At 46.7% G+C, this 57,095-nt stretch carries 59 protein-coding genes and 1 pseudogene (2 of these 60 running past the window's edge); 22 read left to right on the top strand and 38 right to left on the bottom strand.

Going from position 1 to position 57,095, the window contains the following annotated elements:
- Both RJ32_RS06465 and RJ32_RS06460 read right to left on the bottom strand, forming a co-directional pair.
- Window positions 1–789, bottom strand: the 5' portion of a protein-coding gene (locus tag RJ32_RS06465; protein ID WP_034820377.1) for an acyl-CoA dehydrogenase family protein. It extends 369 nt beyond the left edge of the window; 789 of the gene's 1,158 nt are visible here — the first part of the coding sequence; its start codon is at window positions 787–789; its stop codon lies beyond the left edge, outside the window.
- A 12-nt stretch (window positions 790–801) separates the two neighbouring features.
- The gene (locus RJ32_RS06460; RefSeq protein ID WP_034820375.1) at window positions 802–2,301 is read right to left on the bottom strand and encodes a CoA-acylating methylmalonate-semialdehyde dehydrogenase; all 1,500 of its coding nucleotides are present in this window, start codon (window positions 2,299–2,301) and stop codon (window positions 802–804) included.
- A 69-nt stretch (window positions 2,302–2,370) separates the two neighbouring features.
- Between RJ32_RS06460 and RJ32_RS06455 the strand changes: the two genes are divergently transcribed.
- Window positions 2,371–3,249: an EamA family transporter gene (locus RJ32_RS06455; RefSeq protein WP_034820374.1), complete on the top strand. Its 879-nt coding sequence runs from the start codon at window positions 2,371–2,373 to the stop codon at window positions 3,247–3,249.
- Window positions 3,250–3,257: 8 nt separating this feature from the next.
- Here RJ32_RS06455 and RJ32_RS06450 read toward each other — a convergent pair whose 3' ends face one another.
- Window positions 3,258–4,439, bottom strand: a complete 1,182-nt coding sequence (locus tag RJ32_RS06450; protein WP_034820373.1) for an acetyl-CoA C-acyltransferase — start codon at window positions 4,437–4,439, stop codon at window positions 3,258–3,260.
- Between the two features lie 78 nt (window positions 4,440–4,517).
- Between RJ32_RS06450 and RJ32_RS06445 the strand changes: the two genes are divergently transcribed.
- The 11 genes and pseudogenes from RJ32_RS06445 to rcsF all read left to right on the top strand — a co-directional run bounded on the left by RJ32_RS06445 (window position 4,518) and on the right by rcsF (window position 18,503).
- A complete protein-coding gene (locus RJ32_RS06445; protein WP_034820370.1) occupies window positions 4,518–4,937 on the top strand; it encodes a MerR family DNA-binding transcriptional regulator in 420 nt (139 codons plus the stop codon).
- Window positions 4,934–6,103: an isovaleryl-CoA dehydrogenase gene (locus RJ32_RS06440; protein WP_034820368.1), complete on the top strand. Its 1,170-nt coding sequence runs from the start codon at window positions 4,934–4,936 to the stop codon at window positions 6,101–6,103. Before RJ32_RS06445 ends, RJ32_RS06440 begins: the two co-directional genes overlap by 4 nt.
- 15 nt (window positions 6,104–6,118) lie before the next feature.
- Window positions 6,119–7,726, top strand: a complete 1,608-nt coding sequence (locus RJ32_RS06435) for a carboxyl transferase domain-containing protein (RefSeq protein ID WP_034820366.1) — start codon at window positions 6,119–6,121, stop codon at window positions 7,724–7,726.
- A 16-nt stretch (window positions 7,727–7,742) separates the two neighbouring features.
- On the top strand, window positions 7,743–8,528 hold the full coding sequence (locus RJ32_RS06430; protein WP_034820364.1) for an enoyl-CoA hydratase-related protein: 786 nt from the start codon (window positions 7,743–7,745) through the stop codon (window positions 8,526–8,528).
- A 14-nt stretch (window positions 8,529–8,542) separates the two neighbouring features.
- Window positions 8,543–10,511, top strand: a pseudogene (locus RJ32_RS06425) (acetyl-CoA carboxylase biotin carboxylase subunit).
- 19 nt (window positions 10,512–10,530) lie between these two features.
- Window positions 10,531–11,430, top strand: a complete 900-nt coding sequence (locus RJ32_RS06420; protein ID WP_034820362.1) for a hydroxymethylglutaryl-CoA lyase — start codon at window positions 10,531–10,533, stop codon at window positions 11,428–11,430.
- 22 nt (window positions 11,431–11,452) lie between these two features.
- Entirely contained in the window at window positions 11,453–13,396 is a 1,944-nt protein-coding gene (locus RJ32_RS06415; RefSeq protein ID WP_034820359.1) for an acetoacetate--CoA ligase, read from the top strand.
- A gap of 3 nt (window positions 13,397–13,399) precedes the next feature.
- Complete coding sequence (locus RJ32_RS06410; protein WP_034820356.1) at window positions 13,400–15,616, top strand: bifunctional diguanylate cyclase/phosphodiesterase; 2,217 nt, start codon at window positions 13,400–13,402, stop codon at window positions 15,614–15,616.
- A gap of 17 nt (window positions 15,617–15,633) precedes the next feature.
- Window positions 15,634–17,283, top strand: a complete 1,650-nt coding sequence (locus RJ32_RS06405; RefSeq protein WP_034820353.1) for an electron transfer flavoprotein-ubiquinone oxidoreductase — start codon at window positions 15,634–15,636, stop codon at window positions 17,281–17,283.
- A gap of 325 nt (window positions 17,284–17,608) precedes the next feature.
- Window positions 17,609–18,025: an H-NS family nucleoid-associated regulatory protein gene (locus tag RJ32_RS06400; protein WP_034820350.1), complete on the top strand. Its 417-nt coding sequence runs from the start codon at window positions 17,609–17,611 to the stop codon at window positions 18,023–18,025.
- A 181-nt stretch (window positions 18,026–18,206) separates the two neighbouring features.
- A complete protein-coding gene (gene rcsF / locus RJ32_RS06395) occupies window positions 18,207–18,503 on the top strand; it encodes an Rcs stress response system protein RcsF (RefSeq protein ID WP_034820348.1) in 297 nt (98 codons plus the stop codon).
- On the opposite strand, the gene RJ32_RS06390 is transcribed toward rcsF, so the two are convergent.
- A complete protein-coding gene (locus RJ32_RS06390) occupies window positions 18,500–19,141 on the bottom strand; it encodes a hypothetical protein (RefSeq protein WP_034820345.1) in 642 nt (213 codons plus the stop codon). The two genes, rcsF and RJ32_RS06390, sit on opposite strands and share 4 nt — an antisense overlap.
- A 211-nt stretch (window positions 19,142–19,352) precedes the next feature.
- On the opposite strand from RJ32_RS06390, the gene tsaA reads away from it, so the two are divergent.
- Together tsaA and RJ32_RS06380 are read left to right on the top strand one after the other, a co-directional pair.
- Window positions 19,353–20,060, top strand: coding sequence for a tRNA (N6-threonylcarbamoyladenosine(37)-N6)-methyltransferase TrmO (gene tsaA / locus RJ32_RS06385; protein WP_034820341.1), 708 nt, complete (start codon window positions 19,353–19,355; stop codon window positions 20,058–20,060).
- 78 nt (window positions 20,061–20,138) lie between these two features.
- Window positions 20,139–21,842: a proline--tRNA ligase gene (locus RJ32_RS06380; RefSeq protein WP_034820338.1), complete on the top strand. Its 1,704-nt coding sequence runs from the start codon at window positions 20,139–20,141 to the stop codon at window positions 21,840–21,842.
- Window positions 21,843–21,921: 79 nt separating this feature from the next.
- Here RJ32_RS06380 and gpt read toward each other — a convergent pair whose 3' ends face one another.
- Together gpt and RJ32_RS06370 are read right to left on the bottom strand one after the other, a co-directional pair.
- A complete protein-coding gene (gene gpt / locus RJ32_RS06375) occupies window positions 21,922–22,407 on the bottom strand; it encodes a xanthine phosphoribosyltransferase (protein WP_034820335.1) in 486 nt (161 codons plus the stop codon).
- A 7-nt stretch (window positions 22,408–22,414) separates the two neighbouring features.
- Window positions 22,415–23,707, bottom strand: a complete 1,293-nt coding sequence (locus RJ32_RS06370; RefSeq protein ID WP_034820332.1) for an NCS2 family permease — start codon at window positions 23,705–23,707, stop codon at window positions 22,415–22,417.
- Window positions 23,708–23,815: 108 nt separating this feature from the next.
- Between RJ32_RS06370 and RJ32_RS06365 the strand changes: the two genes are divergently transcribed.
- On the top strand, window positions 23,816–24,136 hold the full coding sequence (locus tag RJ32_RS06365) for a 2Fe-2S iron-sulfur cluster-binding protein (RefSeq protein ID WP_034820329.1): 321 nt from the start codon (window positions 23,816–23,818) through the stop codon (window positions 24,134–24,136).
- Between the two features lie 12 nt (window positions 24,137–24,148).
- On the opposite strand, the gene RJ32_RS06360 is transcribed toward RJ32_RS06365, so the two are convergent.
- From RJ32_RS06360 to prmB, 5 genes are read right to left on the bottom strand one after another with little or no spacing between them, the layout of a single operon-like run.
- Window positions 24,149–25,291 (bottom strand): ATP-NAD kinase family protein, encoded by a 1,143-nt coding sequence (locus RJ32_RS06360; RefSeq protein ID WP_034820326.1) that lies wholly within the window; start codon window positions 25,289–25,291, stop codon window positions 24,149–24,151.
- A gap of 2 nt (window positions 25,292–25,293) precedes the next feature.
- The gene (locus RJ32_RS14515; protein WP_011234141.1) at window positions 25,294–25,422 is read right to left on the bottom strand and encodes an entericidin A/B family lipoprotein; all 129 of its coding nucleotides are present in this window, start codon (window positions 25,420–25,422) and stop codon (window positions 25,294–25,296) included.
- 10 nt (window positions 25,423–25,432) lie between these two features.
- The gene (locus RJ32_RS06355) at window positions 25,433–25,981 is read right to left on the bottom strand and encodes an elongation factor P hydroxylase (RefSeq protein ID WP_034820323.1); all 549 of its coding nucleotides are present in this window, start codon (window positions 25,979–25,981) and stop codon (window positions 25,433–25,435) included.
- 6 nt (window positions 25,982–25,987) lie between these two features.
- Window positions 25,988–27,076, bottom strand: a complete 1,089-nt coding sequence (aroC, locus tag RJ32_RS06350) for a chorismate synthase (RefSeq protein ID WP_034820320.1) — start codon at window positions 27,074–27,076, stop codon at window positions 25,988–25,990.
- On the bottom strand, window positions 27,076–28,005 hold the full coding sequence (prmB, locus tag RJ32_RS06345; protein WP_034820317.1) for a 50S ribosomal protein L3 N(5)-glutamine methyltransferase: 930 nt from the start codon (window positions 28,003–28,005) through the stop codon (window positions 27,076–27,078). Before prmB ends, aroC begins: the two co-directional genes overlap by 1 nt.
- Before the next feature lie 86 nt (window positions 28,006–28,091).
- Here prmB and smrB point away from each other — a divergent pair, with 86 nt between their 5' ends.
- Entirely contained in the window at window positions 28,092–28,655 is a 564-nt protein-coding gene (gene smrB, locus RJ32_RS06340; protein WP_034820315.1) for an endonuclease SmrB, read from the top strand.
- Between the two features lie 3 nt (window positions 28,656–28,658).
- On the opposite strand, the gene sixA is transcribed toward smrB, so the two are convergent.
- Genes sixA through RJ32_RS06325 form a run of 3 tightly spaced genes read right to left on the bottom strand, consistent with a single transcriptional unit; the run spans window position 28,659 to window position 29,939 of the window.
- A complete protein-coding gene (gene sixA / locus RJ32_RS06335) occupies window positions 28,659–29,141 on the bottom strand; it encodes a phosphohistidine phosphatase SixA (protein WP_034820312.1) in 483 nt (160 codons plus the stop codon).
- The gene (locus RJ32_RS06330) at window positions 29,138–29,515 is read right to left on the bottom strand and encodes an RnfH family protein (protein ID WP_034820308.1); all 378 of its coding nucleotides are present in this window, start codon (window positions 29,513–29,515) and stop codon (window positions 29,138–29,140) included. The genes sixA and RJ32_RS06330 overlap by 4 nt, the downstream gene beginning before the upstream one ends.
- Window positions 29,493–29,939: a type II toxin-antitoxin system RatA family toxin gene (locus RJ32_RS06325; RefSeq protein ID WP_034820305.1), complete on the bottom strand. Its 447-nt coding sequence runs from the start codon at window positions 29,937–29,939 to the stop codon at window positions 29,493–29,495. The genes RJ32_RS06330 and RJ32_RS06325 overlap by 23 nt, the downstream gene beginning before the upstream one ends.
- Window positions 29,940–30,046: 107 nt before the next feature.
- Between RJ32_RS06325 and smpB the strand changes: the two genes are divergently transcribed.
- A complete protein-coding gene (smpB, locus tag RJ32_RS06320) occupies window positions 30,047–30,526 on the top strand; it encodes an SsrA-binding protein SmpB (protein WP_034820895.1) in 480 nt (159 codons plus the stop codon).
- Here the strand turns inward: smpB and RJ32_RS06315 are convergent.
- The 13 genes from RJ32_RS06315 to queE all read right to left on the bottom strand — a co-directional run bounded on the left by RJ32_RS06315 (window position 30,468) and on the right by queE (window position 40,159).
- Window positions 30,468–30,980 carry a hypothetical protein gene (locus RJ32_RS06315; protein ID WP_034820302.1) on the bottom strand — a complete coding sequence of 171 codons (513 nt, stop codon included), beginning with the start codon at window positions 30,978–30,980 and terminating at the stop codon, window positions 30,468–30,470. The genes smpB and RJ32_RS06315 overlap by 59 nt on opposite strands.
- Window positions 30,934–31,326, bottom strand: a complete 393-nt coding sequence (locus tag RJ32_RS06310) for a DUF192 domain-containing protein (protein ID WP_034820299.1) — start codon at window positions 31,324–31,326, stop codon at window positions 30,934–30,936. Before RJ32_RS06310 ends, RJ32_RS06315 begins: the two co-directional genes overlap by 47 nt.
- A complete protein-coding gene (locus RJ32_RS06305; RefSeq protein ID WP_034820296.1) occupies window positions 31,323–32,111 on the bottom strand; it encodes a type II secretion system F family protein in 789 nt (262 codons plus the stop codon). Before RJ32_RS06305 ends, RJ32_RS06310 begins: the two co-directional genes overlap by 4 nt.
- Entirely contained in the window at window positions 32,108–32,959 is an 852-nt protein-coding gene (locus RJ32_RS06300; RefSeq protein WP_082815445.1) for a type II secretion system F family protein, read from the bottom strand. The genes RJ32_RS06305 and RJ32_RS06300 overlap by 4 nt, the downstream gene beginning before the upstream one ends.
- Complete coding sequence (locus RJ32_RS06295) at window positions 32,941–34,164, bottom strand: CpaF family protein (RefSeq protein WP_034820290.1); 1,224 nt, start codon at window positions 34,162–34,164, stop codon at window positions 32,941–32,943. The genes RJ32_RS06300 and RJ32_RS06295 overlap by 19 nt, the downstream gene beginning before the upstream one ends.
- Window positions 34,161–35,375, bottom strand: a complete 1,215-nt coding sequence (locus tag RJ32_RS06290; protein ID WP_034820287.1) for a type II and III secretion system protein family protein — start codon at window positions 35,373–35,375, stop codon at window positions 34,161–34,163. Before RJ32_RS06290 ends, RJ32_RS06295 begins: the two co-directional genes overlap by 4 nt.
- The gene (locus RJ32_RS06285) at window positions 35,360–36,067 is read right to left on the bottom strand and encodes a Flp pilus assembly protein CpaB (RefSeq protein WP_034820284.1); all 708 of its coding nucleotides are present in this window, start codon (window positions 36,065–36,067) and stop codon (window positions 35,360–35,362) included. The genes RJ32_RS06290 and RJ32_RS06285 overlap by 16 nt, the downstream gene beginning before the upstream one ends.
- A gap of 184 nt (window positions 36,068–36,251) precedes the next feature.
- Window positions 36,252–36,758: a hypothetical protein gene (locus tag RJ32_RS06280; RefSeq protein WP_034820280.1), complete on the bottom strand. Its 507-nt coding sequence runs from the start codon at window positions 36,756–36,758 to the stop codon at window positions 36,252–36,254.
- 107 nt (window positions 36,759–36,865) lie between these two features.
- Window positions 36,866–37,366, bottom strand: a complete 501-nt coding sequence (locus RJ32_RS06275; protein WP_034820273.1) for a hypothetical protein — start codon at window positions 37,364–37,366, stop codon at window positions 36,866–36,868.
- 2 nt (window positions 37,367–37,368) lie between these two features.
- Window positions 37,369–37,908, bottom strand: a complete 540-nt coding sequence (locus RJ32_RS06270; RefSeq protein WP_235598925.1) for a hypothetical protein — start codon at window positions 37,906–37,908, stop codon at window positions 37,369–37,371.
- Window positions 37,895–39,118, bottom strand: coding sequence for a TadE/TadG family type IV pilus assembly protein (locus RJ32_RS06265; RefSeq protein ID WP_034820271.1), 1,224 nt, complete (start codon window positions 39,116–39,118; stop codon window positions 37,895–37,897). Before RJ32_RS06265 ends, RJ32_RS06270 begins: the two co-directional genes overlap by 14 nt.
- Entirely contained in the window at window positions 39,115–39,393 is a 279-nt protein-coding gene (locus RJ32_RS06260) for a Flp family type IVb pilin (protein WP_011234161.1), read from the bottom strand. Before RJ32_RS06260 ends, RJ32_RS06265 begins: the two co-directional genes overlap by 4 nt.
- Before the next feature lie 94 nt (window positions 39,394–39,487).
- On the bottom strand, window positions 39,488–40,159 hold the full coding sequence (queE, locus tag RJ32_RS06255; RefSeq protein ID WP_034820889.1) for a 7-carboxy-7-deazaguanine synthase QueE: 672 nt from the start codon (window positions 40,157–40,159) through the stop codon (window positions 39,488–39,490).
- A 62-nt stretch (window positions 40,160–40,221) separates the two neighbouring features.
- Here queE and queC point away from each other — a divergent pair, with 62 nt between their 5' ends.
- Window positions 40,222–40,878, top strand: a complete 657-nt coding sequence (gene queC, locus RJ32_RS06250) for a 7-cyano-7-deazaguanine synthase QueC (protein ID WP_034820267.1) — start codon at window positions 40,222–40,224, stop codon at window positions 40,876–40,878.
- A gap of 1 nt (window position 40,879) precedes the next feature.
- On the opposite strand, the gene nagZ is transcribed toward queC, so the two are convergent.
- Window positions 40,880–41,872, bottom strand: a complete 993-nt coding sequence (gene nagZ, locus RJ32_RS06245) for a beta-N-acetylhexosaminidase (RefSeq protein ID WP_034820265.1) — start codon at window positions 41,870–41,872, stop codon at window positions 40,880–40,882.
- Window positions 41,873–42,005: 133 nt separating this feature from the next.
- Here nagZ and RJ32_RS06240 point away from each other — a divergent pair, with 133 nt between their 5' ends.
- On the top strand, window positions 42,006–43,349 hold the full coding sequence (locus RJ32_RS06240; RefSeq protein WP_034820262.1) for a S41 family peptidase: 1,344 nt from the start codon (window positions 42,006–42,008) through the stop codon (window positions 43,347–43,349).
- A gap of 31 nt (window positions 43,350–43,380) precedes the next feature.
- On the opposite strand, the gene RJ32_RS06235 is transcribed toward RJ32_RS06240, so the two are convergent.
- The 10 genes from RJ32_RS06235 to hemA form a co-directional block, all read right to left on the bottom strand.
- Entirely contained in the window at window positions 43,381–45,720 is a 2,340-nt protein-coding gene (locus RJ32_RS06235) for an acyl-CoA dehydrogenase (protein ID WP_011234168.1), read from the bottom strand.
- A gap of 63 nt (window positions 45,721–45,783) precedes the next feature.
- Window positions 45,784–46,410 carry a TetR/AcrR family transcriptional regulator gene (locus RJ32_RS06230; RefSeq protein ID WP_011234169.1) on the bottom strand — a complete coding sequence of 209 codons (627 nt, stop codon included), beginning with the start codon at window positions 46,408–46,410 and terminating at the stop codon, window positions 45,784–45,786.
- Window positions 46,411–46,524: 114 nt separating this feature from the next.
- On the bottom strand, window positions 46,525–48,018 hold the full coding sequence (locus RJ32_RS06225) for a TrkH family potassium uptake protein (protein ID WP_227016307.1): 1,494 nt from the start codon (window positions 48,016–48,018) through the stop codon (window positions 46,525–46,527).
- A gap of 4 nt (window positions 48,019–48,022) precedes the next feature.
- A complete protein-coding gene (gene kdsA, locus RJ32_RS06220) occupies window positions 48,023–48,865 on the bottom strand; it encodes a 3-deoxy-8-phosphooctulonate synthase (protein ID WP_034820260.1) in 843 nt (280 codons plus the stop codon).
- Between the two features lie 15 nt (window positions 48,866–48,880).
- Complete coding sequence (locus tag RJ32_RS06215) at window positions 48,881–50,152, bottom strand: DUF819 domain-containing protein (protein WP_034820257.1); 1,272 nt, start codon at window positions 50,150–50,152, stop codon at window positions 48,881–48,883.
- Between the two features lie 15 nt (window positions 50,153–50,167).
- Window positions 50,168–50,542 (bottom strand): SirB2 family protein, encoded by a 375-nt coding sequence (locus RJ32_RS06210; RefSeq protein ID WP_034820254.1) that lies wholly within the window; start codon window positions 50,540–50,542, stop codon window positions 50,168–50,170.
- 24 nt (window positions 50,543–50,566) lie between these two features.
- On the bottom strand, window positions 50,567–52,039 hold the full coding sequence (locus tag RJ32_RS06205; RefSeq protein ID WP_034820251.1) for a DUF3369 domain-containing protein: 1,473 nt from the start codon (window positions 52,037–52,039) through the stop codon (window positions 50,567–50,569).
- Entirely contained in the window at window positions 52,014–52,886 is an 873-nt protein-coding gene (prmC, locus tag RJ32_RS06200; RefSeq protein ID WP_051018735.1) for a peptide chain release factor N(5)-glutamine methyltransferase, read from the bottom strand. The genes RJ32_RS06205 and prmC overlap by 26 nt, the downstream gene beginning before the upstream one ends.
- A complete protein-coding gene (prfA, locus tag RJ32_RS06195; protein ID WP_145914817.1) occupies window positions 52,883–53,974 on the bottom strand; it encodes a peptide chain release factor 1 in 1,092 nt (363 codons plus the stop codon). Before prfA ends, prmC begins: the two co-directional genes overlap by 4 nt.
- Before the next feature lie 7 nt (window positions 53,975–53,981).
- Window positions 53,982–55,253 (bottom strand): glutamyl-tRNA reductase, encoded by a 1,272-nt coding sequence (gene hemA, locus RJ32_RS06190; RefSeq protein ID WP_011234177.1) that lies wholly within the window; start codon window positions 55,251–55,253, stop codon window positions 53,982–53,984.
- Window positions 55,254–55,385: 132 nt separating this feature from the next.
- Between hemA and lolB the strand changes: the two genes are divergently transcribed.
- The 3 genes in view from lolB to RJ32_RS14740 are tightly spaced (at most 15 nt apart) and all read left to right on the top strand, a layout consistent with a single transcriptional unit that may run on beyond the window.
- The gene (lolB, locus tag RJ32_RS06185; protein WP_034820245.1) at window positions 55,386–56,012 is read left to right on the top strand and encodes a lipoprotein insertase outer membrane protein LolB; all 627 of its coding nucleotides are present in this window, start codon (window positions 55,386–55,388) and stop codon (window positions 56,010–56,012) included.
- The gene (gene ispE / locus RJ32_RS14745) at window positions 56,003–56,863 is read left to right on the top strand and encodes a 4-(cytidine 5'-diphospho)-2-C-methyl-D-erythritol kinase (RefSeq protein ID WP_034820242.1); all 861 of its coding nucleotides are present in this window, start codon (window positions 56,003–56,005) and stop codon (window positions 56,861–56,863) included. Before lolB ends, ispE begins: the two co-directional genes overlap by 10 nt.
- A 15-nt stretch (window positions 56,864–56,878) precedes the next feature.
- Window positions 56,879–57,095 carry the 5' end (the start) of a ribose-phosphate pyrophosphokinase gene (locus RJ32_RS14740; RefSeq protein ID WP_016341307.1) on the top strand. It continues 731 nt past the right edge of the window, so the window shows 217 of its 948 coding nt (coding positions 1–217); its start codon is at window positions 56,879–56,881; its stop codon lies off the right edge, out of view.

The following is a 57,095-nucleotide window of genomic DNA, read 5'->3' as shown; positions in this document are numbered from 1 at the left end:
CATGTAAGCTTTAGCAGTATTTAATGCCGCCTGCGCGGTACCCACAGAGCACACCGCAATGTTAATGCGTCCACCGTCTAAACCCATCATGGCAAACTTAAAGCCTTCGCCTTCTTTACCCAGCAGGTTTTCTGCCGGAATGCGAACATCTTCAAAGGTCACCAAGCGGGTTGGCTGGGCATTCCAGCCCATTTTATCTTCGGCTTTACCGTAAATAACACCTTTGGCGTCCGCCGGTACAGCAAAGGCAGAAATGCCTTTAGGCCCGTCTTCGCCAGTACGAGCCATAACCACTAAAACGTCAGTTTCACCGGCACCGGAGATAAACATCTTAGAGCCGTTCAGAACGTACTCGTCGCCGTCTTTTTTCGCACTGGTACGTAAGCTGGCAGCGTCCGAACCAGAGCCTGGTTCAGTCAGGCAGTAAGAGCCAAGCTTCTCACCGGTTACCAACTCTGGTACCCACTGGTCAATCACTGACTGTTGGCCGAAAGAACCAATCATCCAGGTAACCATGTTATGAATAGTCATCATGGCTGTGGTGGCTGTACACCCTCCCGCCAGCTGTTCGAATATAAGTGCAGCGTCAAGGCGGCTCATTCCAAAGCCGCCAGCCTCTTCCGGTGTGTACATGCCCATAAAGCCCATTTCACCGGCTTTACGAAACACTTCAACTGGGAAGTAATGCTCTTCATCCCACTTAGCCGCATTAGGCGCCAGCTCTTTGTCGGCAAAGGCCTTGGCCGTATCGACAAAGGCTTGTTGGTCTTCTGTCAATTCGAAGTTCATCGTTATCCCCTATTATCTTAGGTTAATTGACATGTTCGGACCTGCTGGGTCTTCAAGGTCGCTCTCAAACCAACGCGCCGTTACGGTCTTCGTTTCACTATAAAAACGAACGCCCTGCTTACCATAAGCGTGAAGGTCACCAAAGAATGAACGCTTCCAGCCTGTAAATGAGAAGAACGGCAGTGGTACCGGAATTGGAATGTTGATACCGACCTGACCCACTTCAACTTCGTGCTGATATTTACGTGCCGCAGCACCACTTGCAGTAAAGATAGAAGTACCATTACCGTAAGGGTTGTTGTTAACCAATTCCAAAGCGTCTTCAAGGCTGTCCACTTCTGTGGCGCACAATACCGGACCGAAAATTTCCGTTTTATAAATTTCCATATCCGGCGTTACATTAGAGAAGACCGTTGGTCCAACCCAGTTACCGTTTGGCAGACCGTCAACTTTGCAATTACGACCATCAACCAGCAATTTAGCACCTTCTTTTTCGCCTTGAGTAATCAAAGCTTCAACGCGTTCTTTCGCTTGTGGACTAATAACCGGGCCATAAGCGGCACCTTCGTCATTCCATGCGCCCGGACGAACCTTAGCAATAGCTTCCGCTATTTCAGGGATCCACTCTTTTGCCGCGCCAACAAATACCGCGACAGAAATAGCCATACAACGTTGACCCGCCGCACCGACAGAAGAGCCAACCATATTGTTGATGACTTGCTGTTTATTGGCGTCAGGCATAATAACGCAATGGTTTTTTGCACCGGCAAAGGCCTGTACACGCTTACCATTTTCCGTACCACGGCGGTAAATATATTCAGCAACCGGCACTGAGCCTACAAAAGACAAGGCGCGAACGTCGGGGTTGTCTAACAGAAAGTCGACCTGTTCTTTGTTGCCATGCAATACCTGCAGAACGCCTTTCGGTGCGCCAGCTTCTTCGAACAGTTCAGCCAAACGGGTTGGTGTTAAAGGATCTTGCTCGGAAGGCTTCAGAATGAAGGTATTACCGCAAGCAATGGCCAGCGGGAACATCCACAGTGGGATCATCGCCGGAAAGTTAAACGGCGTAATACCAGCGCAAACACCTAATGGCTGAGTGTAACTATAAGAATCAATTTTACGGGCAACGTTTTCAACGGTCTCGCCCATTAATAACGAAGGAATATTCGCCGCGTGTTCAACCACTTCAATACCACGCCAGACATCGCCTTTGGCATCTTCAAAAGTTTTACCGGTTTCTTGCGCCAGAGTCTCGGCAATTTCTTCCTGATGTTCTTTTAACAAGGCCTGATAGCGCATCATTACTCGAGCACGCTCAGAAATAGGCACTTCTTTCCAGGTTTTAAAAGCTTCACGGGCACTCTCAACCGCTGCGTCCATTTCGCTCTGGGTAGCAACAGGCACTTGAGCGATAACTTCCTGAGTAGCAGGGTTGGTGACAGGAATCCACTGTTCTGACTTCGAGACGACAAATTCGCCATCTATATACAGAGGCACTTTCTTAGACATAATTCACCTTCTTATTGTGTTATTTTGTCATCTATTGATGAGCTAAATTTAGTTAAGTGAGCCTTTTACGTGACCCTCTTAATTCTGATTACTTTACTTTGGGCCGCCAGTTTTTCGCTAATTGGCGTTTACCTTGCGGGCCAGGTTGATGGTTATCTGGTTGTCTTTATTCGCATGATTTTAGCACTGATAACAGTGTTACCCTTATTCCGCTGGCGTCATCTGTCGCCCCAAAATGGTCAGCTATCTCAGTTGGCTAAGCTAGCGATTATTGGCGCTGTACAAATTGGCGCTATGTATTTGTTTCTTTATCATGCCTTTTTGTATTTGAGCGTTGCCGAAGTGCTTTTGTTCACTATTTTTACACCACTCTACATAACGCTAATTGACGAGCTGATACTTAACCGCAAGCATCTGCCGCTGTTATGGTGGATAGCCGCAGCGGTATCGGTATGCGGCGCCGCCATTATTCGCTATCAACCCTTGTCCGATGACTTCATCACCGGCTTCTTTTTAATTCAGGCAGCCAATGCGTGCTTTGCTGCCGGTCAAGTTGCTTATAAACGTTTACCCACGGGTAAAACCTTAGAACAAAGCCAGCAATTTGCTGCCTTTTTCTTTGGTGCCAGCGTCGTTGCCGGCCTTGGTGTTTTATTATTTGGCGACTTAACCAAAATGCCGACCACCAATCTTCAATGGGGCATTTTATTATGGCTCGGTATTGTTGCCTCCGGCCTTGGTTACCTTGGTTGGAACCTTTCCGGAAAACGAGTCAATACCGGGCAACTGGCCACCATGAACAATGCGTTAATTCCCGCGGGCATTTTGGTTAATGTCGTGTTTTGGGAACAGTCTTTCGACTATACCCGCTTAAGCATTGGTGCTCTTATTATTATTCTTGCCGTATGGCTGGCAGGACGAGTTAACAAACTTAAACCCGCCCGCTAACCAGCGCTTTAGATCATTTCTACGGCCAGAGCAACGGCTTCTCCACCACCAATACACAGTGAGGTGATGCCCCGTTTCTGGCCTTTTTGTTTCAGTGCATGCAGCAAAGTAACCAATAACCGCGCCCCACTTGCGCCAATGGGATGCCCTAAAGCACAGGCTCCGCCATGCACATTCACTTTCTCCGGATCCAGTTTCATTTGCTGAATAGCCAGCATGGTAACCATGGCAAAGGCTTCATTAATTTCCCATAAATCGACGTCGTCTTTAGTCCAGTCCAGCTTACTCAGCAAAGAGTTCATTGCACCAATTGGGGCAACGGTAAATTCAGACGGCGCCTGAGAATGCGTAGTGTGACCCATAACTCGCGCCAGCGGCTGCAGGCCTTTGGCCTTTGCATCGCTTTCACGCATTAAAATGAGTGCTGCTGCGCCATCAGAAATGGAACTGGAATTAGCCGCGGTAATGGTGCCGTCTTTTTTAAATGCCGCACGCAACTGAGGAATTTTGTCCAGACGCGCTTTACCCGGTTGCTCGTCAGTATCGACAGTGACGTCGCCTTTACGAGTAGAGTATGTAACTGGGGTGATTTCGTCTTTAAAAAAGCCATCTTTAATAGCAGCCTGAGCTTTGGTAAGTGAATGAATGGCAAACTCATCCATTGCTTCACGGCCCAGACCGTATTCGTCAGCAGTGTCCTGTGCGTAACACCCCATAGCTTTATGCTCGTAGGCGTCTTCCAGACCGTCCAGCATCATATGATCCAGCACTTGTCCGTGCCCCATACGATAACCGCTGCGGCCTTTTGGCAGCATGTAAGGTGCATTCGACATGCTTTCCATGCCACCGGCCAGCACCACGTCTGCAGAGCCCGCTTTAATTAAATCGTGCGCCATCATTGCAGCTTTCAAGCCAGAGCCGCATACTTTGTTAATGGTTGTGGCGCCTGTTGAGCGAGGTAAATCGGCATGCAGCATTGCCTGACGCGCCGGCGCCTGACCTAAGCCGGCAGGTAACACATTGCCCATGATAACTTCTGAAATATCATCGGCTGTTAAACCGCTGTTACTCAGCGCTGCTTTTATAGCTGTTGCGCCCAAATTGGGAGCAGTAACTTCACTTAAGCTGCCCTGAAAACCGCCCATTGGCGTACGGTTGGCCGCTACTATAACGATTGAATCGCTCGACATTTTTCCTCCAAATGCACTTTACGTTAACGTAAACTTCCTCTAAGCTTAGATCTTAGGACAACCAAAAAGCAAGTACCGATGAACAATAAAGTGACCTACAGTATTGGCGAACTGGCAAAAGAATTTGACATTACCACCCGTAGCATTCGTTTTTATGAGGACGAAGGCTTGCTTTCCCCCAGGCGCCAGGGGCAGCAGCGCATATATACCAACAAAGACCGGGTTCGTTTAAAGCTGATTCTACGCGGCAAACGACTCGGTTTTTCACTGGCCGAAACCCGTCGTTTGTTCGAACTTTACGACGCGGATAATAGCAGTGCAGCCCAGCTCGAAAAGGTACTTGAGCTTGTCAGTGAGAAAAAACACTCACTCAAACAACAAATGGAAGATATTAATGTGTTACTGACCGAACTTAGTGGTCTGGAGCAACGTTGCCAAGACGAGCTCGAGAGTATTCAGTCGTCAGTTTCAGAAGTTCATTCTCAGGAGTCGTTATGATCAGTCAATATACCACCTTTAACTTCGGTCTCGGCGAAACAGCCGATATGATCCGTGAACAGGTTAATGCCTTCGCGCGTGACGAAATAGCCCCACGTGCCGCCGAAATTGATGAAAAAAATGAATTTCCCAGCGATTTATGGCAAAAACTTGGCGACATGGGTCTGCTTGGCTTAACCGTTGCCGAAGAATATGGTGGTTCCGGCATGGGCTACCTGGAACATGTTATTGCTATGGAAGAAATTAGCCGCGCGTCTGCCTCGGTTGGCTTAAGCTATGGTGCCCATTCAAACCTCTGTGTTAATCAAATTCACCGCAACGGTAACGAAGAACAAAAGAAAAAATACTTACCGAAACTGTGTACTGGTGAGCACGTTGGCGCTTTAGCTATGAGTGAACCTAATGCGGGTTCTGATGTAGTCAGCATGAAATTGCGTGCAGAGAAGAAAGGCGACAAGTACATTCTAAACGGCAATAAAATGTGGATCACTAACGGTCCGGAAGCTAATGTCTTCGTAATCTATGCGAAAACCGAACCCGAGAAGAACTCACGGGGCATTACGGCTTTTATCGTTGAAAAAGACACACCAGGATTCAGCCAGGCGCAAAAACTCGACAAGCTGGGTATGCGTGGTTCAAATACCTGTGAACTGGTGTTCGAAGACGTAGAAGTCCCCGAAGAAAACATTCTGGGAGAGCTAAACGAAGGCGTTAAAGTGTTGATGAGTGGCCTTGATTACGAGCGCGCTGTTCTTGCCGCTGGTCCTTTGGGCATTATGCAGGCCTGCCTTGATAACTGCGTACCTTATATTCATGATCGCAAACAGTTCGGTAAAGAGATCGGAGAATTCCAGCTGATTCAGGGCAAAGTAGCTGATATGTACACTCGCACTAATGCGGCGCGTGCCTATGTTTACGCCGTGGCTCAATCTTGCGACCGTGGCGAAACTACTCGTAAAGATGCCGCCGGAGCGATTCTCTACGCCGCAGAATTGGCCACTCAGCTAGCACTGGACGCTATTCAATTATTGGGCGGTAACGGCTACATTAACGAATACCCCACAGGACGCCTGCTACGTGACGCCAAGCTATACGAAATTGGCGCTGGCACGTCAGAAATTCGCCGTATGCTCATTGGTCGCGAACTGTTCACTGAATCCAAATAATAAGGAGGCAACGCCGTGGCGATTTTATCCAGTAAAATCAACACCCGCGATGCACAATTTGCGGCTAACAGCGAGTCTATGCAGAGCGTAGTTAACGACCTGCAGGAAAAAGCGGCAAAAATTCATCAAGGTGGCGGCCCTAAGTATCAGGAGCGCCATTTGTCCCGGGGTAAATTATTGCCCCGCGACCGTATTAATAAACTACTGGACGCGGGTTCACCGTTTCTGGAAATAGGTCAGTTTGCGGCCTGGGAATGTTACGAAGACTACGTTCCTTCTGCTGGTGTGGTTGCCGGTATTGGTCAGGTTGAAGGCACCGAGTGCATGATCATCGCTAACGACGCCACCGTTAAAGGCGGTACCTATTATCCGCTGACCGTTAAAAAGCATCTGCGTGCTCAGGAAATTGCCGAGCGTTGTCACCTGCCCTGTATTTACCTGGTGGACTCCGGCGGCGCTAACCTGCCCCGTCAGGATGAAGTATTCCCGGACAAAGAGCACTTTGGTCGCATCTTTTTCAATCAGGCGAATATGTCTGCCAAAGGCATTCCGCAAATTGCTGTAGTTATGGGATTGTGTACTGCCGGTGGCGCTTACGTACCGGCAATGGCCGACGAAAGCGTTATTGTCAAAGAGCAAGGCACTATTTTCCTTGCGGGTCCGCCGTTAGTTAAAGCAGCAACTGGCGAAGAAGTTTCAGCCGAAGAGCTTGGCGGCGCCGACGTGCACACACGCATTTCCGGTGTTGCGGATCACTTTGCTCACAACGACGAACACGCTTTAGCCTTGGCACGCCGCTCGGTAGCCCGCCTTAACCGCGGTGAACCTACTAAGCTTGACCGCCAACCAGCCAAACCTCCGCGTTACGACGCAAAAGAGCTGTACGGCATTGTCGGCACCGACCTACGTAAACCTTATGACGTTCACGAAGTCATTGCGCGCATTGTCGATGATTCGGACTTTGACGAATTTAAAGCCAACTACGGCAATACGCTGGTAACAGGCTTTGCCCGCATTGATGGCTATCCGGTAGGCATTGTGGCTAATAATGGTATTTTGTTCTCTGAGTCGGCACAAAAAGGCGCCCACTTTATTGAGCTTTGTGCCCAACGCAAAATTCCACTGGTGTTCTTACAAAATATTACCGGTTTTATGGTCGGCAAAAAATACGAAGCCGAAGGCATTGCTAAGCATGGTGCGAAAATGGTGATGGCGGTTTCCTGTGCCAAAGTGCCTAAGTTTACCGTGTTAATCGGTGGCAGCTACGGCGCCGGTAACTACGGCATGTGTGGCCGTGCTTACGACCCTACCATGATGTTTATGTGGCCAAATGCCCGTATCTCAGTTATGGGCGGTGAACAAGCCGCGGGTGTTATGGCGCAGGTAACCAAAGACAACCTGGCGCGCAAAGGCGAAAGCTTAAGCGAAGAAAAAGAACAAGAATTGAAAAAGCCCATTGTTGAGCAATACGATAAGCAAGGCCACCCTTATTATGCGTCAGCGCGCTTGTGGGACGACGGTATTATTGACCCTGCACAAACGCGCGAAGTTCTGGCGTTAAGCCTTGCCGCTTCATTGAATGCACCGATTGAAGACAGCCGCTTCGGCGTCTTCCGCATGTAATCGGAGGTTATTGATAATGGCAAAATACACAAAGCTTGATATTAACGACCGGGGCGTTGCGACATTAACATTAAACCGGCCTGACGTTCACAACGCGTTTGACGACGTGATGATTGCGGAACTGCTGCAGGCGTTAAAAGAGGTTGAAGAAATTGGCAGCGCGAGAGTGCTGGTGCTTCGCTCAGAGGGTAAAAACTTTTCTGCTGGTGCGGATTTGAATTGGATGCGCTCCATGGCCGATAAAAACTATCAGCAAAACGTGGATGACGCCGGTGAGCTTGGGCTCTTAATGGAACGTCTGGATTTGCTCAGTAAACCCAGTATCGCGTTAGTGCAGGGAGCCGCTTTCGGCGGTGCCGTAGGCCTTGCCGCATGCTGCGACATAGTTCTGGCGCAACCGCGCAGCAGCTTCTGTCTGAGTGAAGTCAAAATTGGTCTTATTCCGGCAGTTATCAGCCCTTATGTTGTGCGTACTATTGGTGAGCGTCAATCACGCCGCTATATGCTGACCGCCGAGCGTTTCTTTGCCGACAAAGCGCAGGAGCTAGGTTTAGTCAACGAAGTTGTAGAAGACTTTGAAGAGCCGTTAAACAAACTATTAGATGCGCTTCTAGCCAATAGTCCACAAGCGGTAGACGCCTGTAAGCAACTAATTCGCAATGTCGGTTCACGTCCTATCGATAAAGACGTACGTGAACATACCATTAAAGCCATTGCCGAAATTCGCGTGTCGGAACAAGGTCAGGAAGGACTCAGTGCGTTTCTTGAAAAACGCCCCGCCGCCTGGCTTAAACAGAGTTAACAACAGGTCTCATTATGATCAAAACATTATTGATTGCGAACCGTGGTGAAATTGCCTGTCGTATTATTGCCACAGCAAAGAAAATGGGAATTCGCACCGTAGCGGTATTCTCCGATGCCGACCGCAACTCACGCCACGTTAAATTGGCGGATCAGGCTGTACACATTGGTCCTGCAGCAAGCACTGACAGTTATCTGCGTGCCGATAAAATTATCGCCGCCGCGAAACAAACCGGTGCTGAAGCCATTCACCCGGGCTATGGTTTTCTCTCAGAGAACGAAGACTTCGCTGACCAATGTCAGCTGAACAACATCATTTTTGTGGGACCGCCGGTGTCGTCTATTGCCTCTATGGGCTCTAAGAGCGCGGCTAAATCCATTATGCAGGACGCCGGTGTACCTCTGGTTCCGGGTTACCACGGCAGCGAACAGGATATTGAAACGCTAAAAGCCGAAGCTGAAAAAGTTGGCTTCCCACTACTACTAAAAGCGGCGTACGGCGGCGGTGGTAAAGGCATGCGTGTGGTAGAAAACATGGGCGAATTCGATGACGCCCTGAATTCCGCCAAACGCGAAGCTAAGTCCTCTTTCGGCAACGATAAAATGCTGATGGAGCGTTTTATTCGTAACCCTCGCCACGTAGAAATTCAGGTGTTTACCGATGAGCACGGTCGCTGTTTATTTGGCTGAGCGCGATTGTTCAGTGCAGCGCCGTCACCAAAAGGTGCTTGAAGAAGCGCCCGCTCCGGCGCTTACCGAAAAAACGCGTACCGAAATGGGCGAAGCCGCCATTCGTGCAGCTCAGGCAATAGACTACGTTGGTGCTGGTACGGTTGAATTTTTGTTTGACCAAAGTGGCGAATTCTACTTCATGGAAATGAACACTCGCTTACAGGTTGAGCATCCGGTTACGGAGATGATCACCGGCCAGGATTTAGTCGAATGGCAGTTGCTGGTCGCTTCGGGTCAGCCATTACCTCTGGCGCAAAATGACATTCAGGTAAACGGTCACGCGTTTGAGGCACGGATTTACGCCGAAGACCCGGACAACGATTTCTTACCTTGCACCGGTACCATTAAGCATTTACGTACGCCTGCAGAAGAAAACGGCATCCGCATTGACACCGGTATTGAAGAAGGCGATGAGATATCTGCTTTCTATGACCCAATGATAGCTAAGCTGATTGTCTGGGACACCGATCGTACCCGTGCCCTGCTGCGTCTGCAAAAGGCTTTGCGTGAATATCGTTTAACTGGGTTAACAACTAACGTAGACTTTTTGCATCGTTTGGCCTCACATCCGGAGTTTGTGAAAACAAACCTGACAACCGAATTTATCCAGCAACATCAGGAAGAGCTGCTGCCCGATAGCTCGGTAAATTATCAGCAAATTGCAACGGAAGCGGCTTTGTTTGATATTTGTCAGCGCCAACAACAACGTGGCAGTTCACCATGGCAAAGTGGTAACGCGTTTAGAATGAACTCAGCGGCGACACATACGGTTTCACTGCAGTTTGGCGAGGAAACCTATCCTATTTCACTAATAGAAACCGCTAACGGAGAGTTCCTGCAGCAAGTTGATGAAGAAAGCGTACAATGGCAAGCGTCTTTAACCGACGACAAACTCACGCTGACTGCCGGTAGTATGCGCTATCATCGCTACGTCAGTGCCGACGACCAGCAAATTACGGTATTCACCGATAACGGCCCTATAACTTTCCATCGACACCGTGTGACTGATACGCTGTCGGACGAAGCGGCGCACGGTGGTCACGTTGCACCAATGAACGGTACCATTATGGAAGTGCTGGTTGAAAAAGGCGATACAGTCAAAAAAGATCAACCACTGGTCATTATGGAAGCCATGAAAATGGAATACACCATTAAAGCTGGCCATGATGGTGAAGTCACCGACGTCTTTTTCGCCGCAGGAGATTTGGTCAGTGACGGCGATGAACTGCTTGCAGTGAGCGAAGCCGAATAATAAATAATCAGGAGTGACTATGGCTATTGCAGAACAGATAAAAATCGTCGAAGTTGGTCCTCGTGACGGCTTGCAAAATGAAACTACTGTTTCTGTTGATGCAAAAGTTGCCTTAATTGAAGCGCTGGCAGAAGCCGGCGTTTCTTATATTGAAAGTGCCAGCTTTGTCAGCCCCAAATGGGTGCCTCAAATGGCCGACAGCACAGCTGTTATGGAGCAGATTAAACGTCGCCCGGGAGTCACTTACGCCGGTTTAACGCCAAATTTGAAGGGCTTTGAAGCGGCAGTAGCAGCCAACATGGACGAGGTAGCGGTATTCGGTGCAGCGTCGGAAGCTTTTGCCCAAAAGAACATTAACTGCAGTATCGACGAGTCGCTGGAGCGTTTTAAGCCAGTTATTGCCGCAGCTAAAGAAAAAGGCATTCCTGTCAGAGGCTACGTTTCCTGCGTTTTGGGTTGCCCTTATCAGGGTGAGGTTCCGATAGGAAATGTGGTTAAAGTTGCAGAAGCCTTGTATCAAATGGGCTGTTATGAAGTATCGCTGGGCGACACCATAGGCGTCGGTACGCCGTTAAAAGCTCAGGAAATGCTTGCCGCCGTTGCAGAGAAAGTCCCCATGGACAAGCTGGCGCTGCATTTTCACAATACCTACGGACAAGCTTTGGCCAATATCATAGCCTGCCTTCCACTGGGTGTTGCTACCATTGATTCAGCCGTAGCTGGCCTGGGTGGCTGCCCGTACGCTAAAGGCGCCAGTGGCAATGTTGCCACCGAAGATGTGGTTTACATGTTAAATGGTATGGGCATTAAAACCGGTATTGACCTGAACAAGTTGATCGCGGCCGGAGCCGGTATTTGTCAGCATTTAGCGCATGGCCCCCGCTCTCAGGTCGCAGTAGCAGAATTGGCAAAAGCTTAATTAGCAAAATAAGAGGATTAAAATGACTTCAGAAGCTTTATGGCAACCGTCAGCAGATACCATTGCTAATGCCCGCATGACAGACTTTCTACAACAAGTGAATAAAGATAAAAACGTAGCGCTGGCCAATTATCACGACCTTTATCAATGGTCCGTCGATAACGATGAAAGTTTCTGGTCTATGGTATGGGATTACTTTGATGTTATTGGTGAAAAAGGCTCTACCATTGTTACCGATAAAGAAAAAATGCCAGGTGCTCAATGGTTTCCTGAAGCCAGCCTGAATTTTGCCGAAAACCTGTTGCGTCATAAAGACGACCATATTGCTTTAATTTTTCGCGGTGAGAATGGCACACGCCAGCAGTTAACTTATGCTGAACTCAACCACGAAGTTGCCGCTTTTTCCGAAGGCTTACGCCAACGCGGAGTTGAAGCCGGTGACCGTGTTGCCGCCATGATGCCTAACTGCATAGAAACCATAATTGGTATGCTGGCAACCACCAGTATTGGCGCTATCTGGTCGTCTTGCTCGCCGGACTTTGGCGTTCAGGGCGTACTTGATCGTTTCGGTCAAATAGAACCTAAAATTCTGATCACTGTTGATGGTTATTTTTATAACGGCAAAAACCTCAACATAAAGAGCAAAACCGCCGATATCATCAAACAAATTCCAAGCATTGAAGCCACGGTATTAGTTAATTTCAGTCAGCAAAAAGACCGCATAAAAGGCGACAAAGTGTTTTCATGGAGTGATTTTGGCGACGCTGAAAAGACCCACATAGATTTCGCTCCACGCAACTTTAATGACCCGCTCTATATCATGTTTTCATCAGGTACTACGGGCGTACCTAAGTGTATTGTTCATGGTACAGGTGGTACCTTATTGCAGCACTTAAAAGAACACGGTCTGCATACCGATTTAGATCGTGACGATAATCTGTTTTACTTCACCACCTGCGGCTGGATGATGTGGAACTGGCTGGTCAGTGGTCTGGCTGTGGGCGCAACCTTAACCTTATTTGACGGTTCGCCTTTTGCACCTAAACCTGAGTTTTTATGGGACGTGGCTGACGAAGAAGGTATTACCGTATTTGGTACCAGCGCCAAATATTTAGCCGCACTTGAAAAAGAAGGCGTTAAACCGGGAGAAAGCCATAAACTGGAAAAGCTGCGCAGTATCTTAACCACGGGCTCGGTGCTACCTCCAGAAAGCTTTGACTACGTTTACCGCGACATTAAAAAAGACTTGTGTCTTTCATCGATATCAGGCGGTACTGACATTGTCTCCTGCTTTGCCCTTGGCTGCCCTATTCTGCCGGTTTACCGGGGAGAATTACAATGTCGGGGTCTTGGTTTAGCCGTTAACGTTTATGACGAGAACGGAAAGCCGGTTAAAGGCGAAAAAGGCGAGCTGGTTTGCGAAAACTCATTTCCCTGCATGCCCGTAAGCTTCTGGAACGACGAGAATGGCGAACGTTACTTCAGTGCGTATTTCGACCGCTTTAAAAATACCTGGGCACATGGTGACTTTGCCGAGCTCACCGAACACGATGGCGTTATTATTTACGGTCGTTCCGATGCCGTTCTCAACCCGGGTGGCGTACGTATTGGCACTGCCGAAATTTACCGTCAGGTAGAAAAGGTTGATGAAGTATTGGAAAGTATTGCTGTCGGTCAGCAATACGATGATGACGAGCGCGTCGTTCTTTTTGTAAAACTCAGAGACGGTATAAAGCTTAACGACGAACTTCGTCAAACCATTGCGAAAACCATTCGTGCTAACGCAACTCCACGGCACGTACCTGCTGTAATTTTGCAGGTTGACGACATACCCCGTACTATAAGCGGTAAGATAGTCGAATTAGCGGTACGTAATGTGGTTCACGGCGACCCCGTGAAGAACACGGATGCTCTGGCAAACCCAGAAGCACTGGATTACTTCCGTGATAGAGAGGAGTTGCGTTAATCCATGATGTTCCTGCACGGCTCACGGCAGGCTGTTATAGCAGCCCTTGTTGGTTTGGTTATTACTGTTACCGCTTTTAGCTATTTGCGTTATCAGGAAAATCAAGTTGTCCACGATGCCCTGGAAGCGGAAACTTACAACTTACAACGCGACATTAGGCAAAGCCTGGTTTCCCATTTATTTGTCGCTGAATTGCTAGCGCGCGAGTGGGAACGTAGTGACCTTTCGATAGAGGAACGCTGGAAGGAAAACGCCGATATCGTTACTTTGTACTATCAAAATGTACAAGGCATTACCTGGCTCAATGACCAGTTGGATATTGCGCTTATCTATCCTCAGAATGAACAACCCGAGCTACTGGGAACGTCTTTTGCTAAAACGCCATTGCTGGAAAAACTAAAGGCTTCTGAAGGAAACCGTCACGCAATGATGGGAGCCGCCGGAAATTTGGGACGTATTAGCAGCGACATAGCTATTTTCGTCCGTGTGGAGCAAGAACAAACCCACGGTTTTTTGGGGTTTGTAATAAGCCTGCAAAGCCTGTTTAATAATGTCGTACGCAGTAACATCAGTGAAGGTTTCCAACTCAGCGTACGCAGTGACAACGACATACTGTATCAATTTGCCGGCGATACCTCATTACGCGATGAATGGTCACATTTTCATTCTCTACAATTGGTAGGAAACAGCTGGGAGCTCTCGGTCTGGCCAACCGCTGATCATCTGGAGCAACTCCGTGGTGGAATTTCAGTAGCCGCGTTAATCGCCGGTTTACTCGTCACCGGCATGCTCACTTTTGTCCTTTATATTTTAGGCCAAAGCCGCTTTAAAGCGCAGCAACTGGCCGATTCCAATATTGAACTTTATAGTGAAATTGATGAACGCGAGCGCATTGAAAAGCAGATGGCTTATCTTGCCGAGCATGATTCTCTTACTGGCCTTGTAAACCGAAACGCATTAAAACGCATTCTGGGTGAGTGGCTGGAAACCGAATCACCGCATAAAAAAGCCGCTTTATTGTTTATCGACTTAGATAGGTTCAAAGAAGTCAATGATGCGCTGGGTCATACGGTTGGTGACGAATTGCTACGCCGGGTTGCGCGACGCATTACAAAATTAGCGCCTAAAGGTAGCGTTCTGGCACGAGCCGGCGGCGACGAGTTTTTATTGGCAATAGCAAAACCTGATAGTCGCGAAAGTATTATCAAATTGTCTGAGCAAATGCTCCAGGCTTTGGACACGCACTTTTTCGTGGACGTCTATGAGCTCTTTATTAGTGCCTCTATTGGTGTCACTTTCGCGGATGATGCCGATTTTAACGCTGAATACTTTATTCGTAACGCAGACACCGCGCTATATCAGGCAAAAGAACATGGCCGCAATACCTATAAAGTTTACGATAAAGCCATTCACCACGACTTGAGCAAAAAACTGGAATTGGTAAAACGGCTGCGCCACGCCGTTTCTAAGCAGCAACTAACGGTTTATTACCAACCTAAAGTTGAACTCGGTAGCCGCCGTATCAGTGGTTTAGAGGCTCTGGTTCGCTGGGTTGATGACGATGGCAGTATCATTCCTCCGGATGAGTTTATTCCACTGGCAGAAGATACCGGTCTCATTATTCCGATATCGGAATACGTGATGGAAGAAGCCTTTCTACAATTAAAGCAATGGCACGAACTTGGCTTCGATGAATTGAGCATTGCCATCAACATATCTGGGAAACAGCTACACTTAGCTGATTTAGTCGATGACATTATGGAACGGGTGAACGAAGCCCAAATACCGCCAAACAAAGTAGAGCTAGAGCTAACTGAGCAAGTGTTTATAGAAAACATTCAGTCCCATACCCGCTTTATGCATTCGGTGCGCGAACAGGGAATGTCGCTGGCTATAGATGACTTTGGTGTGGGATATTCTTCGCTTTCATATTTGAAGAATTTTCCGGTTACTTCGTTAAAAATAGATCGCTCTTTTGTCAGAGATCTACCGCACAATGAAGATGACGCAACCATTACGCAGACCATTATTAGTCTGGCACGTAACTTAAATCTTCAGTTGGTTGCCGAAGGTATTGAAACCGAAGAGCAAGTCGAATTTTTATTACAACGTGAATGCAGTACCGGACAAGGCTTTCTTTTCAGTAGACCGGTCCCGGCGCGGCAAATCACTGAACTATTACAGCAGTATAACGGGCTTATCCCTATCCAGATAGCCTGAATATAGTGGAGGTTAATGTGGAACGCGAAAGCATGGAATTTGACGTCGTCATAGTTGGTGCAGGCCCATCAGGGCTGGCAACCGCCTGTCGACTCGGACAACTCGCACAGGAAAATGAGCAAGAGCTCATGATATGCGTGGTTGAAAAAGGCGCAGATATTGGCGCTCATATATTATCCGGCGCGGTGTTCGAACCTCGAGCCCTGAACGAGCTTTTTCCTGACTGGAAAGAGCGCGGCGCTCCACTCAACACCGAAGTAACCGGCGACGATGTTTTATTGCTAAAAAACGAAAATAACCACAGTCGCCTGCCAGACTTTAGTGTCCCTAAAACCTTCCATAATAAAGGCAATTATATTGCCAGCATGGGTAACCTGTGCCGTTGGATGGCGGAACAGGCCGAACAACTGGGCATTGAGATATTCCCCGGATTTGCGGCTTCTGAAATTCTGTATAACGACGATGGCAGCGTTGCTGGCATTCAAACTGGCGACATGGGCGTTGCTAAAGATGGCAGCGAAAAAGACGGCTACATGCCGGGAATGGAACTGCGTGCTAAATACACCTTATTCGCAGAAGGTTGTCGCGGTCATTTAGGCAAAGAGCTGATTAGCAAGTTTGAACTGGATAAAGACAGCACCCCGCAACATTATGGTCTAGGCTTTAAAGAAATTTGGGATGTACCAGAGGACATGCACGAGCCCGGCAAAGTGGTTCATACCGCTGGCTGGCCGCTAACCGACAGTGACGCCACTGGCGGCGGTTACCTTTATCATGCCGAAGACGGACAAGTGTACTTAGGTCTTATTGTGGATCTTAACTACGCTAACCCTTACCTGAATCCATTTCAGGAGTTTCAGCGGTTCAAAACTCACCCGGCTATTAAACAAGTTATAGAAAATGGTAAACGGGTGTCTTACGGCGCACGCGCTATTGCTAAAGGCGGCTATTATTCGTTACCAAAAATGACCTTCCCGGGCGGTTTGCTGGTTGGCTGTAACGCAGGCACCTTAAACTTTGCCAAAATTAAAGGAAACCATACCGCGATGAAGTCGGGTATGGTGGCCGCTGAATGTGTATTTGAACAGCTAAAAAATGGTAAAGCCAACGACGACATTACCAGCTACAAAGAAGCGTTTGAAAAGTCCTGGGTATTTGATGAATTGTATCGCTCACGCAATTTCGGTGGTGCTGTGCACAAATTGGGCACAATACTTGGCGGCGCTTATAATATGGTCGATCAAAATTGGTTTGGTGGTAAATTACCCTTTAAATTTAAAGAGTGGACGCCAGATTATAAAGCGACAGGTAAAGCCGAAAACTATACGGCAATCGACTATCCAAAAGCAGATAATAAACTGACATTTGATCGTCTGTCATCGGTCTTTTTATCCAATACCAATCACGCAGAAGATCAACCCTGCCATTTAAAGCTCAGTGACGCTAATATTCCACTAGAGGTCAATTTACCGAAGTATGCAGAGCCGGCGCAACGTTATTGCCCTGCCGGGGTTTATGAAGTGGTTGAAGAAGACGGTAAACAAGTTTTTCAAATTAATGCGCAAAACTGCATACATTGTAAAACTTGTGATATTAAAGACCCCAGCCAAAATATAACCTGGGTTGTGCCCGAAGGCGGCGGCGGACCGACTTACCCTAATATGTAAACACTTCGTAAAGTTAATAACAAAAAACACCAAAGCATGTTAAATGTTTTGGTGTTTTTTCGTTTTAGGAACTAAAAATTATAAATTTATCGACTTATTAAGTCGTAAATGCACTTTAAACGAGTCATATAAACATGAAGTAAAAAGAGAGCAGTATTGATAGTAATTATAAGTAATTGTTAATAAGTAACGCTAGACGGTGATTTTAATCCCCTTTCTCTATTTCTATGTACTTATTCAATAAAAAGAAGTTTCAACTTAAACTGTGATAACAGCTATAATCAAACAAACCAATATTTAAGCAATCAAATAAGGTAAGCAAAAAATGAGTGAATTCATTAACATTCTTCGTCACGAACGCCGTTTAAAAGCAGCATTAAAAGAACTGGATTTAAACGAGCTGGAAAGTGTTAAATCTAAATTTGATTCGGTAATTTCTCAGCGTCGCGAAGAGGAAGCTGAAAAGCAACGCCAGAACGAAGCAAAGCAGAAAAAAATAAAAGAATTTAAAAGTGCCATGGCTGATGCCGGCATTGAATTGTCAGACATATTAGAGCAAGAGCTCGGTGGCGAACCTATTGCTAAAACCACTCGTAAAAAACGGGCGCCTAAGCCTCCTAAGTACGAATACACCGACGAAAACGGCGAAAAACAAACCTGGACTGGTCAGGGTCGCATGCCAAAAGCCATGAAAACAGCTGTTGATAATGGCAAATCCCTAGAAGCTTTTTTAATTAAATAGCGTAAATAAGGCGTAACCGATACTAATGAAAGTATTGGTTACGCTTTTTGTTGAACAATAGGCTCAGCTTGATTAGGCTATAGAAAATTCAAACTGGCAAGGATCGACATTGCGCTATCGTTTCATAGCATTCGTATTAACGCCATTATTCGGCCTTTCTGCATGTAGCATCTTACCCCAGATGTCAGGAGGCTTTAATCAGATCGACTCAGGTGATGTTGAAGTTTACCGTGGTGACAATAAGCCTTCACGCGCATACGAGTTGATAAGTATTGTAAATGGTGAAAGCTGCCAGCGACAGTTTAAAGGCGCAAAAGCCTCAGCTAACGATGCAGTTCAAGCCCTGCAGGAAGACGCTGCCCGGTTTAAAGCTCATGCCGTTATCGGTACTCAGTGCTTCTCTTTTAAACCTGAAGCCGACTCCATCTGTTACAGTGAAGTCAGCTGCGTAGGCCGTGCTATTCAGTGGCGTGATTAATGGCCTTGTTTCAATGTCACGTCGCCAACGCCAACTTCAACCTGAACTCTGACAGAGCCATTCCCCTGATAACGCGACTCAGATGTCACAATCATTCTGTCTTCCTGAGTATTGCCGAAGTTTTTTAAGCTGGTATCGCCAACTCCTACCGAAGCTTCTACTTGCTTGTAGTCGCCCTTCGCCAAATTCAAAGAGACATCACCAACACCTAAATCAACTTTTAAATCGTTGAACGGTACGTCACCTTCAATCTGTCCAACCCCCAGATCTATCTCCAGCAACCGGCTACGCGGCACGGATACAACCCAGTGTTGTGACATATCGTCATCAGGCGTAGCAGAAATCTCCAGACGATTCCCGTCTCGCTCACCTTTTATAATCACTTTGTCGAGCTCACCATCACTGACAAACCAGCCGTCGTCGTCTGACTCTACACGAAGCTCAATTCCGATCGTATCACCGTCGGTTACATTTAGCTCAACCGTTCCCACCGTTGCGTCTAAATGAATTTCTGTGTCGCTACTGACGATATAGCTGCTGCTTAAGGTACGTTCGCTTTCAGCAGAAAATGCGGCTGTACTCACCGTAACCAAGCCAATAAAACCTAAAGTTAAAGGCCAAATTTTATGTTTCATCATTTTTCTTTTCCTATTGTTATTAAAACGATTCATGCCAAACCCTAAAGCATTAAAAGTTGCTTATAACTGGTTTTTGCAACGCCTATGCCAAAATTAAAAAGTATTAATAATCATATAGTTAAATAAACATCTACTTTGTAGATTAGTGAATTCACAAACTATGTGGTCAAATTGGCTACCACAATTATGGGTATTCACTAACGGAGGCAGAATGAAAAGCCAGCAACAACTAACCCCCATCGCTATCATTCATACGCCTTTTCCTGAAAAATTTAGTGTTCCCCGCCAACCCGGCCTAGCTCCCTCAGCATTGGCTCAGGTTGAGTTAGTTGGAAACTACCAGCATGCACAAGCCATAGAAGGCATAGAGCAGTTCTCTCATCTTTGGCTAACCTTCGAGTTTCATCAGCACAGTTCATGGCAGGAACGCGTTCGCCCACCACGGCTTGGCGGTAATGAACAATTGGGCGTCTTTGCCACCCGCTCCCCCTTCCGGCCGAATCAATTAGGCTTATCTGTAGTTGAGTTAGTTGCAGTAGAAACCGAACCTAAAGTGGTGTTAACGGTACGCGGAGCTGACTTGGTGGATAACACCCCTATTGTTGATATAAAGCCTTATATTCCCTACGTCGACGCCATTAGTGATGCTCGTGCGGGATTTGCTCAGCAGAAACCGGAAGAAAACTTAACGGTGGAATTTTTGGAGGCTGCGGAATCGACTCTTATCAGAGAGTCAGAGCGCACTCCTGAGCTAAAAATACTGATTACTGAGGTACTCAGACAGGACCCCAGACCGGCTTACCACAAGTCACAGGAAAACCAGAGAAATTACGGCACAGCGCTTTTAGACTACAATATTCGCTGGTATGTACAACAAAACACCGTTTTTGTTGAAGAAATCTCACTAAAACAGCTGTAAAAGGCTTTTGGGCTGAGTCAGACACTGCTAAACTTCGCTCTAATTTTTGACCACTATAACTTGCAGAGATGCCGGACTATGCGCAGCAGCAAATATTTATTATCAACGCTTAAAGAGACACCTTCTGATGCTGAGATCGTGAGTCATCAGCTGATGTTGCGGGCAGGTATGATCCGTAAAGTCGCCGCCGGGTTGTATACCTGGACGCCAACCGGTTTGCGTGTACTGCGCAAAGTTGAAAATGTTGTGCGCGAAGAAATGGAAGCCATTAACGCATTGGAAATTTTAATGCCTATGGTACAACCCGCCGATCTTTGGCAGGAATCAGGACGCTGGGACGACTACGGCCCAGAGCTACTGCGTATAAAAGACCGCAACCAACGTGACTTTTTACTGGGACCAACCCACGAAGAAATTATCAGTCAACTGGTACGTAAGGAAGTTAGCAGCTACAAACAACTGCCATTAACCTTATTTCAAATTCAGACTAAATTCCGTGACGAGATCCGCCCTCGTTTTGGCGTTATGCGTGCGCGCGAATTTCTAATGAAAGACGCCTACTCTTTCCATTTGACCGACGAATCTCTGCAGAAAACATACGACGATATGTATCAGGCCTACTGCCGTATTTTCGAGCGTCTTGGTTTAGATTATCGTCCGGTTATAGCTGATACAGGCTCTATTGGCGGAAGTCACTCGCACGAGTTTCATGTGCTGGCAAGCTCCGGCGAGGACGCCATCGCGTTTTCTGACTCTTCAGATTACGCCGCGAACGTGGAAATGGCAGAAGCACTACCTCCTGCCGGTGAACGCCCTGCTCCGAATCAAAAAGTGGAAAAGCATGCAGTACAAGGCGACGAACTCGCTGCTGTATTACAGCCTTTGTCTGTAGAAAGCCAGCAAGCAACCAAGTCTTTTATTGTTAAAGCAGCGGACGACATTGAATCAGAATACGTTCAGCTAGTTCTTCGCGCTGACCATGAACTGAACACAGTAAAAGCTGAGAAACTGGCTCAGGTTGCGGCTCCGCTGGAAATACTGACTGAAACAGAGAAAGCCACCGGCGTAGAAGCACCTTACATTGGCGTTGTAAACGCGAAACTGCCTCTGTTAGTTGACAGCAGTGCGGCTCACCTCGCCGATTTTGCCTGTGGTGCAAATGAGAACGGCCAGTGGCTAACAGGTGTTAACTGGAAACGTGACACGGGTGATTTCAGCGTCGTGGATATTCGTAACGTTGTTGCCGGTGACCCGAGTCCTTGTGGTCAGGGCAAAGTAAAAATTGCTCGCGGCATTGAAGTTGGTCATATTTTCCAGCTGGGCAAAAAATACAGTGACGCTATGAAAGTTGGTGTGTTGTCTGAAAGCGGTAAACACGAAACTTTAACCATGGGCTGCTATGGAATAGGTGTTTCGCGCATAGTCGCTGCCGCCATAGAGCAAAATAACGACGAGCGCGGTATTTGCTGGCCGGAAGCTTTAGCGCCTTTCCAGGTTGTTATTGTGCCAATGAATATGCACAAGTCTGCACGGGTACAGGAAGCCGCTGAAAAGCTTTATACCGATTTAAAGGCTCAAGGTATTGATGTGCTGTTTGATGACCGTAAGGAACGCCCCGGGGTCATGTTTACCGACATGGAGCTCATAGGTATTCCTCATCAGGTTGTGGTTGGTGAACGTAACCTTGACGAAAACCAGGTTGAGTACCAAAGCCGCAAAGGCGGAGAGAAGCAGAAAATCAATTTAGATGACTGCATTAGCTTCATACAGCAACAACTCTAACTTATGCCGTTAATAAAAATGGCCTGATAGCGAAAACTATCAGGCCATTTTTTTGTCTTAATTTTTTAACGAGCGAGTCTTAAGACTCCTGACCCGCCAAAGGCTCAATGTAATGTAAGTGCATATCCCACGGAAAGTGGATCCAGGTGTCCTGGGCTAAGTCGGCAACGAAATCGTCGACCATTTCCATACCACTGGGTTTTGCGTAAACCGTCACAAACTTAGCTTTCGGCAAGCGTTCCCGCAGAAACTTCAGCGTATTGCCGGTATCCACTAAATCATCAACAACCAGAAAACCTTCGCCGTCTTCTGTTGCCGTTACGTCTTTCATTACCTGCAAGTCGTCACGCTGTTCGGTGTGATCATATGAACTGACAGCAACACAGTCGACAACTCGGATATTAAGCTCGCGTGACACAATTGCCGCCGGAACCAAACCACCACGGCTAACCGCAATAATACCTTTATACTGCTCCGCCGGTAATTGGCGACGTGCTAGTTCACGCGTTGCGCGGTGCAACTCTTCCCATGATACAAAAAATTCGCGGTTTGAATGCCATCCCATAATTTCGTTACCCTAACCAAATAAATTTAGCGACAAAAAGTGCGCCCAAGAAAACGACGCTTGGTGTTAAATCCTGATAGCGTCCGCCCAGTAATTTCACCACAACGTAACTAATAAACCCTAATGCAATGCCGTCGGCTATCGAAAATGTCAGTGGAGTCATCAATAAAACCACGGTCACCGGCGCAGCCTCAGTAATGTCGTCCCATTCTACGTCTTTCAGCGTAAACAGCATTAACACTGCAACGTAAATAATTGCACCTGCGGTTGCGTAAGCGGGGATCATACCAGCCAACGGCGCAAAGAACATTGCCAATAGAAATAAAATGCCAACAACCACCGCGGCAAGTCCCGTTTTACCACCCGATGCCACCCCTGCGGCTGACTCAATATAGCTAGTGGTAGTTGAGGTACCCAACATGGACCCTGCCACGGTTGCAGTGCTGTCTGCCATTAATGCTTTATTCAAGCGGGGCATTTCGCCATTGGCTTTTGCCAGCCCCGCTTTTTGCGCCACAGCCAGTAAAGTGCCGGACGTATCAAACAGGTCCACAAACAAGAAAGCAAAAATAACCGACAACATGCCAATATCAAAAGCCGCGGCTAAATCCATTTGCATAAAGGTTGGCAGCAGGCTCGGTGGTGCAGACACAATACCATTGTATTCAACCAGCCCGGTTGCCCAGGCAATAACAGTTACCAGCAAAATACTGATTAAAGCCGCTCCCTGTATTTGCCGTGCAACTAACCCAATAATGAGAAAGAAGCCTGCTGCGGCGAGCAATACTGAAGGCTCAGACAAAGAACCCAGAGTTACCATAGTGTCGTCGTTTGCCACAATAATATTCGCATTCTGCAAACCGATTAACGCCAGAAAAGCCCCAATACCCGCGGCAATAGCCAAGCGTAATGTGGTAGGAATGGACTTTATTATCCACTCACGAACACGCAAAGCCGACAGCAAGAAAAATAAGCAACCGGAAAAGAACACCGCTCCAAGAGCAGTCTGCCAGGTGTAGCCCATGCTGAACACAACGGTGTAGGTAAAAAAAGCGTTTAGTCCCATACCCGGAGCTAGTGCTACCGGATAATTTGCCCACAGGCCCATGACCAGACAGCCAATAGCCGCGGCCAGACAGGTAGCGACAAATACGGCTCCGTAATCCATACCGGTTTCGCTTAAAATGGACGGATTAACAAAGATAATGTAAGCCATAGTCAGAAAGGTTGTGAGCCCGCCAATAACCTCTGACTTAACCGAACTACCGCTAGCTTTAATTGAAAACAGCTTTTCCAGCATGAGGAACCTTGAAAGTTTAGCGTTGTGGTTAAAGGGCAGGTATTTTATCCTAACCGCCACAGAATTTGTTGCTCACTTTTTATTTTTTAACAGGATACAGAATTTATCATGCCAACCGTTTACTTTGTTGATGCCGATGGTAACCAATTTGAAGCTACTGTCGATGCAGGAACCAACGTTATGGAAGCCGCTGTCGAAAACTTTATTGACGGCATTATTGGCGAATGCGGCGGCGTTATGTCGTGCGCAACCTGCCATTGTTACGTACCACCTGAGTGGCAAAGCAAGATTCCTGCTCCTTCAGAGCAGGAAGAAGACATGATAGATATGGTTTTAGACCCGCAGGACAATAGCCGCTTAAGCTGTCAGATAGAAGTAACTGACGAATTAGACGGCCTGGTTGTACACATGCCAAAAACTCAGTTCTAAATAAGCCTGAAATTAATTTACGGCTACCACTGGCATAAGAACTTCGTCGTGGTAGCCGGTAATAACCCGAATAGTGCCTGAAAGTTCCCGGTCTAATTCTGAATCGCCCGTATCAATACGTAGTGGTTTGTTATTCAGTGCCTGCAACTTAGTTTTAGTGGCAACCACCCAAATGTTCTCTTTACCAATATGCCGAATAACCCGTGGACTTAATTGCTGATTTCCACGACCAAATAAATGCCCCTGCCCGCCAATTAAGGTTATAACCAATTTAACGCTTCCAGTTTCGCGCTGAGCCACTTCTCCGTATAAACGGCTCTCGGTTACGTCGCGGGCTAACAGGTTATTCTGCTCGACTAAGTCGACACCGAGCAAAGTATTCTCGTGTCCCATACACTGCATAATAGCTTCGACTGTAGAGCCAGACCCCATGACTAAAAGTTCGTCGTCAATGCGCTCTGTGACTTCAGCAGCAATATCATCCAGTACCATCTCGTCGCTTTCTTTACCGCCCATTTTTACCGCCTGAACATATTCAAGTTCGGCCGGTACCGACATTTCACCAAAACGCCGGGCTTTTACGGTACCTTTTCTAAAGGCCTCTTCGTCAATATCCATTACATCGGCATTATGAATACTGGATAACTCACCCTGCAGGATCTTTTCAATAACCCGCCCGGCACCTGTTGGACTAATAGCGTAAACGCCTGAATGAATTTTAACGCCAGCCGGTATACCCAAAACTAACTGCTGTTCGGGAACCACCTGATAAATATCGCGCGCGGTACCGTCACCGCCAGCGAATAAAAGAATATCGACATTATGAGTCACAATTTCAGACACTGCTTTTTTTGTGTCTTCTGGTGAGGATGGCGTTTCAGCAGCCTTATAGACCAAGTTAAATGAAAAGCCCAGAGCTTTGAGGCTATCCGCGCCCATTTCATTGGCGGCAGTAACAAAATGAAGTTGCTGCTTATATGGTTGCAAAAGTTCTAATGCGGTTTCAGCTCTTTTAGCGGCCTTTTTCTCGGCCCCCGCCGCTAATGCTTTTTCCCGAATATCGGCGCCATCGCTTCCCTTTAAAGCTAAGGCGCCGCCAATACCTGCGTATGGGTTAATAATAAAACCTACGGTGAGTCTACTGCTTGTTTCCATTACTACTCGTCATCAGCCTCATCTTGGATCGCTTCACCAGCGTTTTCTATATCTTCACCCGCACCTTCCATGGTTTCACAGGCACTCAAACCGAATATTGCGATGGTAACCAGTAATGCTCTTAAAAACATAGATAACTCCTTATTTACTATTACAATTAACTGTTTGGCGATTAGGCCAACTACAATTAAAGTCGTGACAGAGTGCTTTTGCAAACTTTGCAGCGCGTGGCGGTATGGTATTTTCTTCCAGTAAACGGTTTAACTGTGCAGCCACTTTTTCGGTAAAGGCCTGCCTGTCGACTTCAACGCCATTCAAATTATCCACACTTACCTGAAACGGAAAGTCACAACACAAAGAGAACAGCCACTCCAAAGCCTGTGGCTTTTGCTCAACCTGTTCAAAAGATTTCTGTTGCGCTTCGTTGCGCCCGTCAGGTTCATACCAGTAACCATAGTCAAATTGCTTTCGGCGCGCTTCGCCCGCTATACACCAATGCGCGGTCTCGTGCAGCGCTGAAGCAAAAAAACCATGAGCAAATACCACTTTATGCGGTTCACCCTCTTCCGAGGCAGGCTGATAATACGGTTCGTCCTCACCGGCAACCAGTATTGTGTTGCAATCTTCGCTGAAACAGCGCTTAAAAATATCAATTAAGCGCTCATAATGGTGTTCTGACGTCTGACTCATATTCGCTTAGCGGCTAATATCCGGTGTTTCAGTTTGCGCGGTTAAATTATGCGCACGCTGGCGTAACCAGTGGTCGGCTAAAACCAGGCTGGTCATAGCTTCAACAATAGGTACCGCACGTATGCCAACACAAGGGTCGTGACGGCCTTTCGTCACTATGGCTTGTTCGTTACCCCAGCGGTCAATTGTTCGGCCGCTAATAGCAATACTAGACGTTGGCTTTAAGGCGATATCGGCAAAAATAGGCTGGCCGCTGCTAATGCCCCCTAAGACTCCGCCCGCGTGGTTTGATAAGAAGCCATCCGGCGTCATTTCATCACGATGTTCGCTGCCACGCTGGCTTACCACCCCAAAACCATCGCCAACACTCACCGCTTTTACCGCATTAATGCTCATTAGCGCTTTGGCTAAATCAGCATCCAGTCTGTCAAAAACCGGTTCGCCCCAACCCGGCGGCACACCAATAGCCCGCACCCGAATTTTTGCGCCAATTGAGTCACCTTCTTTTTTCAGTTGGCGAATGAGCTCCTGCATAGCTTCAACCGCATTGGCGTCGCCGCAGAACAGTTCATTCTCGCGTACCTGCTGCCAGTCAATGTTATTAGCAACAACATCGCCCATTTGGGTTAATGCCGCCTGAACCCGTATGCCCTGCTGTTGCAGTAATTTATCAGCTATAGCACCAGCCGCTACCCGCATTGCGGTTTCACGCGCTGAAGAGCGCCCACCACCGCGATAATCCCGTACACCGTACTTGTGCTGGTAGGTGTAATCGGCATGGCCGGGACGGAAGGTATCTTTTATGTCAGAGTAATCCTGACTGCGCTGGTCGGTGTTTTCAATCAGCAAACCGATAGATGTCCCGGTTGTCACGCCTTCAAACACCCCTGAGAGGATCTTGACCTGATCGGCCTCGCGACGCGCTGTAGTATAGCGGTTTTGTCCTGGCTTACGGCGGTCTAAGGCTTCCTGTAAATCGGCTTCGGTTAGCTCTAATCCCGCAGGACAACCATCAACAACGGCGCCTAGCGAAGGTCCGTGGCTTTCACCAAAGGTGGTAACTTTGAATAACTGCCCAAAACTGTTTCCTGGCATTAGCTGGCCTTAGTTTCCCGTTGTTTATGTTCAATTAGTTGCTGTTTGGTCAGTAAGAATACGCCGTCGCCGCCATTAGCAAACTCAAGCCACATAAAAGGCGTTTCCGGATACTTTTCAGCTAAAGCCGGCATTGAATTGCCCACTTCACAAACAAACAAGCCACCATCGTTCAGTAAATCCGACGCCTGCATCAACATCTTGTCTACCAAAATTAAACCATCTTCGCCAGCCGCCAGTCCAAGCTCCGGTTCATGGTGATACTCAGGTGGTAAATCAGTCATATCTTCGGCATCGACATACGGAGGATTGGTAACAATTAAATCGTATTTTTCGGCTTTTACTGCATCGAATAAGTCCGACTGAATGGGCGTCACTCTATGAGTTAAACCGTGCTGTTCAATGTTGAATTCAGCCACTTCCAGCGCTTCCGTGGAAATATCCAGCGCATCGACTTCGGCTTCAGGAAACGCATAGGCGCAGGCTATAGCAATACAGCCGCCGCCGGTGCACAAATCCAGAACGCGGTGAGGGGCTTCAACTAGCCAGGTCTGAAAGCCATTTTCAATAAGCTCGGCTATTGGCGAGCGCGGCACCAGAACTCGTTCATCAACATAAAAAGGTAACCCGGCAAACCAGGCCTGATGAGTCAGATACGCAGCCGGAATATGCTGTTCAATACGTTGCTTTAATAACTCGACAAACTCTTGTTTCTCTGAGTTGAGCATACGGCAATGACCCATAGCGGCTAGCTGAGCCGTTGTTAGCTGTAGCACGAAGCTTAATAAAGCCCGGGTTTCATCAATTGGGTTGTCGGTGCCATGACCATAATACACATCAGACTGGTTCAGCTGAGTTACGCTCCAGCGGGTAATGTCATCAATGCTTACTAACTCTTGAATGGCTTGTTCCAGATTACGCACTTGCAAAGGCTGTCTCCCGACCACTGAATGTTTTATACTGAATAAACTTAATGCCTTAAAGATACCTTAATTCAGCGCGGTTTTCATCAATCATGGTTGCAAACAAACGTCAGTCATCATCACTTTCTGAAGACGATATCGAGCTTTTTCGTGAAGCTGCAAAAGGTGCTGCCCGCATAAAGCAGGATAAACTGCCGCCAGAACCACCCAAAATTGCTGAATTACGGCAGCGCCGACAGCTATCGCAAGACCCCAGCGCACAGCAAATTGCCGATGCCAGCCGCTCGGCCAGTCATTATTTTTCCGATGACTTTGAAGCGCACTTTGCTGACGGCCCGGTGCGGTTCGCTGCGGAGGGTGAGTCTGGGTATTTGGTTAAGCAGTTACGCCGGGGAGACTACACACCCGAGTTGCTACTGGACTTACACGGCATGACATTAGCCACGGCACGCCAGGAGTTAGCGGCATTATTACTGGCATGCGAGCGCGAACACATAGACTGTTGCTGCATTATGCACGGGCACGGCAGTGGTAAGTTAAAACAACAACTGCCGCATTGGTTAGTACAGCACCCGCATGTTCGGGCCTTTCATCAGGCGCCGCTGGAATGGGGTGGCGCGGCGTCTTTATTGGTACTGTTAAAAGTTGCGAGCTAGTAATTAGCCCGCACACCGCTCCGCTATTAACAGCTGCTGAAATTTACCGCGTAAAGTTTCCGGCGAAAAGTCGACAACCGCAATACCCGCTGTCGGAAAAATAGGAGGCTGCACGCTGGCATCCAGCTCATGAACTAAATAACTCACTAGCGGCATGTGCGACACCAACACCACACTCTCATAGCCATGCTGCTGTACTTCTGCAGCAAGCCAACTGACAACCGAACCGGCATGACCATCGGGTGTAATGTCATCGCAATTTTGCTTCTGCCCGGTTTTCAAGTGCGACAATAAGATAGAAGCTGTTTGCTGAGCGCGTATATAGGGGCTGACATAAACACAGTCAACTTTCGGCTGTTTGTCTATCAGCCAATTCGTTGTGGTTATAACTTCGCGCTCGCCGTTTGTGGTTAAGCGACGTTCGCGATCGGAGTGACTGCCCTTAGGGTAGTTTGCTTCACCGTGACGCATAATATACAGCTTCATTCTGGCTTGGACTCCTCAGCCTGCGCTCGACGTTTTGCGTCTGGTCGGCCACCGGTTACCCGGTCTGCCCGGCCGGACTGCTTAGCTTCTTCCGCACGGCGTTTGCGTACGGCTTTTGGATCGGCAATTAGCGGACGATAAATTTCAATACGGTCACCGTCTCGCGGTTGTGCATTTAACTTTACCGTCTTATTCCAGATACCCACTTTTTGCTGTTCAAGATCAATTTCCGGAAACTGCTCGAACACATCCGACATGCGTATGCACTCTTCCACCGTTGCGCCCTCTTGAGGATGCACCGATAGCAGCACTTGCTTGTCAGGGGTAGCGTAAGCCACTTCAATGGTTAATTTATTGCCCATTCTGGTTTCCATATACCTGCTCCGCCCTTTTCACAAAGGCATCGACCATACGGGAAGTCACTTCTTTAAATATTTTACCAAAAGCCATGCCCAGCAAGCGACTGGAAAACTCAAAGTCCAGCTTAAGCTCAACTTTGCAGGCGTCGTCGGCCAGTGGCGTAAATACCCAGCCACCAGTTAATTTTTTGAATGGCCCGTCTACCAGGTCCATGTCTATACGTTCGGGTTCGTGCAGCGTATTGCGGGTGGTAAAGGTTTTGCTGATACCCGCCTTGCTTATGTCTAACGCAGCCACTTTTTGTTGGCTGGACGACTCCAGTACCCGCGCAGCAGCGCATCCGGGCACAAACTCCGGATAAGCTTCAACGTGGTTAACAAGGTCGAACATTTGTTTGGCGCTGTACGAAACTAAAGCACTTTTCTCGATACTCGGCATTTTTTTACCTACGACTAAAATCAACTGCGCAATAATAACGCAACCAGAAACGCTTTGAAGCCCTTAAAGCAATTTTCTTTTCAGTGCGCATAGGTATAATGGCTGTCATGAGTAAAAAGAAACCACAACAATCATCCAATACCATAGCTCGTAATAAAAAAGCGCGGCATGAATACTTCCTTGAAGACAAGTTCGAGGCCGGTGTTAGTTTGCAGGGCTGGGAAATTAAGAGTATACGGGCTGGCAAGGTCAACATTAGCGACAGCTACGTCATTATAAAAAATGGCGAGGCTTACCTTTTGGGTGCCGAAATTCAGCCACTTAACCAAGCCTCAAGCCACGTTTACTGCGAGCCAGACCGCAGCCGTAAACTGCTGCTGAAGCGCCGCGAGCTGGATAAGCTTATTGGCGCCTCAGAGCGTGAGGGCTATTCCATAGTTGCCACAACCATGTACTGGAAAGGCCCGTGGGCAAAACTGGAAATATTTTTAGCCCAGGGTAAAAAGTCACACGATAAACGCGACACCATTAAAGAGCGCGACTGGCAACGCCAGAAGGCTCGGATAATGAAGCATTCGGTGCGTTAGATGGAACTTCAGGTGCGTCATTCAGGCGTGCCTGTTGAAGTTTCAACAATTGATTGAGCAGCCTTTCAAGCTCCCCGTCAAATGTATCCAGCTCGACACGAGCATCCATTAGAATGTTGGTGGTCTGACGTAAATTAAGTAATGCCAAATTGAACCAAACGTTCCGATCAGAAGAGTTGAGCTTCAGGGATTGCACGTAAGCTGATTCGCTAGCTTTAAAACGATACTGCCTAAAGTATATGTTACCGAGTAAAGCCCAACTTTTATCAGTTCCTAACCCCTTACGATGTAACCATTGCAAGTGCTGTTCTGCTGATAAAAGATCCCCATTTTTATACCAGTTAATAGCGGTCTCCAGACTCTGTTCCCTAACGTGCCTCTCTTCTACTGTCGCGCTGCAGCCTTGATTAGTTAAGCTCAATAGCAATACAGCAATCAAAATGCTTGTTTTCATTTAGCTCTCCATGCTTATTAATAAACCTTAGTTTCTTCCCAATCCACTTTTCTAAAGGCCAAAAGTTTCCAGCGGCCATTTCAATTAATCCGTGAGCCCCTTTAAAGCGAGCAATTTCATTGGGACAAATGAATCGACGGACCTCTATAATTTTGTTTGCTTTGTCGAAGGCAACAACATCAATTGGCTCTTTCATTCCCCAGGTGTGTATTGATTTGCAAAACGGAAACCAAAAAGCCATCTCTGGCGTTGGTTGCGGCTCGCCCAGCATGCCAATTAACCTTTGGTGAAACTTTTTCATGGCCTTTACTTTGGACCATAAAATAATTTCTTTCTCACTCGTCATCCAAACCCTCCTTGGCTTATTTGAACAATTACTGGCCCCAGAATAACCAGAAAATTTACCGGGAAAAAACAGGTTACCAGTGGAAAAAGAAGCTTTACGGGCGCCTCTTGCGCTCTCTTCTCCGCTGAGTTGAGTAACTCCTGCCTTAATTGATTAGCATAAAACCTTAACGATTTGGTCAAGCTAGTTCCCTGCTGATACCCCTTTATTAGCATTGAACTCCATTCATGAAGCTGCTTTGCGTCATACCGTTCAGACAGTTCATCCATTGACTGAGAAAAACTTCCCCCTCGCCGTAGCCGACTAAGCATTGATGTGATCTCCTGCGCCAGCAAAAGATCGCTGCACGACATAGATACCTTCTCTAAAGCGGAAATTAACGGAATACCTGAAGCAATCATCATAGAAATTAGATCACAAAAATCAGGGAGTTGGCGAACTATCGCTTTGTTATTCTTTAAAACTAACTGTCTTCTTTTATTTATTACCATTAGTAGTAAGAGAACATAAGCAATACTTAAAAACCAAACCCCAGAAAGCAGAGAGATTGAGACAGATACACATGCCATAAAAACCCAGAAGAAAAATGATCGCGCGGCTCCTTTTAGGAGCTCTACTTCCAGATAACGAACAGTCAACCTTTTGACTTTCTCCGGCAACACGGACCAAATTTCTGATATTGCATAATCAAGCTTTTCCCCAAGCGCCAGTATCTGCCAGACCGCGACGACTAAAAATGAAAAACTAAGAGTAGCTAGAAATGTTAAGACGGCAACTATAATCATTTTTCATCTTCCGGATGCATAATTCGCTTAACCATCCATCCACCAATAATCATCAATATAAGAGCGGCTATAAGCATAAAAATACCAACGCGTGACTCAGTAAAAAGCGCTGTATGTTCTGGTTTCATCCAACTTAAAAGAAAATACAATCCAACTGGCATCATAACGAGAATTTTAGCCTGCATTCTGGCTTGTGAAGTCAGCGTTATCTGCCGCTCTTTAATGTGCTGCTGTTGTTGGAGATTATCAGCCAACCGTAGAAATAAATCCGACTGTTGCCCTCCACTTTTCAAACCTAAAACTAAAGATTGAACCACGAGTTTAATGGAGAAAACAGGAACTCTACGCTGCCAGTCTTCCAGGCAGTCTGTTAAGGGCTTACCCACTTTTTCCTGTCTCAATAGCTCGTCCACCTCTTGTCCTAACGGAGGTAATAACGTTCCTTTTAAATTCTTCAAAGCTGATCCGACACTCGTACCGCTTCTTAACTGATTACTGAGCCCAATCAACATACCGGGCAACTGTTTTTCAATTTTTATGTAACGTTGCTTTTTAAAATGACGATAAACAAATGGCGGAGCCAACAAAGTCAGAATAAACGTCGCTACTGCCCAGGTTCTATTAACATAAAACCATACGATTAGAGGCGATAAGAGTGTGACTACCAGATAACTTCTGACCAAAATTGTTACCGGCATTCTTAAGAAAAATTCTTCTAGAGAACGCACTGTCGATAGCGTTAGTTTCTCTTCAAGTTTCTGATATCGTTTTGGTGTTAAATGCGAAAAGATCCATAGCCAGCAGAGTCCACTGCAAACGATTAAGAGCGCTAATCCGAAGATGAACATAATCCATCTCCCATAAGTGACTCCCAGACCTCCTGGCGAACATCGTCACCTTGCTCATCTGCGAACTTACATAACGCCTTATTGCTTACTAATGATTGAGTCATATTGCTTCTTTCAAATAGTGGCGAAAGCTGTAAAACATTATCGTCTATACCCGTAACTTCACTGATACTAAGCACTGATCTTCTTCCATCAGAAAGACGCGCTATCTGAACGACAATATTAACTGCACTGGCTATTTGTTGTCGTAACGCAGAAATAGGAAGCTCTATTCCTCCCATCAAGACCATAATTTCCAAACGTCTTAAAGCATCGCGAGCGCTGTTCGCATGAACCGTGCTCAGAGATCCCGCGTGACCAGTGTTCATAGCCTGTAACATATCTAAAGCTTCCGGCCCACGGCACTCGCCTACAATAAGTCGATCAGGGCGCATTCGCAGTGCATTGATAACAAGCTCGCGAATATTAATAGCGCCCGTTCCCTCCTGATTTTTGGGTCTGGTTTCAAGACTTATCAAATTATTATGATCTAATTGCAGCTCAGCCGCGTCTTCAATACTTATAATTCTTTCATATTCAGGAATTTCCTGAGATAGAATATTTAATAAGGTTGTTTTTCCCGTTCCGGTTCCACCAGAAACAATAATATTTTGGCGACAACGAACGGCAAGCTTTAAAAATTCAGCAGCTTGCTCTGTTAGTGAGCCACTATCTACTAAGTCCTCGATGGTTAACGATTTCTTAGTAAACTTTCGAATAGTGAGACACGATCCTTTGGTTGCTAAAGGAGCTAGAACAGCGTTTACACGAGATCCGTCTGGTAGACGAGCATCGACCATGGGGGATGCGTCATCAACGTGACGACCTAAAGGTAGAACAATCTTATCGATGGTTCGCCGCAGGGAAACCTCGTTACTGAATTGTTCATTCGCTTTCTTCAACTTACCTGAGCACTCAACATAGATCTGATCATAACTATTGACCATTATTTCAGTTACTGAATCATCTTCCAAAAGACCCTCAATAGGCCCCAGGCCAATGACTTCAGCTACTGCATCTGCTATATCTTTTCCAGACTCCCCTGTAGTTTCCTTTAAATAGGATTCAGCATAGAGCCTCAACTCACATTCACTCATAGACTCAAAACGCGGATCTCTGGTATCTAAATGCTCTTTGAGGTTGTTAATTAAATTAACTGATATCATCGAAATGTCTCCCTTAGCTTTAAAATGGAGTCCTTCTGGTACCAATCGTGTTTTTGCGCTAACCGTTTTTGCTTATCATGCAACCGCTCTTTAGCCGTATCCATGCGCTCAGCCGTAACCATAATAATTAGTTCCGTAGTTTGCTCTCTGTTCTGCTGGCTTCTGAAAGCGCTTTCCAGAATAGGTAATGAACCTAAACCCGGTATCTGGTCATCCTGAGCTGACTCATCTGTACTTAAAAGACCAGACAAAACCAGTGTGTCTCCATCATTTGAAAGAAACACCGATTCCGTACGACGACTAAGTATGCCCGGTACACCTGAAACCGAAACAGCAGGATCTATATTGCTTAATTCGGCGTGAAGCTGCGTTTTTATTCTGTTGTCATCTAAAACTACCGGCTGAATAACAAGCCTTATACCGTATTCCCGGAAAGTTACGTCCTGCATTCCCTGCGCAACAACTTGAGGAATAGGCAATTCTCCTCCCGCAAGAAAAGTCGCCTTCTCACCGCTTTGAGTCGATAAAACAGGATTTGCTAATAACTTGGCAAGGCCACGACGCTGCATAAGCATCAGTTGAGAATTAATTTCCGCGTCCCACTCGAACAAGCCCGATAAAGAACTCGAAAATGTGGGTCCGCCCGTTGTCCCTTGCCATCTAATTCCAAGATCTTCTAGGTACTGACGTTTGGTTTCCAGAATATTGACTCGCAAAGTCAACATAGGAGGCTCTTCCTGAAAAGATTCAGTTAAATTTAAAATCTCTTCATGATTCTCGGAAATTTTCTCTAATTCATCGTAATGCCTTTTAGATACCTTGCCCGATAATACTGTAAGCCCCGACCTTTCTGTTTTTCTAAGGGTTTGCTCTGCCTCAGATATAGCTTCTAAACGCCCCTCCAGGGAGAGTTCCAGGCTCGCTGTTACCATAACCTTTAACTCTTTTAATACCTCTTCGGAGTTGAACCAGATATCTGCTTTGCCAACTCCCACCCCTCTTAGAATTGCCCGGCTATTATCGAGCACGTGAACATCTACAACACTCTCGTCACTGATAAGAATATCGCTTCCGGGTTCTATACTGATAATTCGAGTCTCACCTTCTTCAAGATGATAAGAACTATGATTAACCTCGGCCCGAACACTAATAGCGACGAACAATAACAGAGTCACGACTAGATAATGTTTGAACTTTACTGAACCTTCCATGGTTGCACCTTGCTTTGTTTAGGATCTTGATGCCAAATACTTGCTTGCTCCAAATGGCGGCCTCTCGCCCAGACCAACATTGGACTTCCAATAGCTCTTGTAAATGCGGCTACCTTCTCGGGCTCCACCAACAATGTCAGCGAATATGAACCATATCCCTCCTGCAAGCCGTGGATATCGAAAACCTCAATTTCTTCAAAAGAAACGTATTGTCTTGAGCTTTCAAAAGACTCCCCGACAAATACAATATCGACTAGATCTCCGACTTTCAGCAGCGCATTATGATGGCCTAAATTATCCGTAGTGACCGTAATAGCGTAGTAACCGTTAGGCAGAACTTCCGACAAACCATTGTTCTGATTATTCGATAGAACACGTTCAGAGACGGGCTCGCCAGATTTAACAGAATTTCTTAGTTTTTTACCAATAATCAAACTAGCGGAACTCTCCAAATACCACTGCTCATTGATGAGTTGGTGCGGATATTTTCGAACCAATAAGTCGCTTACTTCAAGAATATCTCCGGCATTAAGGTCTTTGGAAAAAACAACAACGCTACCAGCACTTCCTGAAGCCTCTTGAAGTCGCCGGGAAGTTTCTTGCTGTAGATATTGATGAATTAGAAAAACCGTCACCATAGAAATTATTAAGCTAAAAATTACGGCAAAAATCCATTTCGCCTTTTTTGTCATGAGCCTCCTCCTGGTATTAGTACTAAATAGCGCCAAATAAAGTAATAAAAATCTTTCGCTTTACGACCCGTCTCAATTAAATAATCAACGAGTGAAAATTGCTCTTCAACAATAAATAAAGTGATCATTATTAATAGAGAGATGATTAACCACTCTGTCGATGTCTGGCCACTCTGTTTTCTTCTCATAGGATATGAACCAAAATCACATACTTACCTTGCTCGGAAAACATCAGACGCCCCATATCTTCTTTAAATATCCAAAAGTCATGAGGTTTCTCAATCGATTCAAAAGAATCGATTTTTTGGCTGTAATTTAATTTTAATACGTCTTTTATATCTTTGAATTTGAATGTCGATAAATAAACCCAGACCTCTTTTCCATTTTCCTGGTTTTTTGAAATGGCATGAAAGGGCCCGTCAAGCTTAGGCTTTTCCATATACGGAAGAATTATTTTACTTAAAATCCATGAACCATCATTTCCTTTGAAGAAAGTCCAGTTGTCTTCTCCAATTGGACAGATCCAAAAATCCCCATTAGGAGCTGGACAGTAGGAGTAGAAATCTTCAATAACACTCCAGTCTGGAACATTAGGGCTTTGTAAAAAATAAGCAGTAGCCGTCGCGTTCTGGGAAATTGGTATTTCAGACCATTCCCATTTATCAAACCCTGCAGGAATATCAGCAATCATATATGTACCTTAACTAAAATTTTAATAATAGTTTCTTCACAGTTAAATCCACAGATTTTTAGAAAAACAATTCCCATGTTAATTTAAGTAAAAACTTAATATTTTAGTCATAAATAATGTGCCAAAATCACATACTCGCCTTGTTCTGAAAAAACTACGCGTCCCATACCTTCTTTTAATATCCAAACGTCATTTTCTTTCTCGATAGATTGAAAAGAGTCTACTTTTTGGCTGTAATAAGACATCATTGCCATTTGCAATGGTTTAAGCGGATATCTAGCTAAATAAATCCATATTTTTCCTTCATTACTTTCATATCCTGAAATTGGAGTAATGGGTCCCTTTAAAGACTCTTCATGTGCTGGGGACTTCGTCAATGGCATTAAGATCCATTGCCCGTTTTCAACCTCAAACAACGTCCAGTCCGTGTTTTCTATTGGACAAAGCCAAAAAATTGTTTTCCCCCCGGGGCAATATGGATAAAATTGGCTCAACTCTTTCCAGTCTGGAGCTTCTGGATTTCTCAAAAAATGAGCATTAACATTGATGGATGAACTAATTGGTTGCTCGACCCAACTCCAGTCATCTAAAACTACGGGTAAATCCATAACTATTCCTTTTTGTGAAGTACTTCCTCGGGTACGACGTCCGGAGATATCGTACCGAAAACTAAATAATCGGGACTAAGCTCTTTAGTCAGAAAAAGTGAGCCAATCCCATTTTGTATCAATTCTATTATCTCTCCAGAGAGTAAGTGATTTACAACTAGAGATGTGGGCCTAGTCGACAGCTCATCTACGCTTTTGGCCTGCCAACTATCTGTTAATCTACTCATTGAATAAAAAACTTTTTTATCTAGTTTTTTTAGCTCTCTTAAATTGTTCCCTTGAAGGTTTACTGGAAGAAGTTTATTTAAAGGGATAAATAACTTTTCTGTATGTTGATTTAGCCGATACTCTCCCGATAACTTCGTTTTCTCAACATCCATTACCCTGCTCCAGATATTTTTACGAGCTTCAATAAGGCTAATGGTACTGCTATTAACCGCAGGTATAAGGACTCGATAAACAGACAAGTAAATAGCTAGCAAAATACCAACCGATAATATAAACTCAATTGTAGCTTGACCTTTAAATTTAAAGCCCTTCACGACCTAAAATTCCTGTTTTATCTTGATACGATAGAGAAATTAACTGAGCCTCCCAGAGCGCATTAAACAAGTTATCCGTTTCATAAAGATAATCTTTTCTAGAGAAAACTTTACCTGGACGACTAAAATGCGTTTTTGCTTTAGCATATGCAACTTGGTTACTGTCCCCCACTTTTATTATCACTGTATCCATGCTCATCTTTAAAAAGCTGCTTAGCCGCATATAACTAAATTTTTTCGGATTCGAATTAAACGATTCCATCTGCGCTAAACCTAGTTGGGAGGACATTGAGTTACTTTGAAATGCGCCGCCATAACCGGAGCGATGATAACGTCTTTGCTGTTGTGCTTTAGCGCCCCAGCCTAATGGCAATTGCTCCCTATAACTTCCAAAAAACCATTTTCGTCCGTGAAGAGAAACTGAATCCAGCGCGTGCCAATCCCAGCCTCCATTTCTATTTCTTGATAATTCTGTTCCCCCACGCTTTATTATTTTATGAGTGAATACGTCTATCCAGTTATATCCTCTGGATTTGCTGAAGGGATCCAGACTTTTCAGTGTCAACTCTTCTAGTTCTTTTGATTGTCTTTCGTTACTGGTTTTACGGACTTCTGTTTTGCGCCACCAAAGAGTTGGAAATGGCACAACACCACCTCCCTGATACGCTTCCCAACTTAGATCTCCTGAATGCTTAGAAACGATATCTTGAATAAGAAGTGGTAGCTCCAAGACGAAACTTGCATCTAAAAGTCTCTGTGCCGCTGATATTCCCTGTATCACAGCCGATTGAAAACGGATTAAGGCGCGCGCCAATCGCTGATAACCTTCCTCGACTCGGTCGAGAATAGTAGATAACACTCTGGTTATTTGCCCGATATAAGGAATGAAAGACGTTACCGTCTCTAAGTTGTCCGCCGTCCGGTCTAACATAGACATATAGCTCGCTAGACCAACCCATTGAGCTATTGCTACCTGGTTTCCAATAAGTGCACGGTTTGTTAAAGCCAAGAAATTCATCTGTCGGGACATACCGACAGCTGCGCTATAAGCCGCGTTATCAGCAACACTTTGCAAGTACCATTGACGCCGTGCGTGTTTGCCCATGTCCGTTACAGCGAAAAGCAACATTGAAACAAGTAACAAAACCCCGACCATTAAAATCAGGGTTTGTCCTTTTATTCGCGTGTTGGATTTTGCCAGGGCAATCATTTCTTCTTGCCTTGCTCAGTGGCCTCGTCATAATTTCCGAGGTTTACTTCTGTATTTGCTACGGTTCCTGCGCGCCTTGACGACTGGCGAGCTCGGTTTAATTGTTGCGTAGATGATTGCCCTGTCATTTCTTGAGCAAGTCCAGCCACCTGGTTACGTATGGACTTACCAAAAAGTGAATAGACTCCGATTGCAGCAACAGCAATCAAAGCGACAATAATGATGTATTCCGTCATTCCCTGACCACGAGAACGCCGAGCTAAATGCGTATTCATAATTCCCTCCTGGCAATAGCAACACCACAATTGGCGTTGACGTCAGGAAGTATAGAACGAGTTTTAGAGGGTCAGATCAGAAGTAGCAAATGTCTTACTCAATATTAAGATATTTATGCATCTGCACGGAAAGGCGCCAGTTGCGCGCTATGCAGGTTTTCATGGCAAGCTCGGTGGCGCGTGGGCGCTGGCTTATGGGTTGCAGGCAAATAATGGCGTCTGCTTTGGGTGGGCAGCGTTCTAGTAAGGAATCTAACGCGTCTATGTGCTTTTGCATGGCTATGGGGTGCTTTATTTCATTAGCGCGTGCCATGCAGTCAGGGCGCACTAAATAACCACCGGGCATATCCAGCTTGGGCGATACTGTTACCCAGGTGCTGTCGGTCACTTTTAGCTCAAAGGTACCGCTGGTTTCTATTTGCAGCTGGTAACCTTTGGCTTCTAAGGCTGTGCCAAGCGGCAGTAAGTCAAACATAGCGGGTTCTCCGCCTGTTATTACTACGTGTTTGGCGGAGTAACCTTCTTGTTCAAAGCGCGCAATAATGTCCTCGGCGGTCATTTCTGACCATTGTGCTGAGGCTTCGGTTTTTGCCATTAATGCGTCTATGCTTACCTGGTCGCTGGGGTTGGTTTCCCATGTGTGTTGAGTATCGCACCAGGGGCAGCCTACAGGACAACCCTGCAAACGCAGAAAAATAGATGGCACGCCGGTAAAGGTGCCCTCGCCTTGCAAGGTTTCAAAAATTTCGTTGATGCGGTAAGACATAGCTTCCGTTAAAATGGCTTTGGTTAACATGAGTGAATGCGGATTATACGGGGAGTTACAGCATGTCGCAAAAGGTCGTTGTTATTTATTCGGGCGGAATGGACTCTTTTACCGTTTTGCACAAAGCCCTGGCCGAGGGAAACGAGGTACTGGCACTGTCGTTTAACTACGGACAACGCCATGTAAAAGAATTAGAAGTTGCGGCTAAAGTCTGTAAACAGCATGGAATACCCCACAAAGTTGTGGACATTACCGCTATTAACTCGCTGCTGTCGGGTAGCTCGCTAACCGACGACATAGACATTCCTGAAGGCCACTACGAAGAAGAGTCGATGAAATCCACCGTGGTGCCTAACCGCAATATGATTTTACTGTCGCTGGCCATTGGTTATGCGGTGTCTGAAGAGGCTTCTGCGGTGTATTACGGCGCGCATTCGGGTGACCACGCTATTTACCCGGACTGTCGGCCGGAGTTTGTGCGGCAAATGGACGTAGTGAGTAAAATGGCGAACTATGAACCGGTAGATGTTCATGCGCCCTATTTAGACGTAGACAAAAACGCGATTTTAACCGACGGCATAAAAATGGGGCTGGACTACAGCCAAACCTGGACTTGCTACAACGGCCGCGACAAAGCCTGTGGTAAATGCGGTGCCTGTCAGGAACGTTTAGAGGCCTTCGCCGCCAACGGCATTGAAGACCCTCTTAGCTACGAATAACCTACAGCCAGCGTTGGGCTTGTTCCCAGCGCTGGGTGCGTTTTAACTCTTCGAGCGATACCGCACTGGACGACATTAGCATTCGGTTCACGCGTTGGGCACTTTCCGGCTCTGTTGCTGGCAAATCAGCGTCCAATACTTGCACCGCCCCTGCTCTGTCATTACACACCAGTATCATGTCGCAGCCTGCCTTTAGCGCCGTCACCGCGCGCTGCTGCATGTCACCGGCAACGGTAGCGCCCTGCATAGACAAATCGTCACTAAAAATAGTGCCATTAAACTGCAGTTCACTGCGCAGTATTTGCTGCAGCCAGAACTCGCTGAAACCGGCAGGCTGCGGGTCTATTTGCGGGTAAATAACGTGAGCCGGCATTATGCCGTCTAGTTTCTGGATTAATGACAAAAATGGCTTTAAATCGTGCGCGCGAATTTGCTCTAAGGTACGGTCGTCTTCCGGAATGGCAATGTGGGAATCGGCCTGAACAGAACCGTGCCCAGGGAAGTGCTTGCCGGTGCAGGCCATACCGGCCTCATGCATGCCTTCAATAAACGACGACGCCAGTTTAGAAATTTCCGACGGCACTGCAGAAAATGCGCGGTCACCTATAACGTCACTGCAGTCGTCTACGTCCAGTACCGGGGCAAAACTGATATCAATGCCCACAGCCTGAACTTCTGCTGCCATTAGCCAGCCTAAGTCGCGCGCGGCACGCTGGCGCTCATCTTCATTTTCTATTTTTTGCAAAGAGCCCATAGACGGAATGGCGCTAAACCCCTCACGAAAGCGCTGTACCCGCCCACCTTCGTGGTCTACTGCAATAAGCAACGGCTTAGCAGCAGCGGCTCGTGCCTCACGTATTAACTCCTGCAGTTGTTCCAGCGAGGCAAAATTTCGCGTAAATAGAATTAGTCCGTTTACGGCGGGTGCCGCAAGAAGTTTTTTGTCCTCGGCGGTCAGCTCTGTGCCCGCAATATCTATCATTAATTGTGCCATAACAGCAGCTGTCTCATTTCGTTTTCAATAGTCAGCAGTTTGCCATGAGTTCAGTAAAGACGCCATGTTCCCTGTTTATCTTTTCGTCCGCTGTGCTAAATTAACATTATTACAACAATAAGAGAGACGTAGTATGAAACTCGAAAAATCGCTTTTATGTATTGGTATTACTTTGGCACTGTCTGCCTGTGATGGCTCAGACAGCGGCAGTTCCGGTAGTTCAGGCTCCGCTGGTGGTGGCGACAATGACTACGCGTTTTGTTCCGCTGAATATCAAAATGAAGAGTTTTTCGAGTACATGAAAGAGGATTACTTCTGGGCAAGTCAGCTACAGGACAGCTTAGACCCAGAGGCATTTGACGACGTTTATGCGGTTCTTGAGGAATTGCGCGTACCGGAGGACACCTACAGCTACATTCTTACAGAAGAGGAATACGATGACCTGTTTGTCAGTGCGACTTACTTCGGGTTTGGTTTTTCTATGGAGCAAATTAGCGCAAGCCGGGTGAAAATTCGTTTTGTTTATGACAATTCCCCCGCCGCTGCAGCTGGCATTGCCCGAGGCGATGAACTATTGGAAATAGATGGGCAGTCGGTAGCGGACTTACTTGCCAATGGGGAGTTTAATAACGCATTGGGCCCCAACGAGAGTGGCGTCAGTAAAAGCGTTACCTGGAGACGTCCGGACGGTAGTGAAGAAACCGAACTCTTAAGTAAAGTTGAAGTAGAAACCAATACCGTTATGGGGTCTCAAACTTACACACAAAATGGAGAAACGGTTGGTTACTTTGCTCTGGACTCATTCATTAACCGCACGGGTTCAGACTTAAACATGGCATTTGATCAGTTTGCCGCCGACAACATCGACCATTTAGTCATTGATGTGCGCTATAACGGCGGTGGTTTAATTCGTTACGCTAATCAAATTTCTACTCAGACTGCCGGCAGCAATGTGCTGGGTAAAACCTTTCTGCAATACCGCTTTAACGAGCAGAACAGCGACCAGAACCAGACACTCCCTTTTAGTTTGGTCGATGGTGTCGAGCAACTCGATTTAGACCGGGTGTTTGTGCTAACCACCGGCAGCAGTTGTTCGTCTTCCGAAATTATTATTAACTCGTTAAGCCCGCATATTGAAGTTGTCACCATAGGCGAACAAACATGTGGAAAGCCTGTCGGTCAGCAACCTGCCGAACTCTGCGATAAAGTCACTTTTGCCATTAACTTTGAAACGGTTAACTCAGAAGGCGAAGGGAAATACTACAATGGTCTGGCACCAACCTGTTCGGTTGAAGACCAACTGGTCGCTGACTGGGGAAGCTCAGAAGATCCACTAACAGCGGCCGCAAACACATACATTAGTACCGGCAGTTGCCCGGTAAGCTCTGCCAGCGCAGAAATAAAAAAGAGCGCTCAGGCGCGCTCTTTTGTTAAACCTATTCACAACATGAAGGATAAGCGCGAGTCCCTGCAGTAAGGCTATACGCAGGAACCCGATGCAGCAGCGGTTAATCTTTAACCGCTGCTTTTCTTATGTCGCCTTTAGCCGTGTAAAACTGGTTGTTTTCGATAATACCGGGAGCAAAGCTGTCCACGCCAATGGCGGTTAAACGAAGCTCTTCAGTTTCTGCCAATTTTGCAGCCGTGTCTGCATCCACCAAACCTTTTTCCAAAGCCACATCGGCAAGCTCTTTACCATTGAGGTTAGAGGATAATTCACCGCGTTTTTGCGCTTTACGCAGCGTTTTGTAAACCGACTTCATTTCCAGCATAGAAGTAAAAGCTTTTTCCATGTGCCCTGTTGCATCACCAATACTGTCTTTCCAGTAACACAGGAAAGTATGGCGGTCACGAGTAACGCCCGGCTCCATCATGCTGACACTGATATCCTGTAAAATTTCATCAGACGGCTTTTTGAAGTGATTGCCCAGCGGGAATATCAAAATACGCATTACCCAAGCCATAAAGCGATTCGGGAAGTTATCAAAAAAGCCATAGAACGCATCGGCAATGCTGTATAAATGGTGCTTCAGCGCATAATGAACGTAAGGTAAGTCGGCTACCTGACGGCCTTCGTCTTCAAAGCGCTTCAGTACTGCCGAGCCCATATATAAATGACTCAAAATGTCACCTAAGCGGGCTGAAATCATTTCTTTACGTTTCAAATCGCCACCCATCATCAGCATAGAAATATCTGATGCTAAAGCTAAACCACGGCTCATACGACCCAGCTTACGATAATAATGAGCAGTTTCACCACTCACCGGAGACTCGCCAAAGCGTGCGCCACTTAAGCCCAGCCATAAGCTGCCAAAGACGTTACTGGCGGCAAAACCGATATGCTTCATCAGCAGGCCGTCAAACTCACGCATACCCTCATCTTCATTAGGGTTAGCCGCAGCTTTCATTTCTTTAAGTACATAGGGGTGACAACGCGTTGCACCCTGACCAAATATCATCAGGTTACGGGTCAGAATATTTGCACCCTCAACCGTAATAGACACTGGCGTCGCCATGTAGGCGTGGCCTAAATAGTTATGCGGACCTAATTGAATGCCCTTACCGGCGTGAATATCCATTGCATGCTCTAATACCTCACGACCCATTTCGGTCATATGGTATTTAGTCATGGCAGTTACTACTGAAGGACTCTGTCCCTGACATAAAGCCGAAATGGTCAGACGACGCATAGATTCCAGAATGTAGTTGGTGCCACCAATTTTACCCATTGATGACTGCACACCTTCGAACATACCAATTGGCATGCCAAATTGCTGACGCACATAAGCGTAAGCACCGGTCATACGCTGAGTTACGTGGCCTGATGCAGCAGCCAGTGCCGGCAGTGAAATACCACGCCCTGCCGACAAACATTCAACCAGCATACGCCAGCCTTTACCGGCATAGTCTGAACCACCAATAATCCATTTCAGCGGAATAAAGACGTCTTTACCATAGGTTGTACCGTTCAGAAACGCCTGGTTCAGAGGAAAATGACGGTCGCCAATTTCAACACCTTTGTGCGATGTCGGAATTAACGCACAAGTAATGCCAATTTCTTTCTTATCACCTAATAAGGCATCCGGGTCGTAGAGTTTAAATGCCAAACCCAGAACCGTTGCTGAAGGCGCTAAGGTAATATAACGCTTCGACCAGTTAAGACGAATGCCAACAACTTCTTCACCCTCGTGCTCGCCTTTACAAATAATACCTTCATCCGGAATAGCACCAGCATCTGAGCCAGCTTCCGGTCCGGTTAAGGCAAAACACGGAATGTCGGTACCATCAGACAGGCGTGGCAACCAATAGTCTTTTTGCTCTTTGGTACCATAATGAGTTAGTAACTCGCCCGGCCCCAGGGAGTTTGGAACCATAACAGAGACCGCAGCACTGATAGAACGACTGGCAATTCGCGAAACAATGTAGGAGTTTGCCGCCGGGGTAAAGTCGAGGCCGCCGTAATCTTTACCAATAATCATGGCGAAGAAGCGTTCTTTACGCAGATAATCCCAAACTTGTTTAGGTAAATCGCGATCCTGCTGAACAATTTTAAAATCATCCAGCATGTCCAGCAGTTTAGCCAACTGGTTGTCGACAAACGCCTGTTCTTCGGCAGTGAGTTTAGGTTCAGGTACATCCAGCAGTTTTTGCCAGTCCGGACGTCCGCTGAACAGCTCTCCGTCCCACCATACATCGCCCGCTTCCATGGCCTCACGTTCTGTGTCAGACATAGGCGGCAAAATGCGTTTAAAAATAGCAAAAACGGGTTTAGTCACCAGGCTGCGACGGATATCTCCGACTGCAAACACCAGTACCACTAAAACCACTAACAGAATAAAAATTTCCATGGGTATCTCCAGTGCACCATCACAATAAAAGTGTAGTCAAATCTCAAACTTACGACAGGTTGTTTACGCTTCTTCCAGCCCGCCGGAAACAAATGGGATCAAATGATCAATAACATCCTGCGCACCCACTTTTTGATTGAATTCGGCCTCAGCAATTTCAATCAGAGCTTGCCCAGATACCTGGGCAAAAACTGCTGCTCCCAGAATAAAGTGTAGACGCCAGAACATTTGTTGCTCATCCAAATGTGGATTCGCGCGCTTTAATAAAGCCATTAAATGCTGTAATACCTCACCAAACTCCTGCTGAGTGTATTTACGTAAATGCCCCTGAATTTCGGAATAAGCAAAGCCCAGTAATCTTAAAAAGATATCGGGGCCGTGTTTATTAACTTCGGTTAACTTTGCCAGAGGTATTTTAAAGCGCTTAAACAATTCTTCCGTTTTTAACTCGCTCTGCTGCTCTGCCAGCTTTAACTGTTCTTCCAGAACCGGCATAAAAACAACCAGATAACGCGCCATTACGGCCTGAATAAGTGCTTTTTTTGAGCCAAAGTGATAGTTTACAGAAGCAAGGTTAACCCCCGCTTCCTGCGTAATTTGCCTTAACGAAGTCTGCTCAAATCCATCGCGGGAAAAGAGCATTTCTGCGGCATTAAGTATTTTCTTTTGAGTCGGAATTCGGGCTGCCATGAAATAAATAAACGCATGATTTAAACATGCGTTTAATCTAATTCATGTCGTTTCAGCGTGCAAGTGTTCGCTGAATTTATTTTTGGTAAGAGTGTAAACCTTTTCAGGCTGCACTTAGTGGCGCCAATAATGACGATGGAACAAAATAAGTACCGTCATAATTTCCAGACGGCCTGCCAGCATAGCAAAAACCAGCAAAAGTTTAGCTCCCCCGTCAAGGCTCGCGAAGTTTCCTGCCGGACCAATAATGTCGCCTAATCCAGGTCCAACGTTGCCCACCGCAGAAGCCGCACCTGATATTGCCGTCATAAAATCCAGATCAAATAATGATAACCCCAATGCAATAACCGCTATCAGCAAAAAGTACATAAAGCAAAAAGCGACCATTGAGCCAAGTAATGAGTCATTTACCCGACGCTCCTGATAGGTCTGGACACTGACCAGGTTAGGATGAATTAACTGGCTGAACTGTTTTCTTAATAACAGCTGCGACAACTGAAAACGAAAAATTTTCATACCGCCGGAAGTTGAGCCGGTGCAGCCGCCAATAAACATTAAGTAGAAGAAAGCCATTAACGACCAACTTCCCCAGTTTCCGTAATCTTCGGTTGCGTAACCGGTTGTGGTCACAACTGACACGACATTAAATGCCGTATGCATTAATGCATCACCAAGTTCCCGTCCTTTAACTATCTGAACCAGGGTAATCAACGCAATAGCAATGAGAAGGAAGGTAACAAAAGCCCGTACCTGGCTATCTTTCCACAATGGTCCAAAGTCACCTTTTACAAAGCGAATGTAGAGCACAAAAGGTAAGGCGCCTGCCACCATAAAAATAGTGCCCGTTATCACCAAAAATGGTGTATTAGAAAAATGCCCAAAAGACGCATCGTAGTTAGAGAAGCCTGCTGTCGCTATGGTGGTCATGCCGTGCACAAAGGCATCAAAACTGCCCATGCCGCCAATTAAATACAAGCTAATAACGGCAGCCGTCAGAATGAGGTAAACCCGCCCTATTGCCAAAACCATATGGCTGGAACGTGGCATAAATTTACCCGACATATCGGAAGATTCAGCCTGGAACAGGCGCATGCCGCCAACTTGCAAAAACGGCAAAATGGCCATAGCCATAACGATAATTCCGATTCCGCCCAACCATTGCAACATAGCCCGCCACAACAGAACACTCGCGGGCAAGTCGTCCAGCCCCGAGATAACGGTGGCTCCGGTAGTTGTAATGGCTGACATGGCTTCAAACCAGGCACTGGAGAAGTCCAGATAAGGTCGAGCAAAAATAAACGGCAAGGTGGCGAATAAGCTGGCCGAAACCCAGCATAAGGAGGTCAACAGAAAAACTTGTCGTGCCCGCAGTTTGGCCTCACCCGCTGGCTGCAAAAACAGAAGCAAACCAAAAACCAGACCCAGGCTGGATAATGTCAGGTAAGTCCACTGCTCTTTTTCGCCACTAACCACCGCCATAACAAAGGGCGCCAGCAAGGCGATAGAAAGCAATGCAATGAGCCCGCCAATGGCTTTCAGCAATAGCTTAATAGCCTGACGCTTATCAAGCGGAGTCTGACGCAATGACTGGCTTGCCTGCATTGACATAGTTTTAGTTAGACGTGTCTAAAGGAGCAAATGATTTCACCAAATCATCAATCGCTTTCATCTGCTGAAGGTAGGGCTCCAGAGCGTGCAGAGGTAAAGCACAGGGACCATCGCATTTCGCTTCATCGGGGTTCGGGTGCGCTTCAATAAACAAACCAGCAATACCCAGCGACATACCAGAACGAGCCAACTGCGCTGCTTGCGCGCGGCGTCCGTCAGCAGAGTCAGCTCTGCCGCCAGGACGCTGCAAAGCGTGAGTTGCGTCAAAAATAACCGGCGCCATGGGTTTCATCTCGTCCATACCAAGCATATCAACAATGAGATTGTTATAACCAAAGCTTGAACCTCGCTCACACAGCATTAACTTTTCATTACCGGCCTCGGCAAACTTTTTAATAATGTGCTTCATTTCCTGTGGTGCAAGAAATTGTGGTTTTTTAATATTAACCATAGACCCGGTTTCAGCCAGTGCTACCACCAGGTCAGTCTGACGAGCAAGAAACGCCGGCAACTGCAATACGTCAACCACTTCAGCAACCGGAGCGGCCTGATGCGGCTCGTGTACATCGGTAATTAAAGGCACATTAAACTGCTGTTTCACTTCTTCAAAAATGCGCAGTCCTTCTTCCAGACCGGGGCCGCGAAAAGAGTGAATAGATGACCGGTTGGCTTTATCAAACGACGCCTTAAACACGTAAGGTATGCCAAGTCTATTGGTTACCTCAACGTAATGCTCAGCAATTCGCAAGGCTAAATCACGGGATTCCAGCACATTCATCCCGCCAAATAAAACAAAGGGTTTATCATTTGCTATTTGAATGTCACCAAGCTGTAACTCTTTAATCATCTTAAACTCCCGCGGTTAACTACCGACAACTCGTAGAATCTGTCCGGCGAAATACGCCATATAGGTTCCAAGTGCATAACCCATTACCGCTAATAATACACCAACCGGCGCCAATGACGGGTGAAAAGCTGAAGCAACAACCGGTGCTGACGCTGCGCCACCCACATTAGCCTGACTGCCCACAGCCATATAAAACACAGGAGCACGAAGCAGTTTGGCCACAAATAACATAAGCCCGGCGTGGATCAGCATCCAGATGGCACCAATTAAGAAGTACTTAGGCGCTTCTACTATTTTGGTTACGTCCATATGTAAACCAATGCTGGCCACCAGAATATAAACAAAAACGGAGCCTATTTTTGACGCTCCTGCAGCTTCCAGAGAACGAGCCCGGGTAAAAGAAAGTGCAATACCGCCAGCCGTGGCTAAAACAATAACCCAGAAAAACAAGCTGTCGAGACTGAATTTACTTAATGCAGGATAATTCGTTGCTATTCCCGGAGCTATCCAGTCAGCCAGCAAATGCGCTAACCCGGCAACACCAAAACCAATAGCCAGAATCAGCATTAAATCGCGTAAGCTTGGGTTTCTGACATGCTCAGCTTCATACTGCTCCACTTTATGACGAATGTTATCGATAGCGGATGTATCAGCACCAGTGCGAGCATCAATTTTCTTAGCATTTGCTGCCATATAAAGCAGTACAGCCATCCATAAGTTGGCAACAATAATATCTACGGTCACCATGGCTGAAAAAATATCTCCGCCGACTTCATAAACTTCTTTCATGGCAGCCTGGTTTGCGCCGCCACCAATCCAGCTTCCGGCAATGGTTGTCATGCCACGCCAGACTGCATCGGGGCCTGCACCGCCAAGCATTTCAGGGAATATGGCAGACACCAGTAACAAGGCAATAGGGCCGCCAATGACAATACCAAAAGTACCGGTTAAAAATAGAATAAGAGCCTTTGACCCAAGGCCCATTACGGCTTTTAAATCCAGACTTAAGGTAAGCAATACCATACAGGCCGGTAATAGATAATCCATTGCTATATCTGTTACCGCGGTTTGATTTCCGTCGACAATACCAAAGGTATTCAGCAAAGACGGTATGAAATAGCAAAGCAATAAAGCCGGGACAAAGCGATAAAACTTCTTGAAGAAAGGATGCTCGCTGCTATTGGTGTAAAATACAAAACCAAGAATGGCCAGCAGTAAACCAATAACAACCCCATCGTTAGTGATTAAGGCATTCGTTTCCGAAACAACAGACTCAGGCGCTAACATAGGTACTCCCTTAATTTAACCGGCAATAAGTGCTTGTTTGGACACAGCCACATGCAACAGGAAGGCTATCCAGCCACAAGCACCAACAAAACCAAGCCAGCGTGCACCAGCTGTTTTTCCTTTCATAGCCAAGACACCAAAGCCAATATAAGCAATAACACCTATGACTTTATCGGTTAACCAGGGAACCTGAATTGGGTACATGCTTAATGTCACCATGATACCCACCGCACTGAGTAACAATAAGGTATCGTTAATGTGAGGAACTATCTTCAACCACTTCTTTTTTAATAAAGGTGAGTCGAGAAGCAGAAGCACAAAACGGAATAAAAAAAGGCTGATCGAAATCAGCACAAATAATACATGCAGGTGTTTAAAAGCAGCGTACACAGTAACCTCTTATTTTTAATTTAATTAAATGGTTCTCAACTCAGGCAGGGATTTTATAACAACATCAAGAAACTTAGGTGAATAATAGCGACCCCGTTCATCTTTCAGGCGCACAGCAATATCGCTGTCACTAATGCCACTTTCCCACCAATCCAGCAACTGCTCGGTCAACAGAAGAACCTGAGTGCTTATCGCGATATCCGAACCTTGTTTACCTTCGGGCAAACCCAGGCCGTCCCAGCGTTCCAGTCTTTCAATAAGTGCTCTGTGCGCATTTTGTGTTGCTTCATGCTCACCGTGACCCAGCGCTCGTAATGAGCGGGCAACTCGTTGCTGACACGTAGTTTCTACCGCTGCAGCCGCATCCGAAGCGCAGTTAAGCAACGGTCGCGCCTGCGCAAATAAAGACCAGGCTAAAGCCGTTGTCTCAGCGTCTTCTGCCGAAACTTTTTGGGCTACAGCATAGGCCAGCCGGACTTCGCTGTTTTGCTCCAGAATGCCGTTAAAGTGACTCGCATGGTGCAACATAAGCTGATCGGCTAAACGCGCCAGAAACTGATCGGAGTCTTCCAGACAGACCACGTTATCCTGCGCCAGCTGTACGTTTTCAGAAAATAGCTGAAGTACATGGTGATCATCGGCCGTAAGTGCTCTGGATAAGCCTCCGATAAACAAAACCGAACCGTGCGACCGACAATGACTTCGGCAATATAACAATACGAAATCGTCACCATAATACGAGCCATGATTCGCAATAACATGTTCTAACTCGGCTAAAGCCTTTGACGGAATAACCGAGCGTAAAGTCTGACCAACACAAACCCCGGAATCTTCTCCATGAGCGGCTAACACTCTATAGGATGAGCCGTCTTCATTAGAGGTAGCATACAAGGTTTGTTTGGCACCGCCGATGACCCAGCTCAACTGCTGCACTAAACCATCAACAAAACTGTTCATTGGTTGCAGAGCATAAAGATTCGCCGAAGCCGCAATGATTTTCTCAAGCCCGTGACGACTTTGATCAATGGACATGATATCGCGGTACGAACGCAGCGATGACATTACTGCAGTAAAGAGCTTCTGTGCAGTGAGTTCGGTTTTGGATTTGTAGTCATTAATGTCGTAGTTAACGATAACCGTGCGTTCAGGTGCCTGACCCGGCTGCCCTGTCCGCAAAATAATACGAGTAAAGTGGTTGTCGGCTTCTTCCCGAATATAACGCGCTACCTGTAGTCCTGCATCATCGGTTTCCATAACAACGTCCAGCAGTAATATAGCTGCGTCAGGATGCTCGTCAATTAACCGCTTTGCCTCTTCACCAGAAAAAGCACTGTAAAACTTTAAACCACGACCTAAAAAATTAAAGTCGTTGAGTGCCAGTTTGGTTACCGCATGCACCTCTGGTTCATCATCGACAATCAGAATTTTCCAGTATTCTGTCGGTAATTTTGTGGTTTGCTGGCTGGTTTCGTCAGCAAACATAAACTGATTGCTCATTATTAGTCTCTCCCCGCCCTGGCTTTTCCCCGCCGGTAACTCGGTCTACCCTAGCATAATCCTGCCAACGGTTAACCTTTTTATAACCACTTTTAAACAGTAGCTCTGCAACGCTATCAGCCTGTTGCCATCCCTGCTCAAGTAGTAACCAACCCTGGTCTGCTAAATGGTTGTTGGCTTCTTTTATAATAGTCTCTATATCGGCTAAACCGTTATTTTCCGCAATTAACGCCGTCTGGGGCTCAAATCTGACATCTCCCATACTCAAGTGCGGATCGCCTGCATCAATGTATGGAGGGTTCGATAAAATCAAGTCAAATTTAAGAGACTTTGGCACAGATTGAAACCAGTTGCTGCACAAAATTTCAACATTTAAGCCTAAAGCCTGACTATTCCGGCGTGCCAGTTCCACCGCATCGCCGCTTTTATCGCACGCCCAAACTTGCCAGCCGGGACATTCCGACTTTAATGCCAAGGCGACCGCTCCCGTACCCGTGCCTAAATCCAGTATGCGGGCATTTTCAGGAAGCTCAAGACTAAGCGCCGCTTCAACCAGCGTTTCAGTATCGGGACGGGGAATTAACGTGCTGGCGTTTACTTCAAGCATCAATGACCAAAACTCGCGGCGACCAGTGATATGAGCCACGGGCTTGCCTTTCTGCCGGGCTAAAATACATTCCTCATAATGCCGTTGCTGCTCTTGTGTCAGCGGCTTTTCCGGCCAGGTCATAAGGTAAGTTTTTTCTTTATCCAGCACAAAGCAAAGTAAGGCAGAAACATCCGCAGCAGCATCTTCACTCTGCTCTAACTGCTCCCGCCCCCATTTTATGGCTTGCTGCAGCGTCATTGCTGTCCTTCAGACAGAGCCGCCAGTTGATCCGCCTGATGCTCAGTAATAATGGCATCCAGTATCAAATCGATATCGCCGGTAAGTACTTCATCTAACCGATACAGCGTCAGGTTAATGCGGTGGTCTGTTACCCGGCTTTGCGGGTAATTATAAGTGCGAATGCGCTCTGAACGATCACCACTTCCTACCAGGTTACGGCGGGTACTGTCTTCTTCTGCCTGACGTTTTTCATCTTCCAGACGCTGTATTCTTGCCTGTAAAACCGACATGGCTTTCGCCCGGTTTTTATGTTGCGAGCGCTCTTCCTGACACTCAACCACCACACCGGTTGGTATGTGGGTAAGACGAATGGCTGAATCGGTTCGGTTAACGTGCTGACCGCCAGCACCCGAGGCGCGGTAAGTATCAACACGTAAGTCCGCCGGGTTAATTTCAACGGCCTCGGCTTCTGGAATTTCCGGTAACACGGCAACAGTACAAGCTGAAGTATGAATACGCCCCTGCGATTCAGTTTCAGGAACACGTTGTACGCGATGCCCACCAGACTCAAACTTCATGCGTCCGTAGACACCATCGCCACTCATGTGCGCAATAATTTCTTTATAACCGCCGTGTTCACCGTCGCTGGCACTGACAATATTGACCTTCCAGCCATTTTTTTCAGCGTAGCGGCTATACATACGGAATAAATCGCCGGCGAATATCGACGCTTCATCACCGCCAGCTCCGGCACGAATTTCGAGATAGCATGAGCGGTCGTCATTCGGGTCTTTGGGCAACAATAGAAGTTGCAGGCGGTTTTCCAGCTCTTCTTCGGCTTTTCTTGCCTCTTTTAGCTCTTCTTCCGCCATTTCGCGCATGTCAGCGTCATCATCTTCAGCCATATCTTTAGCGGCTGCCTGATCATCCTGATTCTGGCGGTACTCTTCAAAGCAACCAACCACTTCTTCTAATTGAGAATACTCACGCGATAATGAGCGAAAGCGGTTTTGGTCACTGATCACATCGGGCTCACCCAATAAAGCCTGCACTTCCTGATAACGCTCAACTAACCCTTCTAGTTTGCGTTCAATGGATGGATTCAACATGTTTTTATTTGCCTTTTGATGAGTCAGAGGATGGCTCTGACCAAAGTTGTTGCAAAACGGCCAGCGTATATTGGTCATTATTTTCGCCGGCAGATTTCAATAAGCTTGTCGGTTTATGCGTTAATTGCTGCACCAGCCTGTGGCTGAATCGTTGCAGCACTTCGGCCGGGTCTTTGCCCTGCTCTATTTGCGCTAATGCTTTTTTTAACTGCTCGTCAGCTAGTGTTTTTGTGTGCGTACGGTACTCCCGCACCAGCTCGACACTGTTCAGCGACTTCAGCCAGTCATTAAACTCTTTCGTTTGCTGCTGAATAATAACCTGAGCTTCACGAGCGGCCTGCTCACGGTTACGGATATTCTCACTAATAATACTTTGTAGATCGTCAACGGTATAAAGGTAAGCATCATCGAGTTCATTAACCTGCTCTTCAATGTCTCGTGGCACAGCTAAGTCAATTAACAGCATGGGTCTGTGCCGACGCTTTTTCAGTGCTTTTTCAATGCTGCCTTTGCCCACAATAGGCAAAGTACTGGCGGTTGAACTGACGACAATATCGGCCTGAGGCAATAACTCTGATAACTCAGACAAACTGTGAGCCGTTGCGCCGACACGTTCAGCCATTTCGCTAGCCCTTTGCAAAGTCCGGTTTGCCACCAGAATTTCGGTTACGCCTTGCTGCTTTAAATGCTGAGCAACCAGCTCGGAAGTATCACCGGCTCCAATCAGCAGCACCTTCGACTTCTGTAAATTAGCGAAAATATGACGCGCCATAGAAACCGCAGCATAAGCAACCGAAACCGCGTTTTGACCTACCGCGGTTTCATTTCTAACGGTTTTTGCTACACGAAAGGTCTGCTGAAATAAGCGTTCAAGGATACCGCCGACAGAGGCCTGACGTTTCGCGGCCTGATACGCTTGTTTTACCTGCCCCAGAATTTGTGGCTCGCCAAGTACCAGCGAGTCTAAACCACTGGCGACTGACATAAGGTGGGTAATGGCCTGCTCGCCCTGGAAGTGATAATGATGATTTTCCAGCGCATTTGGGGCCAATTTGTGGAAACCGGTTAACCAGCCCAGGAGCAAGTCACCAGACACTTCCCCCCGGCAATATAGCTCGGTTCGGTTACAGGTAGAGACGATAACGGCTTCTTCAACACCTTGAAGATTACGCACGGCCTGCAGCGCAGCATCAAGCTGTTCAGCACTAAACGCAACTTGCTCGCGCAAATCGACTGATGCGGTTTTATGATTAATTCCGAGAGCTGAAATGGTCATCTGACTGTGAAACTCGTTATCCCAACGCGGCCAAAATCTAAGTTGCCCGATTGTACGTGAAAGCCTTAGTCATTGAAAGTGACAGCGCTTTCTGGTCAACTAATTACATTCCGATTGCAGCAATTGAAAAATATGATTCAACGCCGACTATTCTGGGTTTACCTGGTTGTTATAACATCGTTAACCGGGTGCGCGCTGCCGACGCCATCAGAGCAAGCAAGCAGTACCGAAGTTAATCAACGTATTATTGACGCTCATCAACAAAAGCTGGAGCAGCTACAACAATGGTCACTAAGTGGTCGCATGGCTGTTATTCAGAAAAACAATAAGGAAAGGGACAGCTTTTACATTAACTGGCGTTACCAGCCTCACCAGCAAATCATTCGTTTCTCTCATCCGCTAAAAGGCCAACTGGCTAAACTGACCGTCGATGACAGCGGCGCTTTGTTGACTGACTCCGATGACCAGGAACGCTGGGCTCCTTCAGCAGACGCTTTATTATACCGTCTGCTGGGCGCGGCTGTTCCCTTTGAAGAGTTACACAACTGGGTTCTGGGCAGAAAAACGAGCTCACTAAAGTCTGTGAGTTATCATAAAGATGGAACCTTAGCTCAGTCGACGATATTCCATCAGGGTCAAAACTGGCAGCTCAGTTGGTTCTATGATCAGGACAAAGTACAAATAGTAACCTTACCGGAACAGATCCACCTGGAAAGTCCTGAGCTACAGATAAAGGTGCAAGTGAACGAATGGCAGTAAACACCTTAACGCTCCCAGCTCCGGCGAAACTTAATCTGTTTTTGCATATCGTTGGGCGCCGCGCCGACGGGTACCACAATTTACAGACCGTTTTTCAATTTCTGGATTACGCTGACACCCTGAAGTTCTATACCACCTACGACAACCAGTTTGATTTAATTGACTGCAACAGCCAAATTCCCCGCGACGAGAATTTAGTCTGGAAGGCGTTAACAGCGCTAAAAAAAGCCTATGAAGAAAAAGGCATGACGCAACTGCCTGGCTGCTCGATTGAATTAATTAAGAGGCTTCCTCAGGGAGCCGGACTAGGTGGAGGTTCATCTAATGCTGCAACCGCGCTGGTGGGGCTGAATCAGCTTTGGGGCAGTCATTTAAATAGCACAGAACTACAGGCAATAGGTCGCAAACTTGGTGCAGACGTGCCCGTATTTATTCATGGACATGCCTGTTTTGCTGAAGGTATCGGCGATGTATTCACTAATATAACACCGCCTACTCCCTGGTATTTGGTAGTTAAACCCAATGTTTCTATCAGTACGGCTGCGCTGTTTTCTCACCCTAAACTACAACGCAACTGCTCGCCGGTTACCGCGGAAAACTGGCAACAGCAAAAAGTCGCGAATGTGTTTGAACCGGTGGTCTGCGATCTACACACCGAAGTTGCTATGTTGCGCCGTGCCTTGCTAGAATACGCCCCGACTCGGCTCACTGGCAGTGGAGCATGTCTTTTTTCAACATTTGAGACAAGACAAGCCGCAAAGGAAGCGCAACAGCAGGTTCCCAAAGAACTTTGCTCATTTATCGCTCAAGGCCAGAACCGTTCACCACTTATCCAGACATTAACCCAATAAAAGTCGAGGTATGTTGTGCCTGACATGAAACTTTTCGCCGGCAACGCCACTCCTGAGCTAGCCCAGAAAATCGCCGATCGCCTATATATCAAACTTGGTGAAGCTTCCGTTGGTCGCTTTAGTGACGGCGAAATTAGCGTCGCCATTAATGAAAACGTCCGCGGTTCCGACGTCTTTATTCTTCAATCTACTTGTGCCCCCACCAATGACAACTTAATGGAACTCATTGTTA

Origin of the sequence: Idiomarina sp. 28-8, assembly GCF_000320945.2 — a bacterium.
GTDB classification, from domain to species: Bacteria; Pseudomonadota; Gammaproteobacteria; order Enterobacterales; family Alteromonadaceae; genus Idiomarina; species Idiomarina loihiensis.
This window is presented reverse-complemented; position numbering and strand designations above follow the sequence as displayed.

Bases quoted from the DNA above. Each gene is read 5' to 3' on its own strand.
- prmC (WP_051018735.1), bottom strand. From the start codon at position 52,886: ATGACGCTGCAGCAAGCCATAAAATGGGGGCGGGAGCAGTTAGAGCAG.
- smpB (WP_034820895.1), top strand. From the start codon at position 30,047: ATGAGTAAAAAGAAACCACAACAATCATCCAATACCATAGCTCGTAAT.
- RJ32_RS06410 (WP_034820356.1), top strand. From the start codon at position 13,400: ATGATGTTCCTGCACGGCTCACGGCAGGCTGTTATAGCAGCCCTTGTT.
- RJ32_RS06440 (WP_034820368.1), top strand. From the start codon at position 4,934: ATGATCAGTCAATATACCACCTTTAACTTCGGTCTCGGCGAAACAGCC.
- RJ32_RS06230 (WP_011234169.1), bottom strand. From the start codon at position 46,410: ATGGCAGCCCGAATTCCGACTCAAAAGAAAATACTTAATGCCGCAGAA.
- RJ32_RS06265 (WP_034820271.1), bottom strand. From the start codon at position 39,118: ATGATTGCCCTGGCAAAATCCAACACGCGAATAAAAGGACAAACCCTG.
- hemA (WP_011234177.1), bottom strand. From the start codon at position 55,253: ATGACCATTTCAGCTCTCGGAATTAATCATAAAACCGCATCAGTCGAT.
- RJ32_RS06430 (WP_034820364.1), top strand. From the start codon at position 7,743: ATGGCAAAATACACAAAGCTTGATATTAACGACCGGGGCGTTGCGACA.
- RJ32_RS06445 (WP_034820370.1), top strand. From the start codon at position 4,518: ATGAACAATAAAGTGACCTACAGTATTGGCGAACTGGCAAAAGAATTT.
- rcsF (WP_034820348.1), top strand. From the start codon at position 18,207: ATGTCAGGAGGCTTTAATCAGATCGACTCAGGTGATGTTGAAGTTTAC.
- ispE (WP_034820242.1), top strand. From the start codon at position 56,003: ATGGCAGTAAACACCTTAACGCTCCCAGCTCCGGCGAAACTTAATCTG.
- nagZ (WP_034820265.1), bottom strand. From the start codon at position 41,872: ATGGCACAATTAATGATAGATATTGCGGGCACAGAGCTGACCGCCGAG.
- RJ32_RS06355 (WP_034820323.1), bottom strand. From the start codon at position 25,981: ATGAGTCAGACGTCAGAACACCATTATGAGCGCTTAATTGATATTTTT.
- RJ32_RS06310 (WP_034820299.1), bottom strand. From the start codon at position 31,326: ATGACGAGTGAGAAAGAAATTATTTTATGGTCCAAAGTAAAGGCCATG.
- RJ32_RS06300 (WP_082815445.1), bottom strand. From the start codon at position 32,959: ATGTTCATCTTCGGATTAGCGCTCTTAATCGTTTGCAGTGGACTCTGC.
- gpt (WP_034820335.1), bottom strand. From the start codon at position 22,407: ATGGGATGGCATTCAAACCGCGAATTTTTTGTATCATGGGAAGAGTTG.
- RJ32_RS06215 (WP_034820257.1), bottom strand. From the start codon at position 50,152: ATGTTAGCGCCTGAGTCTGTTGTTTCGGAAACGAATGCCTTAATCACT.
- RJ32_RS06415 (WP_034820359.1), top strand. From the start codon at position 11,453: ATGACTTCAGAAGCTTTATGGCAACCGTCAGCAGATACCATTGCTAAT.
- smrB (WP_034820315.1), top strand. From the start codon at position 28,092: ATGGTTGCAAACAAACGTCAGTCATCATCACTTTCTGAAGACGATATC.
- RJ32_RS06360 (WP_034820326.1), bottom strand. From the start codon at position 25,291: ATGGAAACAAGCAGTAGACTCACCGTAGGTTTTATTATTAACCCATAC.
- RJ32_RS06370 (WP_034820332.1), bottom strand. From the start codon at position 23,707: ATGCTGGAAAAGCTGTTTTCAATTAAAGCTAGCGGTAGTTCGGTTAAG.
- RJ32_RS06460 (WP_034820375.1), bottom strand. From the start codon at position 2,301: ATGTCTAAGAAAGTGCCTCTGTATATAGATGGCGAATTTGTCGTCTCG.
- RJ32_RS06280 (WP_034820280.1), bottom strand. From the start codon at position 36,758: ATGATTGCTGATATTCCTGCAGGGTTTGATAAATGGGAATGGTCTGAA.
- lolB (WP_034820245.1), top strand. From the start codon at position 55,386: ATGATTCAACGCCGACTATTCTGGGTTTACCTGGTTGTTATAACATCG.
- RJ32_RS06450 (WP_034820373.1), bottom strand. From the start codon at position 4,439: ATGTCGAGCGATTCAATCGTTATAGTAGCGGCCAACCGTACGCCAATG.
- RJ32_RS06400 (WP_034820350.1), top strand. From the start codon at position 17,609: ATGAGTGAATTCATTAACATTCTTCGTCACGAACGCCGTTTAAAAGCA.
- kdsA (WP_034820260.1), bottom strand. From the start codon at position 48,865: ATGATTAAAGAGTTACAGCTTGGTGACATTCAAATAGCAAATGATAAA.
- queE (WP_034820889.1), bottom strand. From the start codon at position 40,159: ATGTCTTACCGCATCAACGAAATTTTTGAAACCTTGCAAGGCGAGGGC.
- RJ32_RS06260 (WP_011234161.1), bottom strand. From the start codon at position 39,393: ATGAATACGCATTTAGCTCGGCGTTCTCGTGGTCAGGGAATGACGGAA.
- RJ32_RS06225 (WP_227016307.1), bottom strand. From the start codon at position 48,018: ATGTCAATGCAGGCAAGCCAGTCATTGCGTCAGACTCCGCTTGATAAG.
- RJ32_RS06390 (WP_034820345.1), bottom strand. From the start codon at position 19,141: ATGATGAAACATAAAATTTGGCCTTTAACTTTAGGTTTTATTGGCTTG.
- RJ32_RS06290 (WP_034820287.1), bottom strand. From the start codon at position 35,375: ATGGAAGGTTCAGTAAAGTTCAAACATTATCTAGTCGTGACTCTGTTA.
- aroC (WP_034820320.1), bottom strand. From the start codon at position 27,076: ATGCCAGGAAACAGTTTTGGGCAGTTATTCAAAGTTACCACCTTTGGT.
- RJ32_RS06240 (WP_034820262.1), top strand. From the start codon at position 42,006: ATGAAACTCGAAAAATCGCTTTTATGTATTGGTATTACTTTGGCACTG.
- RJ32_RS06235 (WP_011234168.1), bottom strand. From the start codon at position 45,720: ATGGAAATTTTTATTCTGTTAGTGGTTTTAGTGGTACTGGTGTTTGCA.
- RJ32_RS06285 (WP_034820284.1), bottom strand. From the start codon at position 36,067: ATGACAAAAAAGGCGAAATGGATTTTTGCCGTAATTTTTAGCTTAATA.
- RJ32_RS06295 (WP_034820290.1), bottom strand. From the start codon at position 34,164: ATGATATCAGTTAATTTAATTAACAACCTCAAAGAGCATTTAGATACC.
- RJ32_RS06325 (WP_034820305.1), bottom strand. From the start codon at position 29,939: ATGCCGAGTATCGAGAAAAGTGCTTTAGTTTCGTACAGCGCCAAACAA.
- RJ32_RS06305 (WP_034820296.1), bottom strand. From the start codon at position 32,111: ATGATTATAGTTGCCGTCTTAACATTTCTAGCTACTCTTAGTTTTTCA.
- RJ32_RS06205 (WP_034820251.1), bottom strand. From the start codon at position 52,039: ATGAGCAATCAGTTTATGTTTGCTGACGAAACCAGCCAGCAAACCACA.
- sixA (WP_034820312.1), bottom strand. From the start codon at position 29,141: ATGAAGCTGTATATTATGCGTCACGGTGAAGCAAACTACCCTAAGGGC.
- RJ32_RS06330 (WP_034820308.1), bottom strand. From the start codon at position 29,515: ATGGAAACCAGAATGGGCAATAAATTAACCATTGAAGTGGCTTACGCT.
- RJ32_RS14515 (WP_011234141.1), bottom strand. From the start codon at position 25,422: ATGTTTTTAAGAGCATTACTGGTTACCATCGCAATATTCGGTTTGAGT.
- RJ32_RS06365 (WP_034820329.1), top strand. From the start codon at position 23,816: ATGCCAACCGTTTACTTTGTTGATGCCGATGGTAACCAATTTGAAGCT.
- RJ32_RS06275 (WP_034820273.1), bottom strand. From the start codon at position 37,366: ATGGATTTACCCGTAGTTTTAGATGACTGGAGTTGGGTCGAGCAACCA.
- queC (WP_034820267.1), top strand. From the start codon at position 40,222: ATGTCGCAAAAGGTCGTTGTTATTTATTCGGGCGGAATGGACTCTTTT.
- RJ32_RS06315 (WP_034820302.1), bottom strand. From the start codon at position 30,980: ATGAAAACAAGCATTTTGATTGCTGTATTGCTATTGAGCTTAACTAAT.
- RJ32_RS06420 (WP_034820362.1), top strand. From the start codon at position 10,531: ATGGCTATTGCAGAACAGATAAAAATCGTCGAAGTTGGTCCTCGTGAC.
- RJ32_RS06380 (WP_034820338.1), top strand. From the start codon at position 20,139: ATGCGCAGCAGCAAATATTTATTATCAACGCTTAAAGAGACACCTTCT.
- tsaA (WP_034820341.1), top strand. From the start codon at position 19,353: ATGAAAAGCCAGCAACAACTAACCCCCATCGCTATCATTCATACGCCT.